The organism is Mobiluncus porci (genome assembly GCF_009695935.1).
Classification (GTDB): Bacteria; Actinomycetota; Actinomycetes; order Actinomycetales; family Actinomycetaceae; genus Mobiluncus; species Mobiluncus porci.
Window position 1 is genome coordinate 57,672 of sequence record NZ_VUMY01000007.1, and the last position, 54,414, is coordinate 112,085.

A 54,414-nucleotide genomic window follows, 5' to 3' on the forward strand; every position below is an offset into this window, starting at 1 on the left:
GCGGCCATTGATAGTCCACTGTCCGTCACCAGGTACGAGGCGCACGCGAGCGACGGCTTCCTTGCGCCGTCCCAAGCCCATGCCTTTATCGATTCGAGAGTTCCCGCGTCCCGGCTCATCTTTCGGGGTAGGAGTCTCGGTAGTGTATTCGCTGGGGGCATCCTCCAGCTCTTCAATTTCTTCGGTGGTCTTCGCCACAGCTCTCCTAAGGGGTTATCAACCGCGTTACTGCGCGATTTGAGTGAGTTCGAAAACTTCCGGATTCTGGCCAGCATGAGGATGTTCCGGGCCGGCATAAACCTTCAGTTTAGACAATTGCTTTGCCGCGAGACGGTTGTGAGGCATCATTCCCTTCACAGCTTTCTCGATAATCTTCTCGGGATTCCGCTCGCGCAGAGTCTCGTAAGAGGTGGCCTTCAAACCGCCCGGGAAACCCGAGTGGTGGTAAGCCATCTTGTCGTTCCATTTGTTGCCGGTCAAGACGACCTTCTCCGCATTGATAACGATGACAAAGTCTCCGCCATCGAAGTTGGGGGCGAAAGTCGGCTTATGCTTGCCGCGCAAGAGGGTGGCAATTTGCGAAGCGAGACGTCCCAAAACGACGCCATCAGCATCAATCACATGCCACTTTGCGTTTGCGTCACCGGCCTTGGGTGAATACGTACGCACGTTTCTAGCCTTCAATTCTTCATAGTCCGCCCGAGCCGCTTTTGCGTCCGGGAAAGTTCGCGTGCCCTTGGGGGTAGCAGCGGTATGAGTGGGAAAAGCCACCAGCCCGCAGGCATACAACCGTTATATCTTAGCGAATTCCCCCGCCCCGGTCAAAATGGATTTCACCGAACACTATGCCGTATTGACTTCTCAGGATTAAACAGTCAATAGTTTCAGTCCAGGCGCGTCAACGAATATTTTATCGGTGCTCACCAAGGGCAAGTCATAGGCGAAAGCGCTCGCGGCAATCCAGCGATCCGCGGTGTGAGCTTTATCTTGCAAGGCATGTCCAGCGGCACGAGCCTCGGCGTAGAGTTTCGCTGCCGCTTCGATTACTTTTTCATTAGCCGGAATAACCAAAGTCGAGTCGATAATCCGATGTAGGGCACCCAACCGAGCCTCTCCGCACTGCGCCGCATAGGCACCTTGCAGGATCTCCGTGGCAGTCTGAAAACTAATGGCAAACTCTTTACCGATTAAAGGCTCCAGGTAGTCGCGCTCTTGCGGTAACTTACGTAAAGCCTTGGTCACTTCTACAGTCCGCAACACGGAAAACACATTCGTGTCGAGCACCACATAATCCGACACAGTTATCGCCCAATCTCCGCGAAGAACGCGTCAGCTTCCTCGTCGGTCATATCGATTGGACCTGGATAAGAAGGTCTGGGTTGAGCCGCGAGTTCCTCCAAGGTTTGTGAGGTCGGCAAACCTTAGATAATGCCATCCAGAATCGCATTGCCGTTCACAGTGGCAACGGCTCGCACCATGACTTCGTATTGCTCGAGGCTCATCAAAACCATGGAGCCGTGACCATTCTTGGTCAAGAAAGCTGGGCTCCCGCTCTCTTTCACGGCAGCTTCCACCTTCGGATACGAGTTGCGCAAATCAGAAACCGGATAGATATTAATCACGAGCCACCCCCAAGTTTTTATCATAGTTCTATCATAAATTTATACTAAATTATCTTTAGTCATTGCAACTCCAGAAAAATCGCCGGCAGAGAAGCTTAGAGCCTCCCCGCCGGCGATTTTAGGCTCCAGGGATATCAGGAATCCTTGAGTTTAGAGTATTTGAGCTTGTAAACCACGTGCATGATTGTCCCGTCGAGTTTTGGCAGGGGTTTTTCACCAAAGGCCAGCGCGACTTTCGCCGCCAAAGCATTCTTAATCGACACCTCTCGGGCGGCCTCCGCCTCATCCAAGTCGGCACCCAAAAAGTAAACGGCCTTCCGTCCGAAAATCATGTCATTAGCGAAGCTCTTACCGGCTTGCAAACCAATCAACTGCGAAAAATCATCCAAGTAAGCCTTCAACCCAGTCTCGCGAAACTCCAGCAACAGCGGCGAATCGTCACCGATGACCGCACCGGCATCCTCGCGGCGCATGAAGATATGCACGACCTGCGGCGGCAAACTAAAACCGTCGCGGACAAAGCGCCGGACGTGACCCTTCACCGCCCCCGCCGTCACTCCCGTCAGATCCTCGAAACGCTGCCGGCACGCGGCCTCGAGCTCTTTGGCAAGGTCAACCAGCTCCGCGGGATCGTCTCCAAACAAAACCGCCCCGTGCCCGCGCATCAAAATCGCCCGCGCGCCGGTCGCCCGAAGAGTCTCCAGCACCGCCTCGTGAAGCTTCTTAGTCGAAGGCAACCCGTAATCGGCAGTCGGCAAAATCGCAGACCCCACCCGCTCCGCAAGCTCCGCGTCCAACTCCAGCGACTCCCCCGCGAGGCTCATCGCCGAAGCATAAGGCTGGTGGGTGTGAATAATGAACTGCGCATCGGAGCGTTCGCGGTAAATCGCGGTATGCAGCCCGCGTTCCCCCGAAGGCTTCAACTCGCCCGACCACTTGCCGTCAAAGTCGACTTCAACAAGGTCGGAAGGCTGCATCGTCTCGTAGTCGCGCCCCGAAGGGGTAATGAGATACCGATCTGCGCCAACTGACCGCGAGAGATTCCCCCAGGTTCGCGCCACTAACCGGTCGGCCAGTAGCTCACGGGCAGTTTCAATTATTGGTTCTTTTTCCTCACTCATGATGCTCCGCTTCCCTAGGCCTTCTTGACGACTTTCTTAAAGACCCGCTCGAAGCGGTTCAAGGCTTCATCAATGAGGTCCTCGTTGTAAGCCGCCGAGGTGTAGAGCCGAGATCCCGCCAAAGTAATCAGGCCTTCGGCGGTATAGGCCGCGCCCATGTATTCCATTTCCTTCTTGCGCACCGAAGTTTCCTTCAAAACGCCAGGAATCGTCCACGGATGCTTCCAATCCACCACAAAGTGCATGGTTCCAACGGTCTCTAAGTGGCAGACAGATCCTTCGTTCCAGACCACGAACGGCAGGTTGTATTGCTTGACCAGGGTCTTCAAACCGTCGGTCAAGCGGTTGCCCATCTTGCCGGCGTATTCGCAGGCATCGGTTTCAATAATCCGCTTGATGGTGTGGTAACCGGCCACGCAGCTAATCGGGGTCGCCGCCATCGTCCCGCCGATGAGCGCCTTGTGGACTTTGTCCCCCGACTGGATGCCGGCGGCGAGATACTTCATGTATTCCTTCTTGCCGCCAAGGCCGCCCGCGCCCGGGTAGCCGCCAGCGATGACCTTTCCAAAGACGGTCAGGTCGGTGTCGATTCCGTAAAGGCCACTCGCGCCGCGGTCGCTGATGCGGAAAGCGGTGACGACTTCATCAAAAATCAACAAAGCGCCATAGCGTTTACACAACCGCTCCACGCCCTTGAGGAACACCTGGTCAATCGGCCAAGTTCCGGATTCGGGACCAATCGGCTCAATCATCACGGCCGCGACGCCGCCGTGCAGCTTCTTCATCCGCAGTTTTCGCTCGAGGTCCGCGAGGTCTCCCGGCATAAATTCATCAACGTAGCGGAACATGGTCCAGGGCACACCGTGGGCCTGAGTGAATTTCGAACCGGGAACGCGAATCCCGTAAGCCAACTGGTCTGACCAGCCGTGATAGGCTCCGCCCATCTTCAAAATGTGTTTCTTCTTGGTGGCCAGACGCGCGACGCGAATCGCCGCCATACAGGCCTCGGTGCCAGATCCGAGCATCCGGAATTGATCGACTGTGGGCACCCGAGAGGCAATCAGGTCGGCCAACTTGTATTCGTATTCGTGGAAAAGGCCAGTGGAAGGCCCGCCGTCATTCAAGAGTTTGATGACTTCCTCGCGAACTTCCGGCGGGTTAGATCCCAAGACGGTCGGGCCGCCGGCTTGGAGGAAATCGAAGTACACGTTGCCGTCAATGTCGGTCAGTTCATGGCCGGAGGCCTTCGTAATCACGAGCGGGAACGGGTGGTTGAAGGCAAGGTTATGTTGGACGCCTCCGGGGATGCGGTCTTTGGCTTTTTCAATCATCGCCTTGGATCCGGAACATTTCTTCTCGAAATAGTATTCTTCGTAGTCGCGCAAAGCTTCGGGGCTAAGGGAGTAAATTGGTTTCTTGATGAGCTCGTCCAGTTGCTTGTTAATGGCGCGAGTGCTGGGATAGTTGATTCGCATTTGATTTGCCTCCTCGTCGAGATTAAATCGCTTACCCTTATTGTATAACTCTTGAACGAAAGAAGGAAGCATGTTTATCCTGGCGTACGATGTTGGAACTTCTGGAGTGAAAACTTGCCTTTACAAGTCAGGAGATGACCTCGAACTCGTGGCGAGCGAGTTGGGAGCCTACGGGCTCACCATCCTCCCCGATGGTGGCGCGGAGCAAGACCCCGAAGAGTGGTGGTCAGCCATGGTTTCCACCACCCATCACTTGGCCGCGACCCACCCCGCGGAGATGAGCGCAGTCGAGGGAATCAGTTTCTGTTCCCAGATGCAGGCCCTGGTTCTAGTCGATGCCTTGGGACGCCACCTCCGTCCAGCCATGAGCTATATGGATCAACGCGCCGTTGAGGAAAAGCGCCGCGGCTTGGAGTCTGGCTTCAAAATCGCAGGCATGAACGCCCGCAAATTGTTGGCTTCCCTGTATCGTACCTCCGCGGTGTCTGCCTCGGTGAAAGACCCGATGTGGAAATACCTCTGGGTTCGCGACCATGAGCCGCAGGTATTCAAGAAAGTTCGCTGGTGGGTTGATGTCAAGGAGTACCTAATCGGACGCATGACGGGACACCATGTCATGTCAATTGACTCGGCATTTGCGACCTTACTCTTGGACGTGCGCGCGAAAAAACCGGCCTGGGCCGAGAAGCTCGCGCGAACTTTTGGGGTAAATCCCGCCCATCTTCCCCCGATTGTCGTTTCCTCTGCGGCTGTGGGGACGCTTCGACCCGAGATTGCCTCCGAACTAGGTCTGCCCAGTTTAGCCGTGGTCTATGCCGGCGGCGGGGACGCGTCTTTGATTGGCGTGGGGGCCGGCGCTTGTGACGTTAGCGACACCCATGTCTATTGGGGAACCTCCGGATGGGTTTCGACCGTGACTGACCACCGTGCCGTCGATATTTCCTCGATGATTGCCACCGTTGACGGGGCTGATCCCGGAAAATACAACTATTTCGCGGAGCTCGAGACTGCCGGCAAATGCTTCGAGTGGGTGCGCCGCCACCTCGCGGAAGATGAGATCGATGTGTATCTCTCCCACGACAACAAGGCTGATGACACGGAAAGTGAGTACGAGTCTCTCTACGAGTACCTCTCCGAAATCGTCAGCAAGGCGGCTGCCGGCGCGGGTGGTGTCATCTTCACCCCCTGGCTGCACGGCAACCGCTGTCCCTTCGAGGATGCGAACGCTCGGGCCATGTTTTTCAATATCTCCCTAGAAACCGGAAAAACCGAGCTCCTGCGGGCCGTAATCGAAGGGGTGTGTTTCCACCTGCGCTGGTTCTTGGAGACTCAGGAAAAGAAGGTCGAGACCGCGGAGACGATTCGTTTTGTTGGTGGCGGTGCGCTCTCGCCGGTCACTTCCCAGATTCTGGCAGATGTTTTGGGGCGGCGCGTCGAGACCGTGGCCGACCCGCAAAATGTCGGCTCGGTGGGAGCCGCTTTGGTGGCGCTGGTTGGCGCCGGGAAAGTGAGCGACCTGCCAACAGCCGCGCGCCAATTGGTGAAAGTTTCCGGAACTTACGAGCCGAACCCCGCTACCCGCGAGGTTTACGACCGCCAATATGAGGTCTTCAAGACGATGTATAAACAAAACCGTAAGGCTTTCGGCGCACTCAACGCCGCCAACGAAGGGAATAACTAATGAGCGACAATATTGAAACCCCAGCCGAGGGATCGGCCAAAGACGCTGCAAAATCACCGCAAACCTCTGGCTCCCCCGCCCCGACCAAGGACACCTCCAATTCGGTGGTCGTCGGCGAGGCTTCCACCGGCAAAGCCGCCGCTATCCAAGCCGTAAAGTTCACGCTTCTTTCCATCACTGCTGCCGGAGTGGAAGTCGCGAGCTTCGCCCTAATGGTGTGGATAAACAGCATGACCGGCTGGTTCCCCTTCTGGGTGTGCCAGTCGGTTTCTATCGCACTGTCGGTTATCTATAACTTCACCGTCAACCGGCACTTCACCTTCAAGTCGGCCAACAATGTTCCCATTGCAATGCTGAAGGTCGCGTTGTTCTACGTCTTCTTCATTCCGCTAACCTCTTGGGGCGGGCAAGTGCTGTCCGACCTGGGGTGGGCCGATTGGCTCTTGAAGGGCATCAGCTTGCTTCTGAACTTTGTGGGCGAGTTCCTGTGGTGGAAGTTCGTGGTTTTCCGCGGTTCTGAGAATACGAATTCCCTCGCCAAGAAGCAGGCCGAAAAATCCTCGCAGAATGGATGAAACAACTCAATTTATTGTTTCAAAGTCAACACTAAGGTTCTGTTTCCCCCACAGTCTCTTGCGATTTGGGTCAGAATTTTTTCTGGCCCGAGAGATAATTCATGAATCCTAAAAGGCGTTAAGTCAGCAACTGAATTGAGCTGTAATGTGAGATCACCTTGGAAAATGAGCTGGTTATTAGAAAATTGCGTTCCTTTAGGGAACACTACCCCATAGAAATTGTTTTCATCGCTAAAACATAACGTGGAGGACTTATCAATGAGAACCAAGGCGCCAAAACCGGTTCCCTTAGAAATTTTAGGAGCTACATTCCACACCCAGAAATTAGTATCCCCGCTAGCTATTATTTCAGGGTTAATATCTTCCAAAGGTTCTCCCGCGATTGATTTTGTTTCAATATTGTCAGAACCCGCAGATGGGTAATCGGGGCTGGATATTTGACATCCGCTTATAAACAAAAAAGCGATAGTCAAAACCGGTACAAGATTTTTCTTCATGAGAGCTTCACCGTAGCCCCTGATAGTTGTTCGGCTCGCCGCACTTTCATAAAGAAAGATCTATCTCTGCCATTTATAGGAATGCATCCTGTGTGAATCCCTGCCGCACCTCCTGAACTAAACCAAGGCCCGCCAGAATCCCCATAATCGGTAACGCAAGAGCGGGTGTACATAGAGTCACAATAGGAACCATCGCAAAGCTCTCCAGCAACAGTTGCATACTGCCTGCCGCTCGTTTCGCCCTTGAACGCAAGACTTTGCCCTAGGTTTGGTGTAAATTTCCACGTCACATTGGTTAAGCCCCCTTGCCCCTGACTCCAAAAACTTGGCGCAGTCGCTGCATTGCTCGGCGCACTAAGAAGGCCATAATCGGTATACAATCCATCAACATACTGGACACGGGTCATGGTAATCCCGGAATTAATTGAGCCATAGTATAATGTTTCACCTTTAGAAAGGCAATGCCCTGCAGTAAACATACCGTTGAGAACTCCTGACTTAGAAGCAGAGAAACCTGTAGTACAATACCCAATATTGGAGCCAGAAATTCTCCCTCCACCATACAATGACTGTTTCTTAACCGACTCACCATTTATTGAGACTGAAACTTCCAATCGGTTTGAAAGTAATTCATTAGGCATCTTGGCCTGTAGGTCTCCCGCAAGCTGCTCCAATCCTCCTAGCTGAAAAATATGGGTACTCACAGCCGTACTACTCGAAGCGCCTGGCGATAGCTGCAACTGGACTGCTGGTTTATCAGGTACCACCGTCGCGTAAATTGAGAAATCAGATTGTGACCCCAGCATCTTTTTAGCATCGGACACGACTTTATTTGCCGCGTCTTTGATTTCCGAATCTGAGTAGCCTGTGTTAGTAACAACTTCTAACGAATCCGGAAATTTTACGACCCATTTATCCATATCTTCAGGAGGATTGTTCTTGAAACCCAGAACGTATCTACCGCGCCCATCATCATATTTCGTATATGAAACAGCATCTGGATAGACATCTTTGAACTCGTCTAACAATTCCTCTACATGGTCTACATCACGGATGAGACTGGGAACGGCTGAAAATGCAACATTGACATTCCCAAAAGCAGCCATTACTAGCGCTGTTGTAATTGCCAGGGTGGGCTTACCGATTCGCATGATTCCGCCTTTCGACACTGACACGTAACAGCAAATTTCTCTTTTATGGTAGCATCCAGTCACTAAACGGTCAACCCTATTTATAATATTTCAGATGCATAAATATATATACATGACGTTTTGAGATTCATTTTAAAACGAAGAATTCTATTTAAAACTAATCGCGAGCTGGCAATACTATCGCTAGTCTAAAATAAAAGAGGAGAAATCTTCTTATACCCACCTCAATTAACGATATTGACTCTAACGTAATCCGAAAGCCTAGCGCCAACTAACTGTGTTACAACGAGCGGGTTTGTCGGGTTTGAGTCTGGCGAGCGGCCAACTCAGCTTCGGTTTCGGGGTAATCGACCCGAACTAAGGTGAGCCCCTGAGCGGGCGCGAGCGGGATCTCCGGTATGCGCTGACGGCTCTCCAACGCTGATTTGAGCCAAGCCACGTCACGTCTTCTCCGCCCGATCTCGGTCAAGGCTCCGACAAGGGAGCGCACCATCGAGTGACAGAAAGCATCGGCTTTCAGGCGAAGCACAATTTCACCAGTCGGAATACTCTCCTCGTCACCACACACGTTGCGCTCCTCCGGACAAATCACGTTTCCGGGTCTCGGCTCGTCTTCTAGACTTTCGCGGGTGATCTCAAGTTCTTGCAGGGTGCGGATTGTGGTGGCTCCTTCCCGCGGTTTACAGAAAGCGGCAAAGTCGTGTTCCCCCAATAAAACCGCAGCAGCTTGTTGCATCGCAGGCAGATCCAGAGCCGAGGTGTACCACCAACACGAGCCCCGCGTGAGGGGGTTGTGAGTCGAGGGCACATCAACAATCCGGTAGACATAGCGCCTGGAAAGAGCGGAAAACCTCGCGTCGAAGACATCCGGCACCTCGCGGGCGGCGCTTACCACTATCGCATCAAGAGCTTCGGGTGGATAAGCGACCCGCTCCCCGAGTTCAAGGCCCGGGATGTCCGGCGTGTTCCCCGACAAGACCAGGTGCAACACCGACTCAAGGCGTTTCAGGAAAGGATCCCAACTATCTTCCGCCACGCGGTCCTGGGGACGGTTCCACCTTGCTCCACCCTCGGCTACGCAATCTGGGGAAGGCTCCACTTTGCTCCGCCTTCGGCTATGCAAAGACGAAACCGTCTCCAATCGCTCCGCAGAAATATCGAAATGTGCGACCTGTCCGGTGGCGTGAACCCCGGCGTCGGTGCGACCGGCGACGATCAAAACAATTGGCTCGCGAAAAACCACGGACAGCGCGGTCTCCAGCGCTCCTTGCACGGTCGGCAACCCGGGTTGCCGAGCCCAGCCATGAAACGGCCCGCCGTCATAGCGAATATCCAAGCGAATCCGCATCGCGCGCCTTTCTTTGCTATTGAGTAAAAAATTGGAGAGCCGGTTTCCCGACCCTCCAATTTTAGCTTATGAAATTACTCGGCTTTTTCTTCAACTGGAGCGTCCGTGGTTTTGGCTTCAGCCTCAGAAGCGGATTCTTCAGTCGAAGCTTCTGATTCCAGAGCCGCGTCGTCCTTAGTTTCCTCTGCAGGAGCTTCTGCAGCCTCAGTTTCCTCAGCCTTAGCCTCTTCAGCCTTTTCTTCTACGGGTTCGGCGGATTCTTCTTTAGCCTCATCCTTTGGAGCTTCAGCCTTAGCGGCTTCCTTCTTCGCAGCCGGCTTGGCCTTCTTCTTCTTTTCCACGGCCTCCAAAACCAGGGAAATCTCCGCAATCGGAGCGTTGTCGCCGCGGCGGTTTCCGAGCTTCACGATGCGGGTGTAGCCCCCCTCGCGCTCCTTGTCAATCTGTTCGGCAATTTCCTCAAACAGCTTCGCGACCACTGCCTTGTTGTCGAGGCGTGCCAAAACCTGGCGGCGCGCATGCAAATCTCCGCGGCGAGCCTTGCTGATTAGGCGCTCTGCCAAGGGCTGCAAACGCTTGGCGCGGGTTTCAGTCGTGGTAATCTTTCCGTTTTCAAACAGCGCACAGGCAAGATTCGAGAGCATCAGGCGCTCGTGTGCCGGGCTGGAGCCTAGACGTGGTCCTTTCGTGGGCTTAGGCATTGTTCATTTCTCCTTACAATCTGATTTCTAAAGTTCTGAAATATCGTCGCTGAACTGCGGGGCATCGCTCTCGGTGGCAGGCATCGGGGAGTCTTTCAGGCTCATCCCCATCTCAGCCAGCTTCTCCTTGATTTCATCAATGGACTTATGTCCAAAGTTCCGAATATCAAGCAGGTCGGCCTGGGAGCGAGCCACCAAGTCACCAACCGTGTTGATGCCCTCGCGAGTCAGGCAGTTCAGTGCGCGGGAGGTCAAATCGAGTTCTTCCACAGACATGGCAAGGTCTTCAGCCAAGGCGGCATCATTAGCGCTCGCTCCCAGTTCCAGGCCTTCCGCGTCCTTGTTCAAGTCGCGGGCCAGTCCGAACAACTCGACGAGAGTCTTCCCCGCAGAAGCCATCGCGTCACGCGGAGAGATGGCCTTCTTGGTCTCAACGTCAACAATGAGCCGGTCGAAGTCGGTGCGCTGTTCCACACGGGTTGCTTCCACATGGTAGGACACCTTCAAAACCGGAGAATAAATCGAGTCCACCGGAATGCGAGAAATCTCCGCCTCCGGATCCTTGTTCTGGGCTGCGGAAACATAGCCACGGCCGCGCTCGACAGTGAGCTCAATTTCGAGCTTGCCGTCTTTATTGAGCGTTGCAATGTGCTGTTCCGGATTGTGGATAATAACCCCAGCCGGAGGCATGATATCGCCCACCGTGACTTCGCCCTCTCCAGTTTTGCGAAGGTACATCACGACCGGTTCATCATTGTCTGAAGACAAGATGATTTCCTTGATATTCAGGACAATCTGGGTCACGTCTTCCTTTACCCCCGGAAGGGTGGTGAATTCGTGGAGAGCGCCTTCAATCTTGATAGATGTCACCGCCGACCCCGGAATCGAGGACAAGAGGGTACGACGCAGGGAATTCCCCAAAGTGTACCCAAAGCCAGGTTCCAAAGGTTCAATCGTGAAACGAGAACGCTGATCGCTGATTTTCTCTTCAGTCAGCTTCGGTTGCGCTTGAATAAGCACTGTGTATTTCCTTTCCGGCATCCGCCACCACACCGGTTCAGGCTCCAAATCCTTGGCGAAGGGATCTGAGTTTCCTATTAATAAATCTGAGAATTGGTTGCTCCCCGCTGACCGACTACGGGCGGAAGGCGGGGAACACAACCCAACTAGACGCGGCGACGCTTCGGAGGACGGCAGCCGTTGTGGGCCTGAGGGGTCACGTCTTGAATCGAACCCACCTCGAGACCCGTCGCTTGCAGCGAACGAATCGCAGTTTCACGCCCGGAACCGGGGCCTTTTACGAACACGTCAACTTTCTTCATGCCGTGTTCTTGGGCGCGGCGAGCCGCTGCTTCCGCAGCGAGCTGGGCGGCGAAAGGTGTGGACTTACGGGAGCCCTTGAAACCGACCTGACCGGAGGACGCCCAAGCGATAACTGCACCGGTCGGGTCAGTGATAGAAACAATCGTGTTATTGAAGGTCGACTTGATGTAAGCGTTACCTTCAGAAACGTTCTTGCGTTCCTTGCGGCGAGGCTTGGAAGCGGTTGATTTTCCTGCCATAACTTAATGTTCCCCCTACTTAGCTTTCTTCTTACCGGCAACAGTGCGCTTCGGGCCCTTGCGGGTGCGCGCATTGGTCTTGGTCCGCTGGCCGTGAACCGGAAGTCCCGCACGGTGGCGACGTCCCTGATAGCAGTTGATTTCAATCTTGCGGCGAATATCCGCAGCGACCTCACGGCGCAAATCACCCTCGACCTTAAAATTGGCCTGAATGTAATCACGCAGTTTGATGAGTTCGTCTTCGGTGAGATCCTTGACGCGAGTATCGGGGCTAACTCCGGTCGCTTCCAAGGTTTCTTGAGCACGGGTTCTTCCAATCCCGTAAATGTATGTTAATGCGATTTCCATGCGCTTCTCGCGTGGCAAATCCACACCTACCAGGCGTGCCATATATTTTCTTCTCCTGTTGTTTTCGAAGGCCGTCACTCGACCCCCGCTTCCGCGGCCTCGGCCTTCGATACCGAGGGTGACAGTTCGCGGTATTAGTCCGCAAATTGCTGGTCGAATGCTTGACCCGGATTGGGTCGGGCTCTTTCACACCGGGGCATCAAGAGCCATACGCCGCAAGCAACTAGCCTTAGCCTTGACGCTGCTTATGGCGCGGGTTTTCGCAAATTACCATCACGCGACCGTGGCGACGAATCACCTTGCACTTGTCACAGATGGGTTTGACGCTGGGGTTAACCTTCATCATTCCTCCGATTTGTTATTTATTTGTAACGATAAACAATACGGCCACGATCCAGGTCGTACGGGCTCAACTCCACAACCACGCGATCCTCGGGCAGGATGCGAATGTAATGTTGACGCATTTTTCCCGAAATATGAGCCAAAACTAGGTGCTCGTTAGCGAGCTGGACACGAAACATCGCATTAGGTAGGGCTTCCACCACGGTCCCCTCAACCTCGATGACTCCGTCCTTTTTTCCCATTAGTCCTCGTTTCCGCAAATGTAATCGGGCTTAAAACCATCCGCCGACTGACAGACAGTCCAAAAGTAGAGCTTAACGAATTTTGGAGAGAATTACCAATTGAGATTATTTCTCGTTAGCGTAGTCCCTGTCGACGCAGGCGTTGACGCGTAGTTTCAAGGTTTCCAGCCAAGGCCGCTGTCCGCAACCGCGCCGCCCGGGCTTGACGTTGCGGGTCTCGGGCGTTAATCATCGAGGTGCCGATTTGCCAACCCGCATAGATGAGCAGCAACTGCGCAATCCCAACGAGAACGAAAGAATTGAAGGACTGGCTTGTCAACGGATACATCAGACCAAAGAACGGCAGCTTGTATTCCAGTTTTCCGCGAACCATGTCCAAGGTCACGGTCTGGTTTTCACCCGGCTGGCCTTTAGTCACGGTGAACTGCATCTCGTCACCGGTTCCCATCACTTCAGCTACTTCTCCCACCTGATACTCTTTTTTGGCCGTATCAGGCTGAAAAGCGATAATATCCCCGGGATTAAGCTCTTGAGCTCCGGTTTGGCGTAGCTTCTGGAAAATCAGGAGATCGTTGGAGCCAAAACCCTGGTTCACAGTGTTCTCTTCCGGCACCGGCATTGCCACATAGCCTTGTACCCGAGGAATCACCACAACGACCATCAGGACCGCACCCAAGAAAATCAGCAGAACCCAACCCAGCGCAAAAAGAATCGAATTTCGCACGGGATGCTCGGACTGTTTATTGAGCAAAGAAATAATTCGATCTGGTTGCGTTGACATTGCCGGATTCGCCTCCTTTCAAAATGCTGACATTGATTATTTTAGCCTTTAGTGACCGTATTTTGTCACTTCCTGACTATTTGCGTCCGAAAAGTTTCTGGAAGAAGCCTTTTTTGGCGGGCTTTTCCTCAACCGGCTGGCCAAAATCAGGAGCGTTTCCCTCATAGGAGTCAGATTCAAACAGGGCTGCATCCGCTCCAGCCGGTTCTTCTACACCCAAATCACCTTCCGGGGCCTCCGAGGTCGGCGTCCACTCGGGGAATCCTTCCTGCATCGCTTGCGGTATGTCTCCTTGCACCTGTGGGATCTCGAAGGGAAGCTCCGCGGTTTCCTCCCCTGCCCCGGATTCGTCCGGCAAGGTGGGCACCGCTTCGGTCTCGCCGTCAGCAAAGAAGTCCTCTGGAGGGCTCGGAGGTGCAGCCTCAACGCCTTCGGGCAATTCCTCGAGGGACGTCTCGGGCAATTCCTCTGGCAACGCCTCGGGGATGTCCTCAGAATTGAAATCGAATTCTCCGAGGTCAATCCCCTCAAGATCGTCAGCTACCGGTTCTTCGACCGCCTCCGCTGCTTCAGTTCCGATGGCCACTCCTCCGGGGAGTTCGCCGGAGCTATCAGGCCCGTTAGGCTCCAAAGTCTCCGCTTCGGGTTCCACGGGGGTTGCTTCGAAGTTAGTGGATTGTTCCTCGGTAGCGTCTGTAACGTCAGCAAAAGCCTCCGGTAGGCTCTCCGGAAGAGGCGCTTCAATTCCCTCTTCGGTGGGGATTTCCTCCAGCAAGATAGCCTCGTCTATCGCGGGTTCTGGTTCGGAAGATTCCTCTACGGGTTCTGGCTCGACGCTGTCTTCCAAGGGGATTTCATCAAGAGCGTCCAAGTCTAAACCGGCCAAATCCAGGTCTTCGACCCCTACTTCGGCGGTATCTTCGCTGAGCATCTCAGGTTCCGCATTCTCGGTCGTCTCGGTCGTGTCGGTGGCTTCGGGCAGGGCCTCTTCTAGCAGCGGCTCTGGTTCTTCTAAAGTCTCCGTTGCCGTATCCGCTGGAGTCTCGGTGGAGGTGTCCATCGCAGTATCTATCGCGGTGTCGTCCCAGGTCTCATCTGGAACCTCCTGCGGCAGTTCCACTACGCTTTCATCCGTCGTCTCGACAGACTGTTCCGCGCTGGTTTCTCCCGCTACCAGTTCCTCCGGCTGGGTTTCCTCGGTCAACTCGGCTTCGGCGGATTCTTCAAGAGCCACCTCAGGTTCGGTTTCGTTTTCTTCCGGAGTCATCGGGAACGACGGGGCCGCGCACGCGGGCCCGAATTCTTCAGCGGGCTCTTCGGTCGTGTCTTCGGTCAAGGTCTCGACAACTTCCTCTTCAGAGGTTGCTTCTTCCTCTGCCGGCTCCCAAGTAGCCGGTTTGCCCTCAATATCCCCAACGAAGAGTTCGTCATCGTTTCCTTCCGGTTCCAAAACCTCGTCGTCATAAACGCGGTTTTCCATGAGGTCATCGGATTGGGGCAGGGTTCCGGTGGCAGCTTCTTCTTCCGCAGAGGCCACTTCCTCATTGAGCTCAATCTGAGGTTCCAGTCCCGTCTCAAATCCTGGTTCGCTGGTTGACTCCGAGCCGGTTTCTATTTCCTCGTAGGGAAGAAGCGGCGGGGCTACTTCCATATCCGGTTCCGAGAAGTTTTCTTCACCCTCGAGTTCACCAATCGGCAAGTCGGCATCAAACGGCTCCTCTATCAGGGGTAGTTCCGTCTCCAGTTCGGATTCCGTCGCCTCATCAATGGTGGTCTCAGGCAACGCCAAAGGCTCCATGGGAGCCAAGGCCGCCGGCTCTCCGAGAGGAGAAGCCTCCGAAGATTCCACGTAATTGACCGGAATCTCTTCCTCAAGAGCAGGGATTTCTTCCGCGACTGGTTCGCTGACTGCCTCCACAACCGGCGTTTCTTCCAAGGCCGTTTCTTCAGCCGTCGGCTCTTCTTGAACCGGCTCATCAAGAACCGTTTCTTCGACGGGGAGTTCCGTGAATTCAGGAGTGGCTTCTTCCGGTGCCGACACGGTTTGTTCCGCAGGGACAGCAAGTTCCTCCTCGAGACGAGCCTCCTCACTTGGCGCGGATTCCGGTTCGGGCTGCGTGGTAGTTCCGGAAGCTGCAATCACGCTCAACCCCGGGATCGAGGCTGCCTCGGGATCGTTGGCCAGCGGTAGCGGGCGATGTGAGCCCTGTTCCAAGGCAGTGATGGCGCGGTCAGCAATGGCCCTCCAGTCGAATCCGGCTTTAGCGAGCTCTGACGGCTCCACCTCGGGCAGGGGGGTGGCGGGGACATCCCCGTGAACCCGCGCTCCGGCTACATTGCGAGCCAATTCATCCAGGAGCTCCGGCACACTTGGAAGCTGGGAGGGCAGGGAGACCCCATTGCTGTAGACGTAACCCGGGTTGTGTGCCCGCACTTTAGCGCGCAAACGCTCCACGTCCTCGCGCCCCTGGGCGGTCAGCACCGGCGGGCGAACTGGCGAAGCGTCGGCGAAACCCTTTGAGAAAGAACCAGAGCCCGCGTTGAAGCGAGACGGAAATGAGGGGTTGCTGCTTTGAGCCACGTTGCATTCTCCTTGCTTAAATCAATGCCTATCGGCATACCTCTTATCATTCTATATTAGGCTCGGTACTTGAAAAGACCATCTGAGGCATTTTCCCCCGCGAATCCCCAAATTCTCTTTTACCAATGGGGACGAGCCACTTTGGTAAAAACGCAAAATTTACCAGTTTGGCCCGTCCCCATTGGTAAAAAACTAGCCTTTCGGCGCGATAGCCCTTGGTGAGAGCCCAAAAGGCGCCAGACCTGCACGTCCCCCATCCGGGGCGGTCAAAACCCAGACTCCACCGGGGAGAACCGCGACGGTGTGTTCAAAATGTGCCGCGCGCGAACCATCAACGGTGACAACCGTCCACCCATCTTGAAGCTCCTTAGTGAGCCCTCCCCCGCGGGTCAGCATCGGCTCAATCGCTAACACCATCCCGGGCTTCACCTTCGGACCATTGGCTCGCGTCGAGTAGTTCAAAACGTCCGGAGCCTGGTGCATAGCCGTTCCGATTCCGTGCCCAACATATTCCTCTACAATTCCTGCCTCCCAGCCGAATCGTAGGGAGTCTTCATAAACGACTTCCTCAACCGCGTCGCCGATTTCTCCCAGGTGTTTCGCTTTGGCTAGCGCCGCAATCGCGGTCCACAAGGAGCGTTCTGTCGTGGCAAGCAACTGGAGGTCTTCGGGCCTACCGTGTTCTTCTCCCCCACAAATCATCGAGAATGCGGCGTCGCCGTGCCACTGCCTCCCGTTTTGGTCCACTATGTAGGCTCCGCAATCGAAACTCACGAGATCACCAAACTGCAAGACTCGCTGACCGGGAATCCCGTGAATCACCTCTTCGTTGATGGAGATGCAAACCGTGGCGGGAAACCCGTCGTAACCCAAAAAATTCGATTTCGCTCCCATCCGCGAGATGACCGCGGCACTGACCTTGTCGAGCTCGCCGGTCGTAATCCCGGGCTCGCACGCGGCCCGCAAAGCCTGGTGAATCGAGGCCACTACCATCCCCGCGCGACGCATCCTAAGGATTTGGTCGGTGTTCTTTATCTCGATGCGACGGTCTTCATGAACCACGCTAGTTCTGGCTCTCTAACTCATCGAGGACTGTGTTAATCCGCTGGGAAATCTCCGGAATAGATCCCACCCCGTCAATCTTGTAGAGGCAACCTTGCAACTCATAAAAATCCAGCACGGGCTTGGTCGATTCGAAGAACACGTCCAGACGGTGCGAAATCACATCCTCCGTGTCATCGGAGCGTCCCTCTACCTCGGCGCGGTGGAGCAATCGCTGCATCACTTCCTCGGAGGGAACATCCAAGTAGAGCGCCCCGTCGAGTTCCGCCCCCGCTTCGCGCAGTTGCGCATTCAAGACTTCGGCTTGGGGGATGGAACGAGGGAAACCGTCCAACAAGAAGCCACCAAGAGCGTCGGCTTGTTGCAAACGATCGCACACAATCCGGTCTGTCACCGAATCGGGAACGAACTCGCCTTTGTCAATGTAGCTAGCAATGAGTTTTCCGAATTCGGTTTGCTGCGCCTTGTGCTGCCGAAAAATATCACCCGTGGAAATCCACGGCACACGAAGACGCTCGGCTATCGTTTTCGCATGTGTGCCCTTCCCCGCCCCGGGAGGACCCATAATGACTAATTTCATGCCATAAATCCTTCATAGTGGTGCTGATGAAGTTGCGCGTTGATGTCCTTCACCGTTTGGAGGCCAACGCCAACAATAATCAGAATTGTAGTCCCACCGAAAGGCAATTGGGGCACGTTCATGGCCACCATTGCAACTTGTGGGATAAGCGCCACTATGGTCAAGTAAGTTGCACCGGCAGTCGTGATGCGGTTCATCACATAATGCAGGTAGTCGGCAGTGGGGCGACCGGCACGCAAACCGGGGACGAAACCGCCGTATTTCTTCATGTTATCCGCGACTTCTTCGGGGTTGAAGGTAATCGAAGTGTAGAAGAAGGCGAACGCGAACGTCAACAATCCGTACAAGACGAGGTAAAGAATCGAGTCGCTGCGGAAGTTGCCACCCAGCCACTGTACCCAGTCGGAGGTTTGATCCCCGAACTGTGCAATCATCATCGGGAGAGACAGAATCGAAGACGCGAAGATAACCGGAATAACGCCGGACATATTAATCTTCAGCGGAATGTAAGTCGTCGTTCCACCGTACATCCGACGTCCCACCATCCGCTTGGCGTACTGTACCGGAATACGACGCATGGACTGTTCCACGTAGACGACCGCGAGGGTCACGAGCAGAATCAGAGCCAAGATGGCGAAGAACTTCTGGATGCCATTGTTGCCTCCGGCAATGGAGAACAGTTTGTTTGGCAAGTTCGCAATGATGGAGGTGAAAATCAAGATGGACATGCCGTTGCCGACGCCCTTTTCGGTGATCAACTCGCCCATCCACATGATGAGACCCGTAGCAGCGGTCATGACCAAAATCTGGAGGACGAAAATCCACACCGAGTCCGAAGGGATAATCTTCGTGTCGGAGACATTGCCGAACAAGGCGCCGGTTCGAGCCGCCGTAATAATGGAAGTCGACTGTAAAACACCCAGGGCAATCGTCAGGTAACGGGTGTACTGGGTCAGTTTAGCCTGTCCGGTTTGGCCTTCTTTATGCAGGTCCTCAAAGCGTGGAATCACTACGCGGAGCAACTGGATAATAATCGAAGCCGTGATGTAAGGCATGATGCCGAGCGCGAAGACCGACAACTGCAGCAACGCGCCACCGGAGAACATATTCACCAAATCCAGCAGGGAGCCATTGTTCTGGACGTCAGCCATCACCCGCTTCAATGCGGCATAGTCCACACCGGGAAGGGGAATAAAGGAACCCCACCGGAACAAAGCCATAATGAACAGGGTAAACAACAGCTTCTTGCGTAGATCAGGCGTTTTGAAAGCCTGAATGAAAGCGGTAAACAAGAGTCCTCCAAATATTTTTCTCTCGCGCTGTTTTTTCTTTTGCTAAACACGTTACACCAAGTTTAGCGTGAGAATAAGGCGAGAGCGGGGTGCCTCGCGACACCCCGCTATTTCGCTTAGCGTGCAGTAAGGCTTCCGCCTTTGGCTTCCACTTTGGCCTTTGCAGACCCTGACCAGGCATCAACGGTCAAATCGAACTTGGCTCCGGCTTCGCCGGTTCCGAGAACTTTGACCTTTTCGCCTTTACGAACCAGCCCTTTGGCCACCAAATCATCAACGGAAAGCGTGCCGCCTTCGGGGAAAGTCTCGGTGAGACGATCCAGATTGATGACCTGATATTCCACATGGAACGGGTTCTTGAAACCGCGCAGTTTCGGTAGGCGCATGTGCATGGGCATCTGGCCACCTTCGAAACGTGCCGGCACCTGATAGCGAGCCTTGGTGCCCTTGGTGCCGCGACCGGCGGTCTTACCCTTGGATCCCTCACCGCGACCAACCCGCATCTTCGGCTTGTTGGAACCTGGGGCGGGGCGAAGATCGTGGAGGTAGGTAACCCTCACTTCTTCGCTCGCTGCGGCATCCTTGGCAGCCGGTTTCTTAGTTGCGGTCTTCGCGGCAGAAGTTGTCTTCGCTGCCGGCTTGTCCGCGGCTTTCGCCGGAGACTTAGTAGCAGGAGCCTTTGCTTCAGTCTCTTTAGCTTCGGGAGCTTCGGAGGCCTTCCCTGCCGGTTTCTTCGCAGCCGTAGTCTTAGCGGCAGTCTTGGCTGCCGGCTTCTTCTCTTCTGGAGTTTCTTCTTCAGCCATGGTTAGTCAATCTCCTCCACGGTGACCAGGTGGCGCACCTTCTGAGCCTGGCCGCGCACGGCCGGGTTGTCCGGGCGCACCACGGACTGACGGATTTTCTTCAGGCCCAAGGCTTCCATCGTCGCCCGCTGATCTTTCGGGGTTCCGATAACGCTCTTGACCTGGGTAATCTTCAGGTTCTTTGCCATTACGCACTCACTCCTTGAGCCGCAGCCTCGGCTTCGGCTTTCTCAACTTCGGCGCGCACTTCGGCTTCGCCTTCCGCGCGAGCCCGCAACATACCGGCAGGAGCCACGCGTTCGAGCGGCAAACCGCGACGGGCCGCCACCGCTTCGGGCTGTTCGAGTTGCTTCAACGCTGCGACGGCACCACGCACGATGTTGATGGCATTTGATGAACCGAGGGACTTCGACAACACGTCGTGAACCCCAGCACATTCCATCAAAGCACGCACCGGACCGCCGGCGATAACGCCAGTACCGGGGGAAGCCGGACGCAGCAAAACGACGCCCGCAGCATCCTCGCCCAATACTTCGTGGACAATCGTGCGGCGAATCATCGGGACGGAGAAGAAGTTCTTCTTGGCTTCCTCCACGCCCTTGGCAATAGCGGCCGGAACTTCCTTAGCCTTGCCGTAGCCAACGCCGACAGTGCCTTCACCGTCGCCCACCACGACCAAAGCGCAGAAGGAGAAGTTACGACCACCCTTCACAACCTTGGCCACGCGGTTGATGGTGACCACACGTTCAATGTATTTATCGTCCGAGTTGCCGCGACGATTATCGCGACGCTCGTCACGCTCACGGCGATTTCCGCGACGCCCCCGACGTTCTTCGCCGGTCTCGACTTCAGCGGTTTCGCCTGTAACTTGCTGTTCTTCTTCAGCCATTTTTCTCTCTTCCTTACAGACTCAGTCCGCCCTCGCGGGCGCCTTCAGCGACAGCCGCAACGCGACCGTGATACATATTTCCACCGCGGTCAAACACGACCGTCTCGATGCCTTGAGCCTTGGCACGCTCGGCAATCAGCTTGCCGACTTCGTTAGCCTTATCAACCTTCTTGTCCTTAGAAGCGCGCAAAGCGTCTTCCATGGTCGAAGCGCTGACCAAGGTCTTACCCTCGTAGTCGTCTACGAGCTGGGCAATCATGTGGCGGTTCGAGCGGGTCACGACCAAGCGCGGCTTAGTCGCAGATCCGAAAATATGCTTGCGCACCCGCTGGTGACGACGCATTCTCGAAATCCGCTTGCCTTTTCCTTTAACGGAATATGCCATGGTTACTTACCTGCCTTTCCGACCTTGCGACGGACATTCTCACCAAGGTAACGCACGCCCTTACCCTTGTAGGGCTCCGGCGGACGAATCTTGCGGATATTCGCCGCGACCTCGCCGACCTGCTGCTTGGAGATACCCTCCACCGTGATGCGGTTGCCTTCCACCTTGAACGTGATGCCCTCCGGGGGTTCCACATTTACCGGATGGGAGAAACCGAGCGCGAATTCGAGTCCCGCGCCTTTCTGGGTGACGCGGTAACCGGTGCCTTGGATTTCCAAGACCTTGGTGTATCCGTTAGTGACACCCTCCACCATGTTGGCGAGCAACGTGCGGGTCAGACCGTGCAAAGAGCGAGACTCGCGCTCCTCGTCGGCACGGGTCACGAGGATTTCGTTACCTTCCACCTTGGCAGTAATCGGATTCGCCACCGTGCGCGTCAAAGTACCCTTCGGGCCCTTCACACTCACTTCTTGGCCGTTGATGTTAACCTCGACTCCGGCGGGGATTTCCACCGGCATTCTACCGATACGTGACATTTCTCAGCCCCTCCTTACCAGATGTAGGCGACTACTTCTCCGCCTACACCCTTGTCGGCTGCTTCACGATCGGTCAACAGGCCGGAAGAAGACGAAATAATCGCTACTCCGAGCCCGCCGAGAACCTTCGGCAGTTTGTTCGATTTTGCATACACCCGCAAACCGGGCTTGGACACGCGCTTCACACCGGAAATCGCGCGTTCACGTTTGGCGCCGTACTTCAAGTTCAGCACCAAGGTCTTGCCGACTCGCGCTTCCTCTACCTGATAGTCCTTGATGTAACCTTCAGTCTGGAGGATATTCGCAATGGCGGCCTTCAATTTCGAGTACGGCATTGACACCGACTCGTGATACGCCGAACTGGCGTTGCGCAGACGCGTCAGCATATCTGCGATGGGATCAGTCATTGTCATTGGGCTTTGGCCCTTTCTGAGGCGGTTTCGAGTTCGACCTGCCCCCTATGTGTTTACCAGGAAGACTTCTTTACGCCGGGGAGCTCGCCCGCATGGGCCATCTCACGCAGGCAGATACGGCACAGGCCAAACTTGCGGTACACCGAGTGAGGGCGACCACAACGCTGGCACCGAGTGTAGGCGCGCACCTTAAACTTCGGTTTACGGGCGGCCTTGTTCTTCAAAGCGGTTTTTGCCATTCTCTTAATCCTCCTTGAACGGGAAGCCGAGGTACTTCAGCAGTGCCCGGCCTTCATCGTCAGTTGAAGCAGTGGTGACAACCGTAATGTCCATGCCACGCACGTGGTCGATGTCATCCTGGTTGATTTCGTGGAACACGGACTGTTCGGTCAAGCCGAAGGTGTAGTTGCCGTGGCCATCAAACTGCTTGGAGGACAGTCCGCGGAAGTCGCGGATTCGCGGCAAAGCAGTGGAAAGCAAGCGGTCGAGAAACTCCCACATGCGGTCGCCACGCAAAGTGACGTGAGCGCCAATGGGGTTGCCTTCACGCAGCTTGAACTGGGCGATAGACTTGCGAGCTTTGTCGATCACTGGCTTCTGGCCGGTGATGGTCGCAAGATCTTTGACTGCGCCTTCAATGAGCTTGTGGTCATGCGCTGCCGCGCCCACGCCCATGTTGACCACGATCTTTTCCAAACCGCCAACCTGGTTCACGTTTTCGTGCTTGAAATCTTTGAGGAGTTGAGCCTTGATTTCTTCGCGGTACTTGGTCTTCAAACGCGGGGTGTAAGTTTCTTCGGTCTCAGCCATTACAGATCCTTCCCGGTTGCCTTAGACACGCGAATACGCACGGTCTTTTCTTTTCCGTCGCGGTCCACAACCTCTTCCCGCATTCCGACGCGAGTGCCCGGAATCTTCTTCGTCGTGTTTCCGAGCTTAGCCTTAGCGGCGGCGGGCTCGTAGTACATGACGTTCGAGATGTGGATAGCGGCTTCTTTGTTTTCGATACCGCCGGTCGGCCCCTGATGGGTACGACCTGCCTTGTTGTGGTGCTTCATCATCATGACGCCTTCGACCACAACGCGCTCGCGCTTCCGGTCGATGCTCAAGATGCGACCGTGTTGACCCTTGTCACGGCCAGAGATAACGACGACCTCATCGCCGACTTTCAGTTTGGCTGCCACTTAGATCACCTCCGGTGCAAGCGAAATAATACGCATGAACTTCTTTTCACGAAGTTCACGCCCGACGGGCCCGAAAATACGGGTGCCACGCGGCTCCTCATCATTTTTGAGGATGACCGCGGCGTTCTCGTCGAAACGAATGTAGGATCCGTCTTTACGACGGGTTTCCTTCTTAGTGCGGACTACGACAGCCTTGACAACTTCACCCTTCTTTACGTTACCGCCAGGAATAGCATCCTTGACGGTCGCGACGATGGTGTCGCCGATGCCGGCGTAGCGTCGCTTCGAGCCGCCCATAACGCGGATGCAAAGGATTTCCTTCGCCCCCGTGTTGTCGGCGACCTTCAGTCGCGACTCCTGCTGAATCATCTTTTCTCCTTCGTCTGGCCGGTTCTCGGTAGAGCCTTGCCGAACGTTGCTAACTTACGGTTGCAAAGGCGCACAAATCTCACCTAGTTTCAGGTAATCATTGGAACCCCTGGCTGACACAGACACATTTGTGAGAGGTCTCAGCCAAAAGCAACCCTCCAAGTCTAGTCTCTCGCGCGCTCACTTGCAAACTGGGTCTCGATGATTTTGAGCGACGCCGCGAGGGCTTCGGGCGTGGTGGCGAGGTTCAGGCGGAAGGCATGCTCGAAGCCGCGACCAAGGTCCGCGCCGTCGTTCACGATCAGTCCGGCTTCTTGAAGCGTCTTCGCGGGGCTCGGACCGAGAATCTCGCCATCGGTTTCCCACCAGGACAGGTACGTCGCCTCCGGCAAATGCACCGTGAGTCGCGAGGGCGTGTCTTTCGGCTCTTTCTCTAGCCATTCGCGTACGGTTTCACGGTTGGCCACGATTTGTGCCTTTACTTCCTGAATCCACTCGCGGGAATCTCGATAGGCTGCCACGGTGGCGTACATACCCCACGGGGTGGCTCCGCTGGCAAAAATCTTCAACGGAGTGGCAAGTTTCTCCCTGAGCTCCGGATCCGGAACAACCCATTGCGCACAGTGCAATCCCGGAATATTCCACCCCTTCGAAGCTGCGGTAGCGCTCACGGTTCTCTGTTTTGTCAGCGGGGAATATTCAGCAAAGGGATGAAATTCCCCTTCCAGTACCAGTGGCGAGTGAATCTCATCGGAAAACACCAAGACCTCGGGATTCCGTTCTAAAATGGTTTCGATTCCCGCAAACTCATCCCTTCCAACACACTTACCCACCGGATTCCAGGGGTTACACAAGACCAACAGTCCTGCCCCACCTTGAAAAGCCTCTGCTATCCCTGCTAAATCCAGCCGATAGTGACCGTCTTCACCCAGGAGACTTTTCACTTCCACGGCAGGATGCCCCTGCCAGGCTGGCATAAACAGGAAAGGCATATAGGCCGGGGTGGGAACCACCACGGGAGCCCCTTCAGGCAGGAGACTCATGGCCGCTTTGAACACCGACAACACATCGGAAGCCACCCCGACCGCCTCCGGAGCGACCTCCCACTTGAAAGTATCGGACCAGAATTCTCGCGCGGCGGCTCCGACTTCCTCGGCAAGCCCTTTCGTCGGGTATCCCGTGAGAGTTTCATCAAGAGCCCACTGCAAGGCCTCGCGCACCGCTGGGGCGATTCCGAAGTCCATCTCAGCCACCCACATTCCGAGTTTTCCTGGGTGGGCTCCCCACTTGAGCCCGTGAGAAGTTTCCAGTTCTTCTAATGACGGTAGCTGATACTGCATAGAGTCATTCTATGGCAAGAAATAACTTACAACACGACCATGGCTTTGGTGGCTGGGATCATCATGATTATGGCTTGCATTTTCGCCTCCGCGGCCACCTCCCCCAACGCCAATCCCTCGTAGGTTTCGGCTGGGCTTTTGTGATGCTCGGCGGTTTTCTAGGATACTTTGGGGTTCACATGGCAACCACCTGGCCACTGGAGCAGATTGACGGAGCATTTTGCTGCAAGGTTGACAACTACACCTTTGGGAAATCCGCAGCTTTCTATGAGATTCTCACTTAAATTGCTGGTGTGGCTATTATCTACGGCGAAGCGGCGAGCCCGAAGCAATAAAACCTTCAACGTGGTGTGTGCGCTGCGAGTGCTGCGGTATGTCGGAGCCATCGGTGGTATGGGTCTGATTGTCATTGGTATAGACGGGATGCACCTCGGAATGTGGCGTCCGCCTACCAGCCTTACCAGCATCCTCAAGAACAAATCATCATGATTCTGGCGATTCTGGGGCTTTTCACCAGCGGGATTACTGCCTTCATCGGTTGGTATATCGGATCAAAAGCCAAGAAAGAAATGGAAGCTCAAGGCATGGCTCCCACTTCTAACCTGAAAAACTGGACCATGGTTTCCATGGTTATCTCCATCATAACCATCGTGGTTGCCGCGATTTCGCTCCTCTTCATAATCGGCGCTTTCGTTCTGATGGCAATTGTTGGTATCGGGGGAATCGCGATGTCCGAGGAACTAGCGCTGGGAGTAACGTCTCTGTCCACGAGTCTCGCGGCAGCCTAGCCATTCTTAAAGTCTAAATTCTTGGGGCGAGTCTTTTGACCCGCCCCAAGAATTTAGAACATTTCCCGCTTACATTCCGGCTACTATGGAGGCGGCAATCAGGCCAGCCATAACCACGAAGAACAAAACGTAGAGCACCAGTAGGACGATCCAGATTATAGAAACCACCTTGGAGACAGTCGTCCAGGTCTTCAACTTCTGGCTCGGTTGCTGACCCTGTGCCAGGGCATCTTTTTGGGCCTTAGAACCGATATACCAACCGATGAAGGCACAGATAGCTACAAAGATACCGACGATCCCTAGAACCATTACGGTGCTATCTTGAGGACCTTCTTGTTGGTAGGCAGGCTGCATCGGCTGGTTCGGCATTGGCTGACCAGGCATCGGCTGTCCGCCAAACTGGTTGTTCGGTTGCGGTGTTTGGTTAGTCATTGATTCACTCCCATAGTAGGCAATAATTGCATTTCTATCCTCACATGGATAGCAGGTCTATGCAAACAAATCGATTCCTAAAAACGGAACATCTCGGTAGGGTTCCTACCGAGATGTTCCTCTACCCAAAGAAAGGCTTGCTCGGGTTAACAAACGAGCCTCTGAGAGATTGTGTTACTTCGCCTTTTCAGCGATTTCCACGAGACGCCAATGCTTGGTGGCGCTCAGCGGACGGGTCTCCATGATGACGACCAAGTCGCCGATACCGGCGGTGTTCTCTTCATCATGAACCTTGACCTTCTTGGTCTTGCGCATAACCTTGCCATAAAGCGGGTGCTTCATGCGGTCTTCGAGCTGAACGACAATGGTCTTGTCCATCTTGTCGGAGACAACATAGCCACGACGCACTTTGCGGTGATTACGCTCCACCTTTTCTGTAACTTCAGCCATTGTGTTTACTCCTTCACGCTCGGCTCGGTGCGGATGCCCAGCTCCCGCTCACGATAGATGGTGTAGATGCGGGCCACATCGCGGCGCACGGCCTTGATCCGCCCGTGATCTTCGAGTTGACCAGTTGCCTGGGCAAAACGCAGATTGAAAAGCTCCTGCTTTGCATCCTTGAGTTTCACCGCCAACTGTTCGTTGTCCATGGCGTCCAAATCATTGGTAGCCAAACCTTTAGAACCGATCATCGATTACTCACCACCTTCGCGCGTTACGAAACGAGTCTTGATCGGCAGCTTATGCTGCGCGCGAGACAACGCTTCCCGGGCCAGATCTTCGGAAACGCCACTGATTTCTAGCAGGACGCGTCCGGGTTTCACCGGTGCCACCCACCATTCCGGGGAGCCTTTACCGGAACCCATACGGGTTTCGGCCGGCTTCTTCGTCAAGGGGCGATCCGGGAAAATATTAATCCAAATCTTGCCACCACGCTTGACGTGACGGGTCACGGCAATACGGGCTGCTTCAATCTGGCGGTTGGTCAGGTAGGCTCCTTCGAGAGCCTGGATACCGTAATCACCGAAAGCGATTTCGGTACCACCCTTGGCATAGCCTTTCCGCCCGGGGCGGTGCTGGCGACGCCATTTAGTACGACGAGGAATCAGCATTGGTTACGCCTCCTTTTCAGTCGTCGCGCTCGCCGCAGCGGTCTCGGGGAGAGCCTCGGGAGCGGTTTCGGTCTTAGTAGTTTCTGCGGCCTGGTCGGCGGGGCGATCGGCACGAGAGCGACGGGTTCCGTGGCGATCCCCGCGGCGTCCCTGACGTCCAGCCTGCTCGGCTTGGAGACGAGAGAACTCGCGTTCGGTCAAGTCGCCCTTGTAGATCCACACCTTGACGCCGATGCGTCCGAAAGTGGTGCGAGCCTCAAAGAAGCCGTAGTCAATGTTCGCGCGCAGAGTGTGCAAGGGCACACGTCCTTCGCGGTAGAACTCGGAGCGGGACATTTCCGCGCCACCCAAGCGACCCGAGCACTGCACGCGGATGCCTTTAGCGCCGGCGCGCTGCGCGGACTGGATGCCCTTGCGCATGGCGCGACGGAAAGACACACGGGCCGAAAGCTGTTCAGCAATCGACTGCGCCACGAGCTGGGCGTCGATATCCGGATTCTTGACTTCACGGATATTCAGCTGCACCTGCTTGCCGGTGAGTTTTTCGAGCTGGGCGCGCAAACGGTCAGCCTCCGCACCGCGACGTCCGATAACGATACCGGGACGAGCCGTGTAGAGATCCACCGAAACGCGGTCACGGGTACGCTCGATTTCCACCTTGGAGATACCGGCGCGCTCGAGCTTGTCTTCCATGAGGCGACGAATCGCCACATCTTCCTTCACGAAATCGCGGTACCGTTGGCCGGGTTTAGTCGAATCGGCAAACCAGCGGGAACGATGTTCCGTCGTGATTCCGAGACGGAATCCAGTGGGGTTAACTTTTTGACCCATACTTACTTCGCTCCCTTCTCAGCGTCGTCCTTAGCAGCCGTCTTGGCCGGGGCCTTCTTCGCAGTCGCGGCCTTGGTCTCCGTTGTCTTCTCAGTCGCCTTCTCAGCGGTCTTAGCCGGAGTCTTCTTGGCGGCAGCGGACTTGGTGGAAGTCGTCTTCGCGGCTGGCTTCTTGGCGGCGGTCTTGGGAGCGGATTCTTCCGCGTCATCCTTAGCAGCCGCAGGCTTCTTAGCCGTCTTGGCAGCCGCGGCCTTAGCCTCGGCGCGCTCGGCGGCTACCGTCTTAGACGTGCGAACTTCCTTCTTCCAAGGTGAAGCGATCTCGCGCTTATCCTCGGCATCACCAACGACCACCGTGAGGTGAGAAGTACGCTTCAAGATGCGAGCCCCGCGTCCCTGGGCGCGAGCGCGGAAACGCTTCATGGTCGGACCGTCGTTGACATAGGCTTCGACAACGAACATTTCATCGACATCGAAGGACTTACCGGCGTTGCGGGCGGCCTGTTCGGCGTTAGCGAGCGCGGAAACGAGAGCCTTGCGAATCGGCACGGCCGGCTTCTGCGGAGCAAACTTCAACAAGTCGAGCGCGCGATTAGCGGACAGACCGCGAACTTCGTTCATGACGCGACGCGCTTTTTGCGGCGTGACGCGGACATAGCGGGAATGAGCTGTTGCTTTCATGATTTACCTCCTCCCGCTTTAGCGGCGTCCTTTCTTGTCGTCTTTAGAGTGGCCGCGGAAGGTACGCGTCGGAGCGAACTCGCCCAACTTGTGACCGACCATGGCTTCGGTGATGAACACCGGCACGTGCTTGCGACCGTCATGGACCGCGATGGTGTGACCCAGGAAGTCCGGGGTAATCATCGAGCGGCGCGACCAAGTCTTAATCACGTTCTTCGTATTGGCCTCGTTTTGCGCGTCCACCTTCTTCTGGAGGTGATCGTCAGCAAAGGGGCCTTTCTTCAAACTGCGTGGCATATTCGAACTCCCCTATCAGCGATTCTTGCCAGACTTACGGCGACGGACAATGTACTGATTCGACGCCTTCTTCTTACTACGGGTTCGACCCTCGGGCTTGCCCCACGGGCTCACCGGATGACGACCACCGGAAGTGCGGCCTTCGCCACCACCGTGCGGGTGATCCACCGGGTTCATGACGACACCGCGAACCTTCGGGCGACGTCCCAACCAGCGGGAACGGCCCGCCTTACCGAGGTCAATGTTGGCCTGGTCAGCATTGCCAACCTCGCCAATCGTCGCGCGGCAGCGCGCATCCACGTTGCGGATTTCGCCGGAAGGCATACGCAACTGCGCCATCTTGCCTTCCTTCGCAACCAACTGCACCGAAGCGCCAGCGGAGCGAGCAATCTTGGCTCCGCCACCGGGACGCAACTCGATAGCGTGGATGGTGGTACCGAGCGGAATATTCTTCAACGGCAAGTTATTGCCGGGTTTGATATCCGCGCCGGGACCCTGCTCAATCGGATCGCCCTTCTTCAACTTCGCCGGAGCGAGAATGTAACGCTTCTCGCCGTCTGCGTAAGAAATCAGGGCAATACGAGCGGTGCGATTCGGATCGTATTCGATCTCGGCCACCTTTGCTGGAATGCCATCCTTGTCGTGACGACGGAAGTCAATCACGCGGTATTGGCGCTTGTGACCTCCACCGCGACGGCGGCTGGTCACGCGACCGAGGTTATTGCGCCCACCGGTTTTGTGGAGCGGACGCAGCAAGGACTTCTCCGGATGATCGCGAGTGATTTCCTCGAAATCAGCCACGGAGGCCCCGCGACGACCCGGGGTGGTCGGCTTGTACTTACGGATTCCCATTTGTTCTCTCCCCCTTAAGCCTGTTGTCCGAAGACGTCGATGGAGCCTTCACGCAAAGTGACGATGGCTCGCTTGGTGTCGTTTCGCTTGCCCCAACCGGTACGGGTACGCACGCGCTTGCCGGTCCGGTTTTGGGTGTTGACGGATTCCACTTTGACCTTGAAGATGGCTTCGATGGCCTGCTTGATTTCCGTCTTATTGGCCTTCGGATCGACCAGGAAAGTGTATTGTCCGTGGTCAATCAGGTTGTAGGACTTCTCACTCACAACCGGCTTCAAAATGATGTCGTGAGGATCTTTTGCTGGTAGCAAGCTCATTTATCTTCCCCTTTCTTCAAGAAGGAATCGAGGGCCGTGGAGGAAAACACCACGTCATCGTTGGCCAACACATCGTAGGTGTTGAGTTCACCAACGAAGAGCGCGTGATGTTCCGCGAGGTTGTTTACACTCAAAGCCACCACGTCATCGACCTCGGGGGTCAAAACGATAAGGGCGCGACGATTGTCAACCACGCCGGTCAAAGCAGCCTTAGCGGCCTTGGTGGACGGGGTTTCGGTGACGCCGAAATCGCTCAAAACGTGGATGCGACCGGCCCGAGCCCGATCGGAAAGCGCCTGGCGGAGAGCCGCGGCCTTCATTTTCTTCGGGGTCTTTTGAGAGTAGTCGCGCGGTTGCGGACCGTGAACGATACCGCCACCAGCAAACTGCGGGGCGCGAATCGAACCCTGACGAGCCCGACCGGTGCCCTTCTGACGGAACGGCTTCTTGCCACCACCGGAAACATCAGCGCGAGTCTTGGTCGCGTGCGTGCCCTGGCGAGCCGCAGCGAGCTGGGCGTTGACGACCTGGTGAACCAAAGGAATGTTCAAGTCGAGGTCGAACACGTCTCCCGGAAGTTCCGCAGTTCCGGTTTTCTTGCCGGACGCATCGAGAATGTCAATATTGCGGGTTTCAGTCATGATTAGTCTCCCTTCACAGCCGAGCGAATCATCACGATGCCACCCTTGGGACCGGGGATAGCGCCGGTCACGACGACCAAGCCCTTATCCGCGTCCACGGCCTGCACCTTCAGGTTCATAATCGTGCGGCGTTCCCCGCCCATACGACCGGCCATGTTCAGGCCCTTGAAGACGCGACCGGGGGTCGCGCAGGCGCCAATAGAACCAGGCTTGCGGTGGTTACGGTGGGAACCGTGAGAGGAAGAAACGCCTTGGAAACCGTGGCGCTTCATCACACCGGCAAAACCCTTGCCCTTGGTGTTTCCGGAAACGTCAACCAAGGATCCCGCCTCGAAAGTGTCAGCCCCAAGTTCTTGGCCGAGCTCATAGGTTTCAGCATCGGTGGTGCGAACTTCCGCCAGGTGACGGCGAGGTTCTACCCCAGATTTGGCGAAGTGTCCCGCCATCGGCTTGGTGACCTTGCGCTCATCCATTTTCCCGAAGCCCAACTGAACCGCGGCATAGCCATCGCGATCCTGAGTACGGACATCGGTTACTACGTTTTTATCTACTTCGACCACGGTCACGGGGATGAGCATGCCATCTTCGTCCCAGACCTGGGTCATTCCAAGTTTTCGCCCGATTAAAGCTTTCACCGGGGCCAGTGTTCCTGTAGTCATTTGGCCCTCCTTACAGCTTAATCTCGATATTCACGTCAGCGGGCAGTTCGAGACGCATCAGCGAATCGACCGCACTCGGCGTGGGGTCAATAATGTCAATAAGGCGCTTGTGGGTGCGAACTTCGAACTGTTCGCGGCTGTCCTTATATTTATGTGGCGACCGAACAACGACATAGACGTTCTTTTCGGTCGGCAGGGGCACAGGTCCGACTACGGTAGCGCCAGCACTGGTTACCGTCTCGACGATTTTCTTCGCCGAGGAGTCGATGACATCGTGATCATACGACTTCAGCCGGATGCGGATTTTTTGTCCCGCCATGGCTTCCAACCTTTCCTCTAACTGGTTCTTCACCGATGCACGCTCTCGGGCGTGTCGCATTTTTTAGTCACAACACGGCAAAAACTTGCATCGTTGGATTTCCAAGACTCCCAAGGCTTTTCCTTGAGGAGGAGCGCTCTGCAGAGGCCTGCTGGCCTCAAGACGCGCCGAGGAAATAGCTTACACTTCTAGGCTCCCCCGTGGCAAATTCGTGCGGTTATTGAAGCCGGCAGGGAGAATCACATCTAGAGGGTCTCAACCCACGGCGTGACGAATTATCAATTAACGCCAATAAGGCTGTGGGACGCGATACTCTAAAACTTACTGTAAGGTACTCTAATAATGTTAGAGTTAGAGCATTTCCTCAACTACTTCCCCATGTTACAGCGATGTCTTTACCCCTACATATTGGAATTATCAGAACGACGCTTATGTAAAGAAACCGCTGCTATAACAGTAACTACTGTCGCCAAAATTGCAGTATGAACAACATCACTAGGGGTAACTAGTGACTCGAGGTAGCTGTCCGCATCAGAACGCGCCCAGTAAATAAACGGAGTGAGCACTACGTAAGAGCTGACAAAGTAAATCACCACCGTAATTACACTCAGTTTATGATGCATTGACGTTTTCATGGCTCACCTCATAAATTTCACAATGTACCTCGACAACCTGCCGCAGCGAACCCTAGAGCAACCGCGATAGCAGCCGGACCTCCAAGAGCCTTTATAGCACCTTTAGCCACTAGAGGAGCAACAATTCACAGAACCGTTGTTGCCGCAAGACCCCAGTTCCAAGCCGCTACCGCCGTGCCGATTTCAGCCCACGCAGCCGCAGTAAGAGCAGTCGCAGAGATACCCAAAGCGGAAAAAAGCAAACACTGTCCAAAGGCCACCGCATCTCTTTTCTCAGTATCAGTAATGGTATACGCAAGATTTGGATCGTTAAGAACTTGGGCTAGATTCCTAAACTGTTGGATATTCTTATAATACCCATCAATAAGGACACTCCAACCGTTGACCTTAAATTCAGTTCCATCATAGATGACATAACGTGTGAAAATAGTTTCTATATCCTTTGAAAATTGCTCCATTTCACTTTCAGTCACCTCATAGCCTTGTATAGTAGAAGTACTGTCGCTACTTACATTCGGCTCGGCAACCGCGGCTGGTGTTATCGCGAAGATACTCAGACTTGCTGCAACGACTCCTGCTATAATCGATGTTAATCTGGTTTTCATATCCGCTCCCTATTCTAAAGCAACATTTAATAGCTAACATATTACCAGCCTCGCCTATCGCGGAACTATCCGTCTATACCCCGAGGGTGGTATCTTTTAGGTAAGGGGCTGGGGTATAGACAGCCGGTAGCGCGCGGGACCCGCTGTAAACATGAAAAGTTTAGGAATCATCTTCACCGTTCTCCTCACACTGGCACCATAAGGATTGGCGCGCCAAACAGTTCTCAAACCTGACTCGTACAGGTTTTAAGATTTTCTGCGATTTGCTTAATGTCTTCGAAGTTCAGAGGGTTTTGTTTGGCGTATTTGGGTCACTAATCTGTTAGTTAGGATGGGGTCATGTACCCGTTTTCGCGTAAAGGTTCGGACGGCTTCAGTTGCCACGGCGGTGCAGCTCGTGGCGAAGGAGTGCCAGACGAGCCGCGTCTTGAAGCATTTAGGTTCGGCACATTCTGAAGCAGAGTAGGCGGTCTCGATGGAGGCTGCCCGTAAGGAATTACACCCCGACCAGCTCGAGTTTGACCTGGATTCTCTCGGTGAGAGCGCCAGCGTATCCCCGGCGGTTCAGTCTCAACGTTCGGCTTTATTGTGGGACGTGATGCGTAACGTTTACACTATTCTAGGACTCGACCGGTGATAGAATCCAACCAGGAGACAACAATAGATTCCGGCACTTTCACCAGTTAGCTTTCAACCACCTAAGTTTGCCCTACATGTCAGGATTTAGTGGAAGAACCAATCAGCTGGGATGATTGGGGCACCACCTAAGTAAACGGATTTCGGTATACTAAAGGTTTGCGCCGTCGTTTTGCCTGTCTCGGTATCCAAACGAATCAGACCCTGTGCTTTCCTTACAGCTAATTTGGTTTTCTCTGCTTCTGTTGCCCAAAAGGGAATAAACAGGTACTTGCCTCGTGCATATAGCTTGTTAACCACCGGCGAGTTCAGGTCAATATCTAGCACCATGTCGACCAATTTTTTCCCATCAAGATCAAATGAACATAAAGTGATGTCATCGCCTTCGTGCGTCCTTAGGCCATAAAAAGCCCCGTTCATATATTTTACATGGTAAATTTCATTCTCTAAATATATCGGTTCACCTAATTGCGTGCCATTTTTCAGCGAAAATTTTACTAGAAAATTGTTCCACATACCGGTATCGCCTGTGTATCCTACAATACAATACACCGTTTGGGATTTGATTTCACAGGCACTGAAAGTGTACCATTCTTCTGGAGTTTGAACTGTTTTTTCCGAAACAACAGTTCCGTCAGCTAAATCTAGAACCGCATAACGCGGATTGTTGTCTATACCTGTGCCATTATCGCCGCTTACTATTACATAACTATCAGCAACGGACACTTGATTAACATACAACGAGACGATGGTGGACCACAGCACTTTTCCCTCTGAATCAAGACGAAATACCTTCTCGGGATAGCTTCCATCAGGGAGATTGTAAGACAATTTGTTTTTTGCCACGATAGAACCACCGTCGGGAAGTCCCGCAAGCGCCGTATAGCCACCAAAGTCACCTAGTTCTTCAGTTTCTACCCATTTCCAATTACCCTTCTTGTCTATACGTAAGAGGCCGTCGCTTCGACTAGCCGCAATATACACCGTCGGGCCATCCAAATCTGTCTGATGAGAATAGTCAAAATCTGGGAGGGGCATCAATTTCCTAGCCACAGCTTCGGGTTTGCCGGCCACAGCATAAGACTCCTCAAAACTGCTCTGGATGATGAGATTCTCATCTGGGAGAAGATTGAACTTTCCCTCGTGAGAAGGTGGAGCACTGGCACAAGAACTGAGAACAATTCCCATTAGAAGCGCTATGCTCCACCTCCAACGCTTGGAGCTACCTGTTGAAGCTTCAGCCATTTGTTGCCCATAAGGTGACAGTCGCCGAAGAATTCACTAATTCCGCTGGAGTGACGATTGAATCAATCGTAACGTAGTCGATATCATTCCCCTGAGTCAACCAGGCACGCCAAACTAACTGAGAGCAGTAATACCTACTGGTATCCCACTTGTTGAAAAAATTCCAGTTATATGGCTTACCAACTTGAGATGAGGCCCAATTCGCTGCGGCCTGACGTTTCTGAAGGCTAGAAACCTTGTTTCCTAACAGAATCTTTCCACCAGGTTTATTCTGCCAACCGTTAGGATACCGCTGCACCCCATCCAAGCCTATGGAAGAATGACTCTTCGCAAAAGACTCTATAGTTACGCTTTTATTGTTAGAAACAATGGCGGCATGTCCGACGAGGGAACTACTTCCGGAACTATTTCCAAAAGTTGAAACCCAAATTTCACCAGGCTCACCTGGTTTGGGGCTATATACCGTAGCTCTTGTGCTTGTACTCCTAGTTTCCGAAGCAGGCAAGTTATCCTTAATGGCCTTATCCATGAAGTTCTTGTCCCTATCCGCATAATATTGAAGATCATCCGCAGTCAATCCTGATGCTTTCATGACTTCCACATCCGAGTTGCTTCCAGATGGCTCTTAAGCATGCGCAAAAGCTGGTGTGGCAGCCGTTCCAGCCATGCTGACAAAAATTGCTGTCCCCAACAGAGTCGCACCAACTCTAAATATTAAACCTTGCGTTCTCATAGTTTGTCTCCTGTTCATTGCTATTGTGTCAGTTTAGACAATCTGAATCTAAACCAGCATGGACAAACCGTCCATACCCCAATGGGGGTATCTTTTGGGTAACTGTTTGGGGTATAGACAGCTCCGGAGTTCGCGACGACGATGTCAGTATGAAAAGTTTAGGAATCATCTTGTCTGCCCTCATCGCTCTGGGTTCTTCTGCCCCGACAACGTCAACCATTCTCCAAAGAGACACATCCAGATTGGTAAGTTCCGCCATTTCTGTCAGATCAAGCGGAGATCACCAAGAACCAGGCAAGGCGCTTTATTTTCCCTGCAAGGAACTCCCCTCTCCCTTGAACTGGTTTTGTGTCTAAAAGCTGTTAAACGCCAATAGTTATGCTCCAGGTGGCATCATCCAGGGCTGTTTCTACCTGGCCTCCGAGGCTTTCCACGCGGCGTTTTATTCCGACGAGGCCATGTCCGGAACTGGGAAAATTCGCGCCTCCGTCCTTTACTTCATTGGCGCAATAGAGGCGAACCCGACTCGCGTTAATACGCAGCAATAACGCCACAGGCTGCGTAGCATCGGCATACTTCATAATGTTGGTGGAAATCTCACGAAGGCAATCTGCCAAAACGGTAGCCGTAGAAGGTGGCACGCTTTCCGTGTCTCCTTGAATCTGCAACTCCAAGGTGAAACCAGCACGTTGCAACGCGTCCGAAAACTCCTGTAAAACAGACCCAAAATCAGAATTTACACAAGCATCTGCCGTGTCCTCTATCATTTGGGGAGCCTTTTCCCCGCCAGCCAGTAAAGCCCACTGCTGCGACCTTGATTGCAGCTCCTTCACTAAGTCACGCATTTCACGTAATCCTCGAGCAGACAGCCCGTTTATCTGTTCCAAATGGTCAGCCTGGTCCTGAGCAACAGTTGAGAGCTTTGCCTCGGATAGAATACTAATCTGTACCAACACATGAGAAATCGAATCATGAACCTCAGTGGCGAAATCCTGGCTCTGTTGAGCCAACTGTAAACGACGACGCACCTGCTCCATCTCAAGCAAACGCCGATTGTACGCTATTGTCAACCCCACAGCAATTGGAATCACACCATAAAGTATTGCCCCAAAAGAATTATTAAAATCCTCTTCCGCCAGGTAGAAACCGTATATAAGAGAGAGGGCAGTGACAGCTCCGGCGCCTATCCCAATCCAGGCAGGGGTGGTAGCACATAAGTATCCAATCGCGAATAACGAAATATCAGCAAAAGAGGTAAAGGTAACTGGTGAAACAGCTAACACAGCAGCAACCGCACACACTGCCAGTAAACCTTCACGACGGAACCAGACGGAGGCAGCTTCAGCTACCAGAATAAAAAGCCAGGCAATCCAATTAGCTAGAACTGGACCAACTAGCAGGAGCCGCACAAACTGGTAGATTGCAATCATAATAATCAACAACGGATACCAATACCGGCGCAGCCACAACCACAGCGGCGCGAGCCTGGAACTGCTCCTCTTCATCGCAGTAGCCCCGCCCGGAATGCTGCTGCCACCGCACCCGCGCGGTTATTAACCCCAAGCTTCGCCATTAAAGACTGAACCTGTTTCTTCACAGTTTCAATGCTCGTCCCGAGCCGCCGCGCAATCTCCTTAGTCTCCAAAGAATCCGCTAAAAGTCCCACAATCTCCAGCTCCCGGTCGGTAAGAACCCCTTCCCAAACAGATTCCCCGCTCATTTTCGAGGGAGCGACAGTCGAAGCGCCCTTGAGCTGTTCCACCACAACCATCGAACATTTAGATGAAAACACCAACTCGCCTTGCAAGGCCCGCCCTAAACAATCCGCAATCAAAGCCGGATTGTCCTCCTTCATGAAATAACCCCGCGCTCCCGCGCGAAAAGCTGCCTGTACTTTATCAGTAGTAGTCAAGGTCGAAACCACAATCATCATCGGAGGATTATCGAGTTTTTGAAAGGCCTGAATCGTCGCCGTGCCACCCATGCCAGGCATCTGCAAATCAATCAAAATCAGCTCAACGGGTTCCACCGCAAATTTCTCAAGCGACTCCTCACCTGAACCCGCTTCCCACACCACCTCAACTCCTGGCTCCTGCCCCAAAGTCGACACCAAAAGACCCCGCACAAAAGCATCATCATCCACCAGAGCAATCCGCATCTTGTACCTTTCCGCTTTGGACGAACCTAGTAACTAGCGTTTAGGACAATAAAGTTCGGTCGGAGAGCGCCGCGCCTTTGAACTTTGCGAACTCGGCCAAGAGATCATCGACGGATGCCTTCGCCTTTTCCTCCCCGCTTAGCTCGAAAATGATCTGGCCTTCGTGCATCATTATCAGGCGATTCCCTAGCGTTAGGGCTTGCTCCATATTGTGCGTCACCATCAGGGTCGTGAGGTTGTGTTTCGCGACCAACTCGCGGGTGAGGTTCGTGATCAGTTCCGCGCGGGTCGGGTCAAGGGCGGCAGTGTGTTCGTCCAACAAGAGAATCTTCGGTTTAGTGAACACCGCCATCACGAGCGACAGGGCTTGGCGCTGTCCACCGGAAAGCAGCCCGACGCGGGCGGTCAAACGTTCCTCCAGCCCTTGTTCCAGGATCTTTAGCTCCTCGCGGAACTGGGCCTTGCGCGCCCGAGTGACCCCGAGCCCGAGCCCATGACCGTGGGTCCTGGCCCACGCGATTGCGAGGTTTTCTTCAATGGTCAAGTGCGGGCAGGTCCCTGCCATCGGGTCTTGGAAGACGCGTCCGACATAGCGGGCAACTTTATAGTCCGGCTGTCGCGTCACGTCGTGACCATCAATGATGACTCTCCCAAGATCGGGGCGATAGCGCCCAGAGACAACATTCAACAAAGTGGATTTACCGGCCCCGTTGGAGCCAATAATCGTCACGAAGTCGCCTTCGGCAAGGCGCAAAGACACGTCCCGCAGCGCAATCTTCTCGTTGATGGTGCGGCGGAAAAACGCCTTGGAAATATGTTCGAGTTCTAGCATTTTCACGCCCCCTTCCGTTTCGTCCGCTTAGTGAGATTCTTGTCGGCCGGACGGGTATCTCCCGAATCGAGTTCTTCCGCGTCGGCCATGTCCCAAGGCTGAACCTCACCGAATTCGGCTTTCGGGTCGTTGCTCTTGAACAACCGGAAGTTCTTCCATCGCGGGGCAATCAGCGCGATAACAACGATGACGGCCGATAGCAGTTTCATGTCATTGGCGTCGAATCCCGGAATCATCAAGGCCGCTTGAATAATGAGGCGGTAAACAATCGAGCCGGCGATAACCGCGACGACCGCCACCCAGACTCGACCGGTCGGGACGACGGCCGTGCCGATGATGACCGAGGCGAGACCGGCAATGATGAGACCAACCCCCATCGAGATGTCAGCGAATCCGTTGTACTGGCAAAACAGCGCGCCGGACAGAGACACCAGGCCGTTGGAGAGAGCCAAGCCGATGAGTTTCGCCGTGTTTGAGTTAATGCCTTGGGCGTGGGACATTTCTTCGTTGTCTCCGGTGGCTCGCAGACTAAGCCCCAGGTTCGTAGAGAGAAACCAGGTCAGCGCAACCCCAAAAATCGAAACGAAAGCCGCGAGAATTCCGACCGAGACCCAGGTTCCCAAGAGGTTTCCGTTAGCCAGCGGGCTAAACACAGTATCGGCTCCAAGGAGGGAAACGTTGGCTTTCCCCATGATGCGGAGGTTCACCGACCACAAACCAATCTGGGTCAAGATACCGGCCAGAAGCGGGTGGATCTTCCCGACCGTGTTGAGCAGGCCCGTAACGAACCCCGCGACCAGTCCTACCCCGAAGCCGGCCACGGTCGCGAGCCAGGGGCTCACTCCCCCGACAATCAGGACCGCGCAGGTGGCAGCGCCGGTCGTGAAGCTGGAGTCGATGGTGAGATCCGCGAAGTCAAGGATTCTGAAGGTGAGGTAAACCCCCAAGGCCATCAGGGCGTATATGAGCCCGAGGTCAAGCGCTGCAATCATAAGTTAATCTCTTATCTTTCCCGAATTATTCGTTTCTCCTATTAAATCGAAATTCGGTCGAACTTCCTAAGCTTATTCGACGGTCTTATCGGCCTTATCGAGGAGTTCTTGCGGAAGCGGGGAACCCATCCGCTCCGCGGCCTTCGGATTCACGACGAGCTGCGGGGTCTTTTGGGCCTCCACCGCCATGGTTTCCGGCTTAGCCCCGCCCTTCAGGATCTTCACGGCCATCTCACCGGTCTGACGTCCCAAAGTCTCGTAATCCAAGCCGTAGGTCAAAGCCCCACCCTTGGATACGGAATCCGACTCGCCGACCACGACCAAAATCTTGTTGGCCTCAGCGTACTGAATCACAGAAGCCAGCGCGGAAACCACCGTGTTATCGGTCGGGACATAGATGGCATCAACGCCTTCCAAAGCCTGGGCAGCTTGAACCACCTCGGAGGAGTTTGTCACCGTCTTTTCCACGACTTCCAGACCCTGAGCCTTGGCTTCCTCGCGAGCCAGTTTCACCTGCACCTCGGAGTTCACCTCGCCGGAAGAATAAATGATGCCAACTTTCTTGGCTTGGGGCTTAACCTGCTTTACGAGGTCGATCTGTTCCGCCACCGGATTCATATCAGTCGTTCCCGTCACGTTTCCCCCGGGGGCATTGTTAGAAGCCACCAGCTTCGCGGCCTCCGGATCAGTCACTGCGGTGAACAGCACCGGCACATCCGTCACTTTACCGGCTACGGCCTGAGCCATCGGGGTTGCCACCGCCAAGATCAAATCGAGATCCTGGGTGGCAAACTTCGCCGCGATAGAACTCGCGGTGCCCTGGTCGTTCTGGGCGTTTTGGTCATCATAGGTAACCTCCAGGCCGGCATCTTTTAGAGCCGACTTGAAGCCCTTTACGGAGGCGTCCAAAGAGGGGTGGCTCACAATTTGGCTAATCCCAACCTTGTATTTGCCGTCATCAGCCGCAGGACTCCCAGACGTGGACGACTTCGCCGGGGTTCCTCCGCAGGCGGTCAAAGCCAGAGCCAAGGTTCCAGCCGCAATGGGAACAAACAGTTTGCGCATGGTAAACATCCTTTTCCTCGGAAAACTTGCATTTACCCTAGCGCGATTCATGTTTTGGGAAAAGTTTGTCTCACATTTTGAGCACCGGTGAACCTGCTGAAAATCCCGAAAAAACCGGCAAACGCCTAAACTGGCCCTATAACACGATCTCGCAGATACCACCACAGGGTCTTAAGCGCCTGAATCAGGATCGTGTCCGTAACGTGGCGTGACATCCACGAATTAATCCCCATCACGGCGAAAGTCATGCGTTCGGTCCAGTTACCGGTTCGGAGATCTTTTGGAACCCAGGAAATATGCTTGAGCCGGGTGGCGGAAAAAGGTCTGGTGTATTGGTACATTGCCTCCAAGCCGTGTCGGATGCCCTGCCCAGTTTCCTCGCGCACCGGCATCGTCGCTTGCCAGGAACCCCGCAGTGAGAGGTAGGTATCGTTTACCAAAACCGTTGAAACCTCGATGTTATTAATGAAGTTCGTCACAAACTCCATATCCTGAGTAAAAAGACAGGCAGAGTTTACAATGCGTGATTTCGTCAAATGTCCGATGACTTCCGTCACGTCGCGGAACGGCACTATCGCGACCACCGGCCCATAAAACTCCGTGGTCAAAAGCGATTGGGCAGACTGCAAATCCGTCACGATGGTCGGTTCGAAAAATGTCGGTGAGACCTCAGGCCTCGCGTGACTTCCCGTGAGTACTCTCCCGCCTTTTGTCAGAAGCTGCTCAACTATATAGCGGCTATAATTCGCTCTTTCGGGGCGCAGCAAGGAGCCTACCGCGGCATTTTTCTCGTGATAAGTCCCCAACCGAAGTTGATCTCGAGTATATTCGGCGAGGAGTTCCTCAAAGGGCTCTTTCACCCGTTCTTGCACAAATATGACTTCCAGGCCGGAAATAGACTGTCCGGCGTTTTGGAAAGCCGCCCGCGCGCAGCCTTTGGCCGCATTCCACAGCTTCGCGTCTTCGAGAATCACCGCCACATTCTTGAACGTCCCGAAAAAAGTCACGGGGACAGAATAGAAGCCGCATTGTTTCGCGACCTTACGGCAGGTTTCCGTGGAAGCCACGATAGAGACGTAGTCCAATCCCGGGATAAGTTTCATCCCCAAATCGACCGTGGGAGAAACCACGATCCTCCACACGTCCGAGGGAAGACCGGCGCTCACCAAGAGAGCCTTCATCATCAAGGCGCCTATGGCTGCTTGTGGAGTAACAAAATTCACGACCGTATTCCCTGCCATCACCGCAGTCAGGAGATCGCACACCATGGATAGCTGGAAATCCGGAGAGGAAAAGAGCCCCACCACACCGAGCGGCTTTCGTTCCACTCGGTAGGAAGACATCGGGACGGCTCCGCTCCCGCGTCGAAGTTTCATCAAATGCTTTAAAGCCCGTTTCGTGGACAGAGAGTGGCTCAAGATGTCAAGATATTCTTCAGTGGCATCTACTCGAGATTTTCCGCTCAAGAGCTGGGAAAGACCGAGGATGGACTCCTGATGACGCAAAACTTGACGCAAGAACCGGTAGAGAATCCTCGAGCGCTGGTAGCTTCCGCTGTTGGTCCATTGAACCGACATGACTTTGGCGTGAGAGAGAGAATTAAACGCATCTTCAATCGTGGAACAGCGAATCTCCCCGATGACTTCCCAGTGTTGCACATCATAGATATCCACAGCCTCACCATTTTCGGTGGAAGCTGCTGCGAACAATGCGTCAAGGAATTCTTGATCGATTCCATCTGGAAGATTCATGCCACCTCCTCTCCAAGGTTTTCTCTGAGTTTGTTAATTCATCAAGCGGTTTGCGGAAAAGACGATACCGATCCGTGATTATTTCGGCTCAGGCTCAGCCGCAAGCTTCGCATGAGATGCGTCAAGGGGGGGGGAGAGAGAGAACGAGGAAAACATCGAAGTTCGTACTGCCATTTTGGCTGAGAAAAACGTGACGCGTTCGACGATATTATTCGGCTCTATCACGTCAGGAACCCAAATCCGTCCCCATTGTCTCGTAGTTGACTGGATTCTGGCATACTGGGTGATGGATTCCATTCCGTGACGGATGCCATTGCCGGTGTCCTTGATTCCCTGAATGGGAGCCTGCCACGCTGAGTATAAGGTCATATATGAGTCGTTGATGGAAACTGCGGAAGTGCTCGAAGCCTCAAGGAACTCGCGCATAGTCTCTCTGGAGCGGGTAAATAAATACGTACAGTACGGGTGACGCGATACCCCTAAAAAGCGGGTGATTTCTGAAAGGTCGTGGAATGGCAGAAGGCAAACCATGGGGCCGTGGAATTCGCGACCAAAGACTTTTGCCGAACGAGGCACCTTGGCAAGAATCGTGGGTTCAAAGAAGCTCTCCCCCAGACTGGGACGAGGCTCGCCTCCGGTGACGAGTTCCGCTCCCAGCGCCACGGCATCTTTGACATAGTCATGCAGAACCCGCACGCGCTTGGGGTTCAACATTGTCCCCATTGTCGTACTGAAATCCGACAGCGGGCCAATAGTAATTTGGTCTTCCACGAAGTCTTTCAGGGCCATTTTGAAGTCATCAAAGATGGTGTCCTGAATAAAAGCCACCTCAACAGAGTTAACAGTCTGCCCGGAGCATTGAAAACCTGCCCGCGCAATCCCCCGCACCGCATGGTCGAATTTCGCATCCTCGCAGACCACTCCGGTGTTTAGGACTTGCAGAAAACCCTTGAAAGGCACCCCGGCATCTTGCGCGGAGCGTTCCACCCTTCGCCCTAGTTGCTGCGAGCCTAACACAACCACCATGTCTAGACCCGGAATAATGGAGCGTCCCGGACCGGAAGTCGTGGCGGGAATAATCTTCCACAGCCCGAAAGGCATCCCTGCATCAACCAGCATAGCGTGGAGCAACACCGCGCCCAGAGATGCCTGCGGGGTCACAAAGTTCACGACCGCATTGCCCGCAACCAGAGCCTGCATAACATCATTCAGCGAGGACAGCGGCCAATCCGGAGAGGTAAACATGCCAATCACTCCGAAGGGCCGATAACGGAGCCGCCACTTGGAGAAGGGGGAGGCTCCCCTGCCGCGACGGTTTTTACCGAGTTTTTGAGACAGATATTTGGAAGTCCTCGTGGTGGACAGCAAATCAAGGAATTCTTCGTTGGCGTCAATCCGGGACTTTCCGCTCAGCATCTGGCTCATCGCCACGATTTCATCTTGGAATTTCCACAGCGCTTGGCTGAAGCGAGCCATAACTTGCGCCCGTCCGAGACTCCCGAGATCCTGCCAGACGATTTGGGCAGCTTGCATCGAGAGCAGGGCGTCTTTCGCGTCATCTTCGGTGGCGGTGGCGACTCTCGTCAGCAATCGTCCCGATTCCACATCGACCACATCTTTACGGGGACCATGCATCCAGGACAAGAATTCTGCCAAAGTGGCATAGAAAGTGTCGTCCAAAACATCGGATTGCATTTCCCCTCCTTCCCCTGTGGCTCACTTGAAGAATCTCAGAGAATTATATCGAAACTGCGCCTAGATTAACGCGAAAGCAGAGAACAAACCTTAAACCCTAGGGGGGCGGGAAGCCGAAGCTTCCCGCCCCCCCTAGGATTTCAGCCAATCGGAACTAGCCGATGATCTTGGTTACCTTACCGGAACCAACGGTGCGGCCGCCCTCGCGGATAGCGAAGCCGAGGCCTTCTTCCATAGCGATAGGCTGAATCAGCTCAACGTCGATTTCAGTCGTGTCGCCAGGCATAACCATTTCGGTGCCTTCCGGCAACTTGATGACGCCGGTAACGTCGGTGGTGCGGAAGAAGAACTGCGGGCGGTAGCCGTCGTAGAACGACTTGTGGCGTCCACCTTCGTCCTTCTTCAAGATGTAGACCTTGCCCTCGAACTTGGTGTGCGGGGTCACGGAACCGGGGACGCAGACGACCTGGCCGCGCTCCACGTCTTCACGCTTGGTGCCACGCAGCAACAGACCACAGTTCTCGCCGGCGTAGGCTTCGTCCATGGACTTGTGGAACATTTCGATACCGGTGACGGTGGTCTTCTGAGTGTCGCGAATACCAACGATTTCGACTTCAGAGTTCAACGGTAGCTTGCCGCGCTCCACACGACCGGTGACAACGGTGCCACGACCGGTGATGGTGAAGACGTCCTCAATCGGCATCAAGAACGGCTTGTCCAAGTCACGCTCTGGAGTCGGGATGTAGGTGTCAACCGCCTCCATGAGCTCTTCGATCTTCGCGGACCATTCCGGATCGCCTTCCAAAGCCTTCAAAGCGGAGACGTGAATGATCGGGCAGTCGCGGTCGAAGCCCTGCTTTTCGAGGTCGTCACGGATTTCATCCTCGACGATCTCGAGCATGTCCTCGTCAACGTCCGGGGAGTCACACTTGTTCAGAGCGACGAGAATCGACGGCACGCCAACCTGCTTCGCGAGCAAGATGTGTTCCTTGGTCTGAGCCATCGGGCCGTCGGTCGCGGCGACCACGAGGATAGCGCCGTCCATCTGGGCTGCGCCGGTAATCATGTTCTTGATGTAGTCGGCGTGGCCAGGGGCGTCCACGTGAGCGTAGTGACGCGCCGGGGTTTCGTATTCAACGTGAGACACGTTGATGGTAATGCCGCGCTGACGTTCCTCAGGAGCGTTATCCACCTGATCAAAGGGGGTGAACTTGTTCGCGGGCAAATCCGGGTACTTTTCCGCCAACACCTTAGTGATAGCAGCGGTCAGAGTAGTTTTGCCGTGGTCAACGTGACCAATGGTGCCGACGTTAACGTGCGGCTTGTCGTGAGTGTAAGTGCCTTGTGCCACTTCTTTCTTTCCTCCTGGACTTTTAGGTAGTTTGCTCCGATTAATAAGCAACTAGAAGAATATCACTTACTTCCGGATTTTCCTACCTGGGTTGTTTTTTCTTTGCGTTTATTTGAACGACCCTTGGGAAACATTTATTCCGCATATTTCCCAAGGGCGTTCAGTCTTACCTAGGCGCCGTGGTGATTTGCCACGATTTCTTCCGAAATCGACTTCGGCACCTCAGCGTAGGAATCGAACTGCATGGTGAACACCGCACGACCCTGCGTCTTCGAACGCAAGTCACCGATGTAACCAAACATCTCCGACAACGGCACCTTGGCCCGAACGACCTTGACGCCGTGGGCATCGTTCATCGAAGAAATGTTGCCGCGCCGAGAGTTCAGGTCGCCAATAACGTCGCCCATGTACTCTTCCGGGGTGCGGACTTCCACATCCATGATGGGTTCCAAGATGACCGGTGAGGCCTTCTTGGCGCCTTCCTTGAAGACCATGTTGCCGGCAATCTTGAAGGCCATTTCCGAAGAGTCAACGTCGTGGTAGGCGCCGTCTTCCAACGTGGCCTTGACATCGACCATCGGGTAGCCGGCCAAAACGCCGGAATCCATGGCTTCTTGAATACCCGCATCCACGCTCGGAATGTATTCGCGCGGAACGCGACCGCCGGTGACCTTGTCCTCGAACATGTAGGTCTTGCCTTCGGCCTTTTCTTCTTCTGAGAGCGGCTCGAAGGTGACCAGCACCTTTGCGAACTGGCCGGAACCACCGGTCTGCTTCTTGTGGGTGTATTCGACCTTTTCGACCTTCTTCTTGATGGTCTCGCGGTAGGCCACCATCGGCTTGCCGACGTTGGCTTCCACCTTGAACTCGCGCTTCATGCGGTCGATGATGATGTCGAGGTGAAGCTCGCCCATACCGCCGATAACGGTCTGGCCGGTTTCCTCATCAAGCCGCACGGTGAAGGTCGGGTCTTCTTCGGCGAGTTTCTGAATTGCCACGCCCATCTTTTCCTGGTCAGCCTTTGACTTCGGCTCCACAGCCACGTGAATAACGGGCTCCGGGAAAGTCATCGACTCGAGGATAATCGGCTTGTCGATGGCGCACAGGGTGTCACCGGTGGTGGTTTCTTTCAAGCCGATAAAGGCGTAGATGTGGCCTGCGTGAGCTTCCTCCACCGGATTTTCGTGGTTGGAGTGCATCTGGAACAGTTTACCGACGCGCTCTTTCTTGCCCTTGGTGGAGTTGTAGATCTGGGTACCCTGGGCGGCCGTACCGGAGTAAACGCGCACGTAGGTGAGTTTACCGAAGAACGGGTGAACCGCGACCTTGAAGGCCAGCGCCGCAAAAGGCTCGTTCTCGTTGGGTTTACGGACCTCGGTCTCGCCTTCTTCTTCGTGGCCCGGACGGAAACCGTGGACCTCGCCGATGTCGAGCGGGTTGGGCAAGTAATCGACAACACCATCCAAGCAAGGCTGGACACCCTTATTCTTGAAAGCTGAACCACAGAAAACCGGATAGATTTCCGACTTGATGGTACGAGCCCGAATCCCCTCTTTGATTTGGTCGATGGAAAGCTCGCCGCTCTCCAAGTAGGCCTCCATCAGCTCATCGGTAGCCTCAGCAGCCTCTTCAGTAGCCTTTTCCAGGTACTCGGCGGCCTTGGCCTGGTATTCCTCAGGAATATCCTGGTATTCCACCACGGCGCCCTTGGTTTCGTTGCCGTCGGCGTCCTTTTCGGGGAAGTACACGGCCTGTTGCTTCAAGACATCAACCACGCCAACGAAGTCGTTTTCCGCACCCATCGGGAAGGTCATCACAACCGGCTTAGCGGAGAGACGATCAATGATGGTCTGGACGGAGAAGTCGAAGTCCGCGCCGAGTTTATCCATCTTGTTGATGAAGCAGATACGCGGCACATTGTACTTATCGGCCTGGCGCCACACCGTTTCCGACTGGGGCTCCACGCCTTCTTTACCGTCGAACACGGCCACGGCACCGTCGAGGACACGCAGGGAACGCTCTACCTCAACGGTAAAGTCCACGTGACCAGGGGTGTCGATGATGTTGATTTGGTTGTTCTTCCAGAAACAGGTGGTAGCAGCGGACGTAATAGTGATACCACGTTCCTGTTCCTGCTCCATCCAGTCCATGGTCGAAGCGCCATCGTGAGTCTCACCGATCTTGTAGTTGATGCCGGTGTAGAACAGGATGCGTTCCGTCATGGTCGTTTTACCAGCATCGATGTGTGCCATGATGCCGATGTTGCGGACCTTTGTGAGGTCAGTCAGCACGTCTAGTGCCACGGGCGTTGTCCCTTCGTTAGTTTTCTCTTTATTTCTTCTTCAAATGAGTCGTGGGGTCAGGTCTATTGACTCGATTGTCCCCACTTCTCAACCTCTACCAGCGGTAGTGCGCGAACGCGCGGTTCGCTTCGGCCATCTTGTGAACGTCTTCACGACGCTTCACTGCGGCACCGAGGCCGTTGGAAGCATCTAGGATTTCGTTCATCAAGCGCTCCGTCATGGTTTTTTCGCGGCGCTGCCGAGAAAAATCCACCAACCAACGCAGCGCCAAGGTGGTCGCACGACCGGCCTTGACCTCCACCGGAACCTGGTAGGTCGCGCCACCGACGCGGCGGGAGCGAACCTCAAGGTGCGGGCGAATATTTTCCATGGCGCGCTTCAATACTTGGATCGGATCCTGCTCAGTTTTACGAGCAACCCCTTCCAGAGCTCCATAGACAATCTTTTGCGCGATGGACTTCTTACCATCCAAGAGTACGCGGTTAACGAGTTGAGTGACCAGCGGAGAGTTGTAAACCGGGTCAGCAATTAGCGGGCGCTTCGGCGCCGGACCTTTACGTGGCATTCTTACTTCTTCTCCTTCTTCGCGCCGTACTTGGAACGGCCTTGCTTGCGGTCACGAACCCCCTGGGTGTCAAGCGCGCCACGAACAATGTGGTAACGCACACCGGGGAGATCCTTCACACGGCCTCCACGAACGAGCACGATGGAGTGCTCCTGGAGGTTGTGACCCACACCGGGGATATAGGCGGTGACTTCAATGCCCGACGACAAGCGAACACGGGCGACTTTACGCAGCGCCGAGTTCGGTTTCTTCGGGGTGGTGGTGTAAACGCGAGTGCAGACACCACGGCGCTGGGGGGAACCCAACAAAGCCGGAGTCTTCGACTTTGAGCGCTTGGTAGAACGTCCTTGGTGGACGAGCTGTTGAATAGTTGGCACAGTTTCTCCGTTTCTTGGTTGCTTGGAATCTTTGGCTTTCTGGCCTCCCCGCGGGCACACGACACCGTCTTGGGGCCGGCCCGCCTTCCTTTTGTTCAGCGCAAAAAAACGGAACATGATGAGGTTGCGTCCGGAACTCGACGGCGCGAGTCCGCTGTCTTCTTGGGTTTCTCCGAGAAGCTCTGGGTTGTCAAAAACAGACACCAGTCGGAAAGTTTAGCAAAATCCCCTCCCCTCGCGCAATTCGCATAGCCGGTAGGGACGGGGATTAATGGCGCAGTCAAAGACGTAGCCAGCGAGACCCGTCACCAACGGTGTAGCGACAAGGCTAGAATACTGTCTATGGCAGACGCTCCCCCCACACCTAGACCCAGGCAATTCCCCAAAGAAACAGGCGTTTGTCAGCAGGGCATCATCGTCCCTATCGCCTTGATTGCCGTGAACTTCTTGGTGATGGGTCTAGGGATTTCTCTCTATGCCGCAACTGGTTACGACGAAAAGCTTGGCCAAGAAATCCAGGCCGGCTTCTTTACCGAACCCGTGTGGTTCCCGCTCGTAGGGCTCATCTTGTGTGTTCTCGAAATTCTCGCCTACCGCTTCTTGGTCAAGCTCTTTGCTAAACGCCCCGTAGTGGAACTCGGACGCGAAGGTGCCGTGAAAGAAACCGCCTTCGGGGTAGGGCTTGGAGCGGGAATAGTCAGCCTCCCGATGCTGCTTTTATGGCTCAGTGGACATTGGCATTTGGATTCGGTGGGGCTTCGCCCCGGCATCGCAGTGGGAATCGGGATCGGGCTCATGGCCTGCGTGTTTGAGGAGCTGCTTTTCCGCGGAATCATGGTTCGGTTGATGGATTTATTTTGGGGACCGGTGTGGGCCATCGTCTTGTCAACAGTGGTTTTCGGCAGTATGCACTTGATGAACCCCGGCATGACCGGCCTCGGTGTTGTCGCTCTGGCGATTGAAGCCGGGCCGTTGCTCGGCGCCGCCTACCTGTGGCGTCATCGACTCTGGCTCCCCATCGGGCTCCATTTTGGCTGGAACGCCATGCAAGCAGCGTTTTGGGGCGTAAATGTCTCGGGAACCGGAGAGAACCTTGGCCTCCTAGACGGGTCTTTCACGGGCCCCGATTGGCTCACCGGCGGCTCGGTCGGAATCGAAGGCTCCCTGTTGACCGCGGTAGTGGCGCTAGCCAGCGCGGGCGTCATCCTCTGGTACTCCCGCAAACCCAATTCCGCGCTTTCGGAAGCCCCAGAAGACGCCTCCGGCACGACCCCTGATACAAACTCGTGAGGATTTCGACACCAGACCCCGAATTCGGGCGTCTCATGTTGAAATCCTCACGAGCTAATCCTGAGTCCAGGCAAAAAGACGTAGCCGAGACCCGCGAGAGATCCCGACCACTTGACAAGGCTTACAGCAGCGAGGCCGCGCCCTTGTCGAGGTAAACCCGCACGTTAGGATGGTTTTGGAGGACACTAGCGGGGCAGTCGGGCGTCACAGGGCCGGAAATCATGTCCCGAACTGCCTGCGCTTTATTCTCTCCCAAAGCTATCAGCCCAATGACTCGCGCCTCCATAATCGTCCCCAGCCCTTGAGTGATGCACCGGGTGGGAACTTGGCTGCGGTCACCCCCAAAGAAGCGGGCATTGTCAATAATGGTTTGCTCCGCCAAATTAGCCACGTGCGTCCGGGAATCCAGGGGGGTTCCGGGCTCATTAAAGGCAATGTGTCCGTCCGAGCCGATTCCGAGAATCTGGAAGTCCACCCCTCCAGCGTCTTTGATTGCGGCATCATAAGCTGCGGCTGCCTCATCCAAAGTGTCAACCCCAGGAGTTCCCACTAAATGTGGATTCGGAACATTGACGTTGTAGGAACGTAAATCCGTCAAAGCCACCAAGTTTTCCTCGATAAACCGGCGATAGCTTTGGCTATGCCCTTCCGGAAGACCCACGTATTCGTCGAGCTGGAAGGTCTTGACTTCTTTCAGGCTCACGGCGCCGATTTCAACGAGACGTCCCAAAACCCGATAAACCTCAAGAGGAGAAGACCCTGTCGCGGTCCCGAGAACTCCAGTTGGTTTATCTCGGAAAATCGCCGCCACCTGCGCGGCAAATTCCCTAGCCAAGTCTTCTTCCGAATCAAAAACTGTGTATTGAATCATTAATTTTCTCCTCTCGATGCCTCAATTTTGCCTCAAATTACTGCGTTTCGGAGGTGAAACGCCTGGGATGTGTCATTTCGATAAACTAAATCTGTTCGCAAGGAGGGAAAATGTCAGCAGGATTAATCGCCTTACTCGATGACGTGGCCGCAATCGCTAAGGCCGCCGCCGCTTCTATCGATGACGTGGCTGGGGCAGCCGCCAAAGCCAGTGGGAAAGCCGTCGGAGTTGTCGTAGATGATACCGCCGTCACCCCGCAGTATGTGACCGGCATCACCCCCGCCAGAGAACTCCCCATTATCGCCAAAATCGCCCGCGGCTCTTTGGTGAATAAGGCCATTATTCTCGTTGTTTCCCTGACGTTAAGTCACTTTCTCCCCGGATTGCTGACTCCCATCTTGATGGTTGGCGGCACCTATCTCTGTTTTGAAGGTGCCGAGAAAATTCTTGGTCATTTTTTCCACCACGAGAAGCCAGCGGAAAAAACTCCCGCGGTCAACAACGGCCCCGAGGAGGAAAAACGGATTGTGAGCGGCGCGGTGAGAACCGACCTGATTCTCTCCACCGAAATCATGGTGATTTCCCTAAACGAGCTCCGCGATGAGACCTTGGGGATTCAGATTGGCGCTTTGGTGACCGTAGCTATCGTCATAACTGTCCTCGTCTATGGGGTGGTGGCGCTGCTGGTGAAGATGGATGACATCGGCTTGGCCATGAGCCAACAAAAATTGAAAAGCACCGCCGCTGTAGGGAGACTCCTGCTGCGAGCCATGCCGGTCATTTTGAAAATCATTTCGGTAGCGGGAGTGGCAGCCATGCTGTGGGTGGGCGGTCACCTGTTCGTTTCCGGCCTTGCCGAGCTCGGGTTCCACCCGATTCACGACTTCATGCTGGCCTCCGGACACGCGGTTGGCAGCGCGCTTACTGCCGTGGCGGGGGCGGCTTCGTGGCTGACCGAGACAGTTATCGCGATGATTTTCGGCTTTGTTCTTGGTGCAGTGGTGGTGCTCGTCGTTTGGGGAGTGGGCGCAATCAGCAAGCGCATTAAGGGTTAGGTCGCTCGCAGCGTCACCGCTTCGTTTTGCCGCGGCCTAGCGCAGGCGGTCGAAAGCCGAGTTCTCTACGATCTGTTCGAGCCCATCATGGATGATTTGGGCTCTTTGGGGACCCACGCCTTCGATTTCTTGAAGTTCTTCCGCCGAAACTTCCAAGAGTTCCGACAAAGTGACCCAGCGTCGTGAAATCTCCTCCACAATATGCGCCGGCAGCCGCGGAATTCGCGCCAGCATCCGCAGTCCACGCGGATACATGGGGGTTTCTAAAATCTCCGAGCCGGCTCCGGAGACACCCATAATCCGAGCCACCAACCCCAGATCCAGTAGCTCCGAATCATCGAGCCCGCCCAGGCGATCCACCACCTTTTCCTCCGAGAATCCATCGGGAATATAGTCGCGGATGAGCAGCGAGCGGTTGACCGCGAAGCCGCGCATGAGCTCGGCCTGTTGCATCTTCAACAACCGCCCATGCTCGCCAAGCTGAATCAACTGGTCGGAGACCTCGTGGCCAACTCGCCTGACCATCTCTTGGCGTTGTACCACCAGCGCCACATCGCGGGCGGTCACCAAGTCATCGATCTCTAGAGACGTCAAAGTCGAGGAGACTTCGTTGAGACGATTCCGGTATTTTTCGAGGGTTGAAATCGCAAGATTGGCGCGCGACAGAAGCGTTTCAGGGTCTTCCAAAACATAGCGTTTATTGTCCAGGTAAAGCGAAATAGCCCTAAGGGAGTGGGACACGGCGATAACGGGGTTTCCGGTTTGCACCGCGACCCGGTGAGCCGTACGGTGACGCATTCCGGATTCGGTAGTGGGGATGGAGGGGTCGGGCAGAAGCTGGACATTGGCGCGGCGAATCCGCCATTTATCGGGGTCAACAATGACCGCTCCATCCATCTTGCACAGTTCGCGCAGTCGCGTCGCGGAAAATTCCACATCTATCTCGAAGCCATCCGAGCACAGCCGCTTGATGTGGTCTTCGTATCCCAACACGACCAAAGCGCCCGCATGGGCTTTGATGACGCGATCCAAGCCGTCGCGCAATTCCGTCCCGGGGGCTAGCATAGTGATAACTTCCCGAAATCTTTGCGCGTCACTCATGGTCTAATCCTATATTTACCCGGGAATTTTTGCAGGGTTTTCACGAAACTAGAAGACGTTTCTTCCGAAGTCACGCGCGCTCTCATACCCCTTTCACGCTCCCACACTCTCCACACGCTTTCATGAGCTCGGGGTTGGGGTCGCGGTCTCGGAGGTGGCAGGAGCGGAAGGAGCGGGAGCGTCTTGCACCACGAAAACCGTTTCTTCCGGCATCAGCGTCCCGTTCCAGATGGCCTGGAACCGGTAGGTTCCGGCTTTTGCGGCCTGATTCGAAGGCGAACAGTCGGCGTTTTGCACCTTCCCATCCCAGCTCAGAGGGTATTTCCAGCTCATGTTTACGTCGAGGAGGAGCTGCTTTTGAGGGGTCTTGTCGCCTTGGCAGGCCGTGGAGTTGTAAATAATCTGGTTTCCGGAAACAACCTGAACCCCGATTTTGGCTGGATCCACTGTCACCGTGCAGGCGACTTTTCCGGTGTTTTGCATAGTGAGTTCCAGTTGGTCTCCGGCGCCAACATAAACTACCGGAGAGGCGTGAGTCAGCGAAGTCTGCAAAGCCTCCTTCTCGCAGGGTTTCGGGGGATCGAAAGTGCGCTGCTCCATCCGGAGCTGATAGGCCTTTGCTTCCGCAGCTTGGGCTTGTTGCCAGCGCCCTACCGCCGCGATTCCGGCACGTACCGCCATCACCAGCGCCACCACGATGATTGCTATGGCTAGCAGGGCTCCCACAGCGATAATTCGGTTACGCCGAATTTCCTCCGGAGTGTATTTTGGGCGTGCCGAGGTCTTAGCCGAGCGCGTTGGAGTTTTCGGCGGCGCCGACTTTCGGGGCTGAGGTTTTTTCACAGGCACACTTCTAAGTTACGGCTTGGCCTCCATTTTTACCCCGTTCCACGCCGCACTTTGTTAGAATTTCTTTTGAACAAAGGAGTTTCCATGAGCGCCGACAAGACCTCAAAACCATTGCAATTCCGTTTTCGTCCCACCCCGCGGCAATGGCTACTGACCGCAGCCGGTTCCCTAGCGACCATCTTCTGGTACGCCTGCCCAGATTTCGTCACCACCGCTAAGGCACGCTTCTTTACTCGGCTCGGAACCTTGGCCGGTATCGGCAGTCTAACCGCGATTGTGGCTTCCGATACGGTAAATGAGGTTCGCCACGAATACACCAGAGAGAGCCCGGACGAGGAAGCCTGGGAAATGACCTCGGACAATGTCAATTTCGACAAGAAGAATCTCAACTTGCCGCAACTCATTTTGCTGTTCGTCTTGGGTGGCGGTTTCATCGCTCTGGGGATTTGGTTCGAATTTTGGCTGTTCCGGCGCGGAGAGCGTCGCCGCCTTGCCGG

General features: G+C 54.7%; 69 protein-coding genes (2 of these 69 running past the window's edge). 9 read left to right on the top strand and 60 right to left on the bottom strand.

What is annotated here, in order from left to right; genetic code table 11:
* From rpsI to FYJ63_RS04995, 6 genes are all read right to left on the bottom strand, one after another.
* Positions 1–198 carry the 5' portion of a 30S ribosomal protein S9 gene (gene rpsI / locus FYJ63_RS04970; protein WP_277028499.1) on the bottom strand. Its footprint begins 297 nt before the window's first position, so 198 of the gene's 495 nt are visible here — the first part of the coding sequence; its start codon is at positions 196–198; the stop codon falls past the left edge of the window.
* A 27-nt stretch (positions 199–225) separates the two neighbouring features.
* On the bottom strand, positions 226–669 hold the full coding sequence (gene rplM / locus FYJ63_RS04975; protein ID WP_277028540.1) for a 50S ribosomal protein L13: 444 nt from the start codon (positions 667–669) through the stop codon (positions 226–228).
* Positions 670–867: 198 nt separating this feature from the next.
* Complete coding sequence (locus FYJ63_RS04980) at positions 868–1,299, bottom strand: PIN domain-containing protein (protein WP_154544418.1); 432 nt, start codon at positions 1,297–1,299, stop codon at positions 868–870.
* A 122-nt stretch (positions 1,300–1,421) separates the two neighbouring features.
* Positions 1,422–1,646: a type II toxin-antitoxin system Phd/YefM family antitoxin gene (locus FYJ63_RS04985; RefSeq protein WP_154544420.1), complete on the bottom strand. Its 225-nt coding sequence runs from the start codon at positions 1,644–1,646 to the stop codon at positions 1,422–1,424.
* A 110-nt stretch (positions 1,647–1,756) separates the two neighbouring features.
* Complete coding sequence (locus FYJ63_RS04990; RefSeq protein WP_154544422.1) at positions 1,757–2,743, bottom strand: class II aldolase/adducin family protein; 987 nt, start codon at positions 2,741–2,743, stop codon at positions 1,757–1,759.
* Between the two features lie 14 nt (positions 2,744–2,757).
* Positions 2,758–4,218 (bottom strand): aspartate aminotransferase family protein, encoded by a 1,461-nt coding sequence (locus FYJ63_RS04995; protein WP_154544424.1) that lies wholly within the window; start codon positions 4,216–4,218, stop codon positions 2,758–2,760.
* A gap of 70 nt (positions 4,219–4,288) precedes the next feature.
* Here FYJ63_RS04995 and FYJ63_RS05000 point away from each other — a divergent pair, with 70 nt between their 5' ends.
* Positions 4,289–5,899, top strand: a complete 1,611-nt coding sequence (locus FYJ63_RS05000; protein WP_154544426.1) for a xylulokinase — start codon at positions 4,289–4,291, stop codon at positions 5,897–5,899.
* Positions 5,899–6,474 carry a GtrA family protein gene (locus tag FYJ63_RS05005; protein WP_154544428.1) on the top strand — a complete coding sequence of 192 codons (576 nt, stop codon included), beginning with the start codon at positions 5,899–5,901 and terminating at the stop codon, positions 6,472–6,474. The genes FYJ63_RS05000 and FYJ63_RS05005 overlap by 1 nt, the downstream gene beginning before the upstream one ends.
* A gap of 11 nt (positions 6,475–6,485) precedes the next feature.
* On the opposite strand, the gene FYJ63_RS05010 is transcribed toward FYJ63_RS05005, so the two are convergent.
* From FYJ63_RS05010 to FYJ63_RS05130, 25 genes are all read right to left on the bottom strand, one after another.
* A complete protein-coding gene (locus tag FYJ63_RS05010) occupies positions 6,486–6,971 on the bottom strand; it encodes a hypothetical protein (RefSeq protein WP_154544430.1) in 486 nt (161 codons plus the stop codon).
* Entirely contained in the window at positions 6,968–8,122 is a 1,155-nt protein-coding gene (locus FYJ63_RS05015; RefSeq protein WP_154544432.1) for a chymotrypsin family serine protease, read from the bottom strand. The genes FYJ63_RS05010 and FYJ63_RS05015 overlap by 4 nt, the downstream gene beginning before the upstream one ends.
* Before the next feature lie 280 nt (positions 8,123–8,402).
* Positions 8,403–9,470, bottom strand: coding sequence for a tRNA pseudouridine synthase A (locus FYJ63_RS05020; protein WP_154544434.1), 1,068 nt, complete (start codon positions 9,468–9,470; stop codon positions 8,403–8,405).
* Between the two features lie 74 nt (positions 9,471–9,544).
* The gene (gene rplQ, locus FYJ63_RS05025) at positions 9,545–10,171 is read right to left on the bottom strand and encodes a 50S ribosomal protein L17 (RefSeq protein WP_154544436.1); all 627 of its coding nucleotides are present in this window, start codon (positions 10,169–10,171) and stop codon (positions 9,545–9,547) included.
* Between the two features lie 27 nt (positions 10,172–10,198).
* Positions 10,199–11,191, bottom strand: coding sequence for a DNA-directed RNA polymerase subunit alpha (locus tag FYJ63_RS05030; protein WP_277028489.1), 993 nt, complete (start codon positions 11,189–11,191; stop codon positions 10,199–10,201).
* 146 nt (positions 11,192–11,337) lie between these two features.
* Entirely contained in the window at positions 11,338–11,733 is a 396-nt protein-coding gene (rpsK, locus tag FYJ63_RS05035; protein ID WP_154544438.1) for a 30S ribosomal protein S11, read from the bottom strand.
* 15 nt (positions 11,734–11,748) lie between these two features.
* Positions 11,749–12,123 (bottom strand): 30S ribosomal protein S13, encoded by a 375-nt coding sequence (rpsM, locus tag FYJ63_RS05040; protein ID WP_154544440.1) that lies wholly within the window; start codon positions 12,121–12,123, stop codon positions 11,749–11,751.
* Positions 12,124–12,310: 187 nt separating this feature from the next.
* A complete protein-coding gene (gene rpmJ / locus FYJ63_RS05045) occupies positions 12,311–12,424 on the bottom strand; it encodes a 50S ribosomal protein L36 (RefSeq protein ID WP_004008316.1) in 114 nt (37 codons plus the stop codon).
* A gap of 19 nt (positions 12,425–12,443) precedes the next feature.
* Entirely contained in the window at positions 12,444–12,665 is a 222-nt protein-coding gene (gene infA, locus FYJ63_RS05050; protein WP_004013125.1) for a translation initiation factor IF-1, read from the bottom strand.
* 115 nt (positions 12,666–12,780) lie between these two features.
* The gene (locus FYJ63_RS05055; protein WP_154544442.1) at positions 12,781–13,446 is read right to left on the bottom strand and encodes a S26 family signal peptidase; all 666 of its coding nucleotides are present in this window, start codon (positions 13,444–13,446) and stop codon (positions 12,781–12,783) included.
* 76 nt (positions 13,447–13,522) lie between these two features.
* Positions 13,523–16,027 (bottom strand): hypothetical protein, encoded by a 2,505-nt coding sequence (locus FYJ63_RS05060; protein ID WP_154544444.1) that lies wholly within the window; start codon positions 16,025–16,027, stop codon positions 13,523–13,525.
* 192 nt (positions 16,028–16,219) lie between these two features.
* A complete protein-coding gene (map, locus tag FYJ63_RS05065; RefSeq protein WP_277028485.1) occupies positions 16,220–17,089 on the bottom strand; it encodes a type I methionyl aminopeptidase in 870 nt (289 codons plus the stop codon).
* Position 17,090: 1 nt separating this feature from the next.
* Positions 17,091–17,669, bottom strand: coding sequence for an adenylate kinase (locus tag FYJ63_RS05070; RefSeq protein WP_154544446.1), 579 nt, complete (start codon positions 17,667–17,669; stop codon positions 17,091–17,093).
* Positions 17,666–18,961: a preprotein translocase subunit SecY gene (secY, locus tag FYJ63_RS05075; protein WP_154544448.1), complete on the bottom strand. Its 1,296-nt coding sequence runs from the start codon at positions 18,959–18,961 to the stop codon at positions 17,666–17,668. The genes FYJ63_RS05070 and secY overlap by 4 nt, the downstream gene beginning before the upstream one ends.
* A 116-nt stretch (positions 18,962–19,077) precedes the next feature.
* Positions 19,078–19,521, bottom strand: a complete 444-nt coding sequence (gene rplO, locus FYJ63_RS05080) for a 50S ribosomal protein L15 (RefSeq protein WP_277028523.1) — start codon at positions 19,519–19,521, stop codon at positions 19,078–19,080.
* A 245-nt stretch (positions 19,522–19,766) separates the two neighbouring features.
* Complete coding sequence (gene rpmD, locus FYJ63_RS05085) at positions 19,767–19,952, bottom strand: 50S ribosomal protein L30 (RefSeq protein WP_154544452.1); 186 nt, start codon at positions 19,950–19,952, stop codon at positions 19,767–19,769.
* Positions 19,952–20,653, bottom strand: coding sequence for a 30S ribosomal protein S5 (rpsE, locus tag FYJ63_RS05090; protein ID WP_154544454.1), 702 nt, complete (start codon positions 20,651–20,653; stop codon positions 19,952–19,954). Before rpsE ends, rpmD begins: the two co-directional genes overlap by 1 nt.
* 13 nt (positions 20,654–20,666) lie before the next feature.
* Positions 20,667–21,038 (bottom strand): 50S ribosomal protein L18, encoded by a 372-nt coding sequence (gene rplR / locus FYJ63_RS05095; RefSeq protein ID WP_154544456.1) that lies wholly within the window; start codon positions 21,036–21,038, stop codon positions 20,667–20,669.
* Positions 21,039–21,040: 2 nt separating this feature from the next.
* Positions 21,041–21,574 (bottom strand): 50S ribosomal protein L6, encoded by a 534-nt coding sequence (rplF, locus tag FYJ63_RS05100; protein ID WP_154544458.1) that lies wholly within the window; start codon positions 21,572–21,574, stop codon positions 21,041–21,043.
* A gap of 14 nt (positions 21,575–21,588) precedes the next feature.
* Positions 21,589–21,987 carry a 30S ribosomal protein S8 gene (rpsH, locus tag FYJ63_RS05105; protein ID WP_154544460.1) on the bottom strand — a complete coding sequence of 133 codons (399 nt, stop codon included), beginning with the start codon at positions 21,985–21,987 and terminating at the stop codon, positions 21,589–21,591.
* A gap of 53 nt (positions 21,988–22,040) precedes the next feature.
* Entirely contained in the window at positions 22,041–22,226 is a 186-nt protein-coding gene (locus tag FYJ63_RS05110) for a type Z 30S ribosomal protein S14 (RefSeq protein ID WP_004013137.1), read from the bottom strand.
* Between the two features lie 4 nt (positions 22,227–22,230).
* The gene (gene rplE / locus FYJ63_RS05115; RefSeq protein WP_154544462.1) at positions 22,231–22,797 is read right to left on the bottom strand and encodes a 50S ribosomal protein L5; all 567 of its coding nucleotides are present in this window, start codon (positions 22,795–22,797) and stop codon (positions 22,231–22,233) included.
* Positions 22,797–23,171: a 50S ribosomal protein L24 gene (gene rplX, locus FYJ63_RS05120; protein WP_277028478.1), complete on the bottom strand. Its 375-nt coding sequence runs from the start codon at positions 23,169–23,171 to the stop codon at positions 22,797–22,799. The genes rplE and rplX overlap by 1 nt, the downstream gene beginning before the upstream one ends.
* Positions 23,172–23,540, bottom strand: coding sequence for a 50S ribosomal protein L14 (gene rplN / locus FYJ63_RS05125; protein WP_004008332.1), 369 nt, complete (start codon positions 23,538–23,540; stop codon positions 23,172–23,174).
* A gap of 164 nt (positions 23,541–23,704) precedes the next feature.
* Positions 23,705–24,880: a MalY/PatB family protein gene (locus tag FYJ63_RS05130; RefSeq protein ID WP_229769981.1), complete on the bottom strand. Its 1,176-nt coding sequence runs from the start codon at positions 24,878–24,880 to the stop codon at positions 23,705–23,707.
* A gap of 11 nt (positions 24,881–24,891) precedes the next feature.
* Between FYJ63_RS05130 and FYJ63_RS05135 the strand changes: the two genes are divergently transcribed.
* The 3 genes from FYJ63_RS05135 to FYJ63_RS05145 are packed head-to-tail and all read left to right on the top strand — an operon-like array spanning position 24,892 to position 25,668.
* Positions 24,892–25,164 carry a hypothetical protein gene (locus FYJ63_RS05135; protein WP_154544464.1) on the top strand — a complete coding sequence of 91 codons (273 nt, stop codon included), beginning with the start codon at positions 24,892–24,894 and terminating at the stop codon, positions 25,162–25,164.
* A gap of 7 nt (positions 25,165–25,171) precedes the next feature.
* Positions 25,172–25,369 carry a hypothetical protein gene (locus tag FYJ63_RS05140; RefSeq protein ID WP_154544466.1) on the top strand — a complete coding sequence of 66 codons (198 nt, stop codon included), beginning with the start codon at positions 25,172–25,174 and terminating at the stop codon, positions 25,367–25,369.
* A complete protein-coding gene (locus FYJ63_RS05145) occupies positions 25,366–25,668 on the top strand; it encodes a hypothetical protein (protein ID WP_154544468.1) in 303 nt (100 codons plus the stop codon). Before FYJ63_RS05140 ends, FYJ63_RS05145 begins: the two co-directional genes overlap by 4 nt.
* A 69-nt stretch (positions 25,669–25,737) precedes the next feature.
* On the opposite strand, the gene FYJ63_RS05150 is transcribed toward FYJ63_RS05145, so the two are convergent.
* The 13 genes from FYJ63_RS05150 to FYJ63_RS05210 form a co-directional block, all read right to left on the bottom strand.
* The gene (locus FYJ63_RS05150) at positions 25,738–26,100 is read right to left on the bottom strand and encodes a hypothetical protein (RefSeq protein ID WP_154544470.1); all 363 of its coding nucleotides are present in this window, start codon (positions 26,098–26,100) and stop codon (positions 25,738–25,740) included.
* A gap of 174 nt (positions 26,101–26,274) precedes the next feature.
* A complete protein-coding gene (rpsQ, locus tag FYJ63_RS05155) occupies positions 26,275–26,550 on the bottom strand; it encodes a 30S ribosomal protein S17 (RefSeq protein WP_154544472.1) in 276 nt (91 codons plus the stop codon).
* A 5-nt stretch (positions 26,551–26,555) separates the two neighbouring features.
* Positions 26,556–26,792, bottom strand: coding sequence for a 50S ribosomal protein L29 (gene rpmC / locus FYJ63_RS05160; RefSeq protein WP_154544474.1), 237 nt, complete (start codon positions 26,790–26,792; stop codon positions 26,556–26,558).
* A 3-nt stretch (positions 26,793–26,795) separates the two neighbouring features.
* Positions 26,796–27,212: a 50S ribosomal protein L16 gene (gene rplP / locus FYJ63_RS05165; protein ID WP_154544476.1), complete on the bottom strand. Its 417-nt coding sequence runs from the start codon at positions 27,210–27,212 to the stop codon at positions 26,796–26,798.
* A gap of 3 nt (positions 27,213–27,215) precedes the next feature.
* Positions 27,216–28,043: a 30S ribosomal protein S3 gene (gene rpsC / locus FYJ63_RS05170; protein WP_154544478.1), complete on the bottom strand. Its 828-nt coding sequence runs from the start codon at positions 28,041–28,043 to the stop codon at positions 27,216–27,218.
* A 2-nt stretch (positions 28,044–28,045) separates the two neighbouring features.
* Entirely contained in the window at positions 28,046–28,723 is a 678-nt protein-coding gene (gene rplV, locus FYJ63_RS05175) for a 50S ribosomal protein L22 (protein ID WP_154544480.1), read from the bottom strand.
* A gap of 18 nt (positions 28,724–28,741) precedes the next feature.
* Positions 28,742–29,020, bottom strand: coding sequence for a 30S ribosomal protein S19 (rpsS, locus tag FYJ63_RS05180; protein WP_154544482.1), 279 nt, complete (start codon positions 29,018–29,020; stop codon positions 28,742–28,744).
* A gap of 15 nt (positions 29,021–29,035) precedes the next feature.
* Complete coding sequence (rplB, locus tag FYJ63_RS05185) at positions 29,036–29,872, bottom strand: 50S ribosomal protein L2 (RefSeq protein ID WP_154544484.1); 837 nt, start codon at positions 29,870–29,872, stop codon at positions 29,036–29,038.
* A 14-nt stretch (positions 29,873–29,886) separates the two neighbouring features.
* Positions 29,887–30,189 (bottom strand): 50S ribosomal protein L23, encoded by a 303-nt coding sequence (gene rplW, locus FYJ63_RS05190; RefSeq protein ID WP_154544486.1) that lies wholly within the window; start codon positions 30,187–30,189, stop codon positions 29,887–29,889.
* Positions 30,186–30,830 carry a 50S ribosomal protein L4 gene (gene rplD, locus FYJ63_RS05195; protein WP_154544488.1) on the bottom strand — a complete coding sequence of 215 codons (645 nt, stop codon included), beginning with the start codon at positions 30,828–30,830 and terminating at the stop codon, positions 30,186–30,188. The genes rplW and rplD overlap by 4 nt, the downstream gene beginning before the upstream one ends.
* A 2-nt stretch (positions 30,831–30,832) precedes the next feature.
* Positions 30,833–31,489 (bottom strand): 50S ribosomal protein L3, encoded by a 657-nt coding sequence (gene rplC, locus FYJ63_RS05200; RefSeq protein ID WP_154544490.1) that lies wholly within the window; start codon positions 31,487–31,489, stop codon positions 30,833–30,835.
* A 10-nt stretch (positions 31,490–31,499) separates the two neighbouring features.
* Entirely contained in the window at positions 31,500–31,808 is a 309-nt protein-coding gene (rpsJ, locus tag FYJ63_RS05205) for a 30S ribosomal protein S10 (protein WP_154544492.1), read from the bottom strand.
* A 760-nt stretch (positions 31,809–32,568) separates the two neighbouring features.
* Positions 32,569–32,916 (bottom strand): hypothetical protein, encoded by a 348-nt coding sequence (locus FYJ63_RS05210; RefSeq protein WP_229769982.1) that lies wholly within the window; start codon positions 32,914–32,916, stop codon positions 32,569–32,571.
* A 607-nt stretch (positions 32,917–33,523) separates the two neighbouring features.
* Here FYJ63_RS05210 and FYJ63_RS05215 point away from each other — a divergent pair.
* Positions 33,524–33,685, top strand: a complete 162-nt coding sequence (locus tag FYJ63_RS05215; RefSeq protein ID WP_154544494.1) for a hypothetical protein — start codon at positions 33,524–33,526, stop codon at positions 33,683–33,685.
* Positions 33,686–33,771: 86 nt separating this feature from the next.
* Here FYJ63_RS05215 and FYJ63_RS05220 read toward each other — a convergent pair whose 3' ends face one another.
* From FYJ63_RS05220 to rpsL, 13 genes are all read right to left on the bottom strand, one after another.
* Positions 33,772–34,929: a YncE family protein gene (locus tag FYJ63_RS05220; protein WP_154544495.1), complete on the bottom strand. Its 1,158-nt coding sequence runs from the start codon at positions 34,927–34,929 to the stop codon at positions 33,772–33,774.
* The gene (locus FYJ63_RS05225; protein ID WP_229769992.1) at positions 34,922–35,521 is read right to left on the bottom strand and encodes a YiiX/YebB-like N1pC/P60 family cysteine hydrolase; all 600 of its coding nucleotides are present in this window, start codon (positions 35,519–35,521) and stop codon (positions 34,922–34,924) included. The genes FYJ63_RS05220 and FYJ63_RS05225 overlap by 8 nt, the downstream gene beginning before the upstream one ends.
* 503 nt (positions 35,522–36,024) lie before the next feature.
* Positions 36,025–37,092, bottom strand: a complete 1,068-nt coding sequence (locus tag FYJ63_RS05230; RefSeq protein WP_229769993.1) for a sensor histidine kinase — start codon at positions 37,090–37,092, stop codon at positions 36,025–36,027.
* A gap of 71 nt (positions 37,093–37,163) precedes the next feature.
* Positions 37,164–37,820, bottom strand: a complete 657-nt coding sequence (locus FYJ63_RS05235; protein ID WP_154544497.1) for a response regulator — start codon at positions 37,818–37,820, stop codon at positions 37,164–37,166.
* A gap of 40 nt (positions 37,821–37,860) precedes the next feature.
* On the bottom strand, positions 37,861–38,652 hold the full coding sequence (locus tag FYJ63_RS05240) for an ABC transporter ATP-binding protein (RefSeq protein ID WP_154544498.1): 792 nt from the start codon (positions 38,650–38,652) through the stop codon (positions 37,861–37,863).
* Positions 38,653–38,654: 2 nt separating this feature from the next.
* Positions 38,655–39,644: an ABC transporter permease gene (locus FYJ63_RS05245; protein ID WP_154544499.1), complete on the bottom strand. Its 990-nt coding sequence runs from the start codon at positions 39,642–39,644 to the stop codon at positions 38,655–38,657.
* 72 nt (positions 39,645–39,716) lie between these two features.
* Positions 39,717–40,709, bottom strand: coding sequence for an ABC transporter substrate-binding protein (locus tag FYJ63_RS05250; RefSeq protein ID WP_154544500.1), 993 nt, complete (start codon positions 40,707–40,709; stop codon positions 39,717–39,719).
* A gap of 125 nt (positions 40,710–40,834) precedes the next feature.
* Positions 40,835–42,460: an aldehyde dehydrogenase family protein gene (locus FYJ63_RS05255; RefSeq protein WP_154544501.1), complete on the bottom strand. Its 1,626-nt coding sequence runs from the start codon at positions 42,458–42,460 to the stop codon at positions 40,835–40,837.
* A gap of 78 nt (positions 42,461–42,538) precedes the next feature.
* Positions 42,539–44,155 carry an aldehyde dehydrogenase family protein gene (locus FYJ63_RS05260; RefSeq protein ID WP_229769983.1) on the bottom strand — a complete coding sequence of 539 codons (1,617 nt, stop codon included), beginning with the start codon at positions 44,153–44,155 and terminating at the stop codon, positions 42,539–42,541.
* Positions 44,156–44,309: 154 nt separating this feature from the next.
* Positions 44,310–45,506, bottom strand: coding sequence for an elongation factor Tu (gene tuf, locus FYJ63_RS05265; RefSeq protein ID WP_287847314.1), 1,197 nt, complete (start codon positions 45,504–45,506; stop codon positions 44,310–44,312).
* Positions 45,507–45,676: 170 nt separating this feature from the next.
* On the bottom strand, positions 45,677–47,809 hold the full coding sequence (fusA, locus tag FYJ63_RS05270; RefSeq protein WP_277028440.1) for an elongation factor G: 2,133 nt from the start codon (positions 47,807–47,809) through the stop codon (positions 45,677–45,679).
* Between the two features lie 94 nt (positions 47,810–47,903).
* Positions 47,904–48,374: a 30S ribosomal protein S7 gene (gene rpsG, locus FYJ63_RS05275; RefSeq protein WP_154544503.1), complete on the bottom strand. Its 471-nt coding sequence runs from the start codon at positions 48,372–48,374 to the stop codon at positions 47,904–47,906.
* Positions 48,375–48,376: 2 nt separating this feature from the next.
* Positions 48,377–48,751: a 30S ribosomal protein S12 gene (gene rpsL / locus FYJ63_RS05280; protein ID WP_287846986.1), complete on the bottom strand. Its 375-nt coding sequence runs from the start codon at positions 48,749–48,751 to the stop codon at positions 48,377–48,379.
* Between the two features lie 342 nt (positions 48,752–49,093).
* On the opposite strand from rpsL, the gene FYJ63_RS05285 reads away from it, so the two are divergent.
* Entirely contained in the window at positions 49,094–50,041 is a 948-nt protein-coding gene (locus FYJ63_RS05285) for a CPBP family intramembrane glutamic endopeptidase (protein ID WP_154544504.1), read from the top strand.
* A 121-nt stretch (positions 50,042–50,162) separates the two neighbouring features.
* Here FYJ63_RS05285 and FYJ63_RS05290 read toward each other — a convergent pair whose 3' ends face one another.
* Entirely contained in the window at positions 50,163–50,912 is a 750-nt protein-coding gene (locus tag FYJ63_RS05290) for a glucosamine-6-phosphate deaminase (RefSeq protein WP_154544505.1), read from the bottom strand.
* A gap of 110 nt (positions 50,913–51,022) precedes the next feature.
* Between FYJ63_RS05290 and FYJ63_RS05295 the strand changes: the two genes are divergently transcribed.
* A complete protein-coding gene (locus FYJ63_RS05295; RefSeq protein WP_154544506.1) occupies positions 51,023–51,967 on the top strand; it encodes a DUF808 domain-containing protein in 945 nt (314 codons plus the stop codon).
* A gap of 36 nt (positions 51,968–52,003) precedes the next feature.
* Here the strand turns inward: FYJ63_RS05295 and disA are convergent, their stop codons facing one another.
* Complete coding sequence (gene disA, locus FYJ63_RS05300; RefSeq protein ID WP_154544507.1) at positions 52,004–53,068, bottom strand: DNA integrity scanning diadenylate cyclase DisA; 1,065 nt, start codon at positions 53,066–53,068, stop codon at positions 52,004–52,006.
* 120 nt (positions 53,069–53,188) lie between these two features.
* Entirely contained in the window at positions 53,189–53,911 is a 723-nt protein-coding gene (locus FYJ63_RS05305) for a hypothetical protein (RefSeq protein ID WP_338106831.1), read from the bottom strand.
* Positions 53,912–54,001: 90 nt separating this feature from the next.
* Here FYJ63_RS05305 and FYJ63_RS05310 point away from each other — a divergent pair, with 90 nt between their 5' ends.
* On the top strand, positions 54,002–54,414 hold the 5' portion of the coding sequence (locus FYJ63_RS05310; RefSeq protein ID WP_154544508.1) for a hypothetical protein. 88 nt of this gene lie beyond the right edge of the window; only the first 413 of its 501 coding nucleotides appear in the window; its start codon is at positions 54,002–54,004; its stop codon lies off the right edge, out of view.

Bases quoted from the DNA above. Each gene is read 5' to 3' on its own strand.
- rpsH (WP_154544460.1), bottom strand. From the start codon at position 21,987: ATGACAATGACTGATCCCATCGCAGATATGCTGACGCGTCTGCGCAAC.
- FYJ63_RS05215 (WP_154544494.1), top strand. From the start codon at position 33,524: ATGGAGGCTGCCCGTAAGGAATTACACCCCGACCAGCTCGAGTTTGAC.
- rpmC (WP_154544474.1), bottom strand. From the start codon at position 26,792: ATGATCGGTTCTAAAGGTTTGGCTACCAATGATTTGGACGCCATGGAC.
- rplP (WP_154544476.1), bottom strand. From the start codon at position 27,212: ATGCTGATTCCTCGTCGTACTAAATGGCGTCGCCAGCACCGCCCCGGG.
- rplB (WP_154544484.1), bottom strand. From the start codon at position 29,872: ATGGGAATCCGTAAGTACAAGCCGACCACCCCGGGTCGTCGCGGGGCC.
- FYJ63_RS05005 (WP_154544428.1), top strand. From the start codon at position 5,899: ATGAGCGACAATATTGAAACCCCAGCCGAGGGATCGGCCAAAGACGCT.
- FYJ63_RS04985 (WP_154544420.1), bottom strand. From the start codon at position 1,646: ATGATAAAAACTTGGGGGTGGCTCGTGATTAATATCTATCCGGTTTCT.
- FYJ63_RS05220 (WP_154544495.1), bottom strand. From the start codon at position 34,929: ATGGCTGAAGCTTCAACAGGTAGCTCCAAGCGTTGGAGGTGGAGCATA.
- rplR (WP_154544456.1), bottom strand. From the start codon at position 21,038: ATGGCATATTCCGTTAAAGGAAAAGGCAAGCGGATTTCGAGAATGCGT.
- FYJ63_RS05150 (WP_154544470.1), bottom strand. From the start codon at position 26,100: ATGACTAACCAAACACCGCAACCGAACAACCAGTTTGGCGGACAGCCG.
- rpsE (WP_154544454.1), bottom strand. From the start codon at position 20,653: ATGGCTGAAGAAGAACAGCAAGTTACAGGCGAAACCGCTGAAGTCGAG.
- rplQ (WP_154544436.1), bottom strand. From the start codon at position 10,171: ATGCCTAAGCCCACGAAAGGACCACGTCTAGGCTCCAGCCCGGCACAC.
- rpsK (WP_154544438.1), bottom strand. From the start codon at position 11,733: ATGGCAGGAAAATCAACCGCTTCCAAGCCTCGCCGCAAGGAACGCAAG.
- rpsS (WP_154544482.1), bottom strand. From the start codon at position 29,020: ATGCCACGCAGTTTGAAGAAAGGCCCCTTTGCTGACGATCACCTCCAG.
- rplC (WP_154544490.1), bottom strand. From the start codon at position 31,489: ATGACTACAGGAACACTGGCCCCGGTGAAAGCTTTAATCGGGCGAAAA.
- rplE (WP_154544462.1), bottom strand. From the start codon at position 22,797: ATGGCTGAGACCGAAGAAACTTACACCCCGCGTTTGAAGACCAAGTAC.
- FYJ63_RS05250 (WP_154544500.1), bottom strand. From the start codon at position 40,709: ATGCGCAAACTGTTTGTTCCCATTGCGGCTGGAACCTTGGCTCTGGCT.
- FYJ63_RS05110 (WP_004013137.1), bottom strand. From the start codon at position 22,226: ATGGCAAAAACCGCTTTGAAGAACAAGGCCGCCCGTAAACCGAAGTTT.
- FYJ63_RS05070 (WP_154544446.1), bottom strand. From the start codon at position 17,669: ATGAAATTAGTCATTATGGGTCCTCCCGGGGCGGGGAAGGGCACACAT.
- FYJ63_RS05135 (WP_154544464.1), top strand. From the start codon at position 24,892: ATGGCAAGAAATAACTTACAACACGACCATGGCTTTGGTGGCTGGGAT.
- rplD (WP_154544488.1), bottom strand. From the start codon at position 30,830: ATGACTGAAACCCGCAATATTGACATTCTCGATGCGTCCGGCAAGAAA.
- FYJ63_RS05285 (WP_154544504.1), top strand. From the start codon at position 49,094: ATGGCAGACGCTCCCCCCACACCTAGACCCAGGCAATTCCCCAAAGAA.
- FYJ63_RS05240 (WP_154544498.1), bottom strand. From the start codon at position 38,652: ATGCTAGAACTCGAACATATTTCCAAGGCGTTTTTCCGCCGCACCATC.
- FYJ63_RS05015 (WP_154544432.1), bottom strand. From the start codon at position 8,122: ATGCGAATCGGTAAGCCCACCCTGGCAATTACAACAGCGCTAGTAATG.
- rpmJ (WP_004008316.1), bottom strand. From the start codon at position 12,424: ATGAAGGTTAACCCCAGCGTCAAACCCATCTGTGACAAGTGCAAGGTG.
- infA (WP_004013125.1), bottom strand. From the start codon at position 12,665: ATGGGAAAAAAGGACGGAGTCATCGAGGTTGAGGGGACCGTGGTGGAA.
- FYJ63_RS05145 (WP_154544468.1), top strand. From the start codon at position 25,366: ATGATTCTGGCGATTCTGGGGCTTTTCACCAGCGGGATTACTGCCTTC.
- FYJ63_RS05245 (WP_154544499.1), bottom strand. From the start codon at position 39,644: ATGATTGCAGCGCTTGACCTCGGGCTCATATACGCCCTGATGGCCTTG.
- rplF (WP_154544458.1), bottom strand. From the start codon at position 21,574: ATGTCACGTATCGGTAGAATGCCGGTGGAAATCCCCGCCGGAGTCGAG.
- FYJ63_RS05020 (WP_154544434.1), bottom strand. From the start codon at position 9,470: ATGCGGATTCGCTTGGATATTCGCTATGACGGCGGGCCGTTTCATGGC.
- FYJ63_RS05225 (WP_229769992.1), bottom strand. From the start codon at position 35,521: ATGAAAGCATCAGGATTGACTGCGGATGATCTTCAATATTATGCGGAT.
- rpsQ (WP_154544472.1), bottom strand. From the start codon at position 26,550: ATGGCTGAAGTTACAGAAAAGGTGGAGCGTAATCACCGCAAAGTGCGT.
- FYJ63_RS04995 (WP_154544424.1), bottom strand. From the start codon at position 4,218: ATGCGAATCAACTATCCCAGCACTCGCGCCATTAACAAGCAACTGGAC.
- rpmD (WP_154544452.1), bottom strand. From the start codon at position 19,952: ATGGCAAAGAACCTGAAGATTACCCAGGTCAAGAGCGTTATCGGAACC.
- FYJ63_RS05255 (WP_154544501.1), bottom strand. From the start codon at position 42,460: ATGAATCTTCCAGATGGAATCGATCAAGAATTCCTTGACGCATTGTTC.
- FYJ63_RS05230 (WP_229769993.1), bottom strand. From the start codon at position 37,092: ATGATTGCAATCTACCAGTTTGTGCGGCTCCTGCTAGTTGGTCCAGTT.
- FYJ63_RS05235 (WP_154544497.1), bottom strand. From the start codon at position 37,820: ATGCGGATTGCTCTGGTGGATGATGATGCTTTTGTGCGGGGTCTTTTG.
- FYJ63_RS05010 (WP_154544430.1), bottom strand. From the start codon at position 6,971: ATGAAGAAAAATCTTGTACCGGTTTTGACTATCGCTTTTTTGTTTATA.
- disA (WP_154544507.1), bottom strand. From the start codon at position 53,068: ATGAGTGACGCGCAAAGATTTCGGGAAGTTATCACTATGCTAGCCCCC.
- FYJ63_RS04990 (WP_154544422.1), bottom strand. From the start codon at position 2,743: ATGAGTGAGGAAAAAGAACCAATAATTGAAACTGCCCGTGAGCTACTG.
- FYJ63_RS05290 (WP_154544505.1), bottom strand. From the start codon at position 50,912: ATGATTCAATACACAGTTTTTGATTCGGAAGAAGACTTGGCTAGGGAA.
- rpsJ (WP_154544492.1), bottom strand. From the start codon at position 31,808: ATGGCGGGACAAAAAATCCGCATCCGGCTGAAGTCGTATGATCACGAT.
- FYJ63_RS05130 (WP_229769981.1), bottom strand. From the start codon at position 24,880: ATGCAGTATCAGCTACCGTCATTAGAAGAACTGGAAACTTCTCACGGG.
- FYJ63_RS05000 (WP_154544426.1), top strand. From the start codon at position 4,289: ATGTTTATCCTGGCGTACGATGTTGGAACTTCTGGAGTGAAAACTTGC.
- FYJ63_RS05260 (WP_229769983.1), bottom strand. From the start codon at position 44,155: ATGCAATCCGATGTTTTGGACGACACTTTCTATGCCACTTTGGCAGAA.
- FYJ63_RS05295 (WP_154544506.1), top strand. From the start codon at position 51,023: ATGTCAGCAGGATTAATCGCCTTACTCGATGACGTGGCCGCAATCGCT.
- rplN (WP_004008332.1), bottom strand. From the start codon at position 23,540: ATGATTCAGCAGGAGTCGCGACTGAAGGTCGCCGACAACACGGGGGCG.
- rplV (WP_154544480.1), bottom strand. From the start codon at position 28,723: ATGAAAGCAACAGCTCATTCCCGCTATGTCCGCGTCACGCCGCAAAAA.
- rpsC (WP_154544478.1), bottom strand. From the start codon at position 28,043: ATGGGTCAAAAAGTTAACCCCACTGGATTCCGTCTCGGAATCACGACG.
- rpsG (WP_154544503.1), bottom strand. From the start codon at position 48,374: ATGCCACGTAAAGGTCCGGCGCCGAAGCGCCCGCTAATTGCTGACCCG.
- rpsM (WP_154544440.1), bottom strand. From the start codon at position 12,123: ATGGCACGCCTGGTAGGTGTGGATTTGCCACGCGAGAAGCGCATGGAA.
- rplW (WP_154544486.1), bottom strand. From the start codon at position 30,189: ATGAGCTTGCTACCAGCAAAAGATCCTCACGACATCATTTTGAAGCCG.
- FYJ63_RS05055 (WP_154544442.1), bottom strand. From the start codon at position 13,446: ATGTCAACGCAACCAGATCGAATTATTTCTTTGCTCAATAAACAGTCC.